The sequence below is a fragment of the Pseudomonas aylmerensis genome (genome assembly GCF_001702265.1).
GTDB lineage: Bacteria > Pseudomonadota > Gammaproteobacteria > Pseudomonadales > Pseudomonadaceae > Aquipseudomonas > Aquipseudomonas aylmerensis.
The window spans coordinates 1-57,671 of record NZ_MAUE01000003.1 but is presented as its reverse complement, the minus strand read 5'-3'; the positions used below and the strand labels follow the sequence as shown (position 1 = coordinate 57,671).

At 62.6% G+C, this 57,671-nt stretch carries 46 protein-coding genes and 1 pseudogene (1 of these 47 running past the window's edge); 30 read left to right on the top strand and 17 right to left on the bottom strand.

Annotated elements, in window-relative coordinates:
* On the bottom strand, positions 1–959 hold the 5' portion of the coding sequence (gene putP / locus BBG20_RS02665; protein WP_065900004.1) for a sodium/proline symporter PutP. It extends 526 nt beyond the left edge of the window; only the first 959 of its 1,485 coding nucleotides appear in the window; its start codon is at positions 957–959; its stop codon lies off the left edge, out of view.
* A 123-nt stretch (positions 960–1,082) separates the two neighbouring features.
* Positions 1,083–1,340 (bottom strand): hypothetical protein, encoded by a 258-nt coding sequence (locus BBG20_RS32275; protein WP_141697260.1) that lies wholly within the window; start codon positions 1,338–1,340, stop codon positions 1,083–1,085.
* An 81-nt stretch (positions 1,341–1,421) separates the two neighbouring features.
* Between BBG20_RS32275 and putA the strand changes: the two genes are divergently transcribed.
* The gene (gene putA, locus BBG20_RS02660; RefSeq protein WP_065900002.1) at positions 1,422–5,375 is read left to right on the top strand and encodes a trifunctional transcriptional regulator/proline dehydrogenase/L-glutamate gamma-semialdehyde dehydrogenase; all 3,954 of its coding nucleotides are present in this window, start codon (positions 1,422–1,424) and stop codon (positions 5,373–5,375) included.
* Between the two features lie 235 nt (positions 5,376–5,610).
* The gene (locus BBG20_RS02655) at positions 5,611–7,413 is read left to right on the top strand and encodes an acyl-CoA dehydrogenase (protein WP_065900000.1); all 1,803 of its coding nucleotides are present in this window, start codon (positions 5,611–5,613) and stop codon (positions 7,411–7,413) included.
* 3 nt (positions 7,414–7,416) lie between these two features.
* Here BBG20_RS02655 and BBG20_RS02650 read toward each other — a convergent pair whose 3' ends face one another.
* A complete protein-coding gene (locus BBG20_RS02650) occupies positions 7,417–7,710 on the bottom strand; it encodes a cell division protein ZapA (RefSeq protein ID WP_065899998.1) in 294 nt (97 codons plus the stop codon).
* Complete coding sequence (locus tag BBG20_RS02645) at positions 7,707–7,937, bottom strand: hypothetical protein (RefSeq protein ID WP_012721849.1); 231 nt, start codon at positions 7,935–7,937, stop codon at positions 7,707–7,709. The genes BBG20_RS02650 and BBG20_RS02645 overlap by 4 nt, the downstream gene beginning before the upstream one ends.
* A 277-nt stretch (positions 7,938–8,214) precedes the next feature.
* On the opposite strand from BBG20_RS02645, the pseudogene BBG20_RS33435 reads away from it, so the two are divergent.
* The 6 genes and pseudogenes from BBG20_RS33435 to trxC form a co-directional block, all read left to right on the top strand.
* Positions 8,215–8,937 (top strand): annotated as a pseudogene (locus BBG20_RS33435) (MCP four helix bundle domain-containing protein); the annotation flags it as partial.
* Positions 8,938–8,967: 30 nt separating this feature from the next.
* The gene (locus BBG20_RS33430; protein WP_370694346.1) at positions 8,968–9,840 is read left to right on the top strand and encodes a methyl-accepting chemotaxis protein; all 873 of its coding nucleotides are present in this window, start codon (positions 8,968–8,970) and stop codon (positions 9,838–9,840) included.
* A 240-nt stretch (positions 9,841–10,080) separates the two neighbouring features.
* Entirely contained in the window at positions 10,081–11,823 is a 1,743-nt protein-coding gene (locus tag BBG20_RS02635; RefSeq protein ID WP_065899995.1) for a potassium/proton antiporter, read from the top strand.
* Between the two features lie 49 nt (positions 11,824–11,872).
* Positions 11,873–15,211, top strand: coding sequence for a mechanosensitive channel MscK (gene mscK, locus BBG20_RS02630; protein WP_065899994.1), 3,339 nt, complete (start codon positions 11,873–11,875; stop codon positions 15,209–15,211).
* Positions 15,212–15,259: 48 nt separating this feature from the next.
* Positions 15,260–16,723 (top strand): protein adenylyltransferase SelO, encoded by a 1,464-nt coding sequence (selO, locus tag BBG20_RS02625; protein WP_065899992.1) that lies wholly within the window; start codon positions 15,260–15,262, stop codon positions 16,721–16,723.
* A gap of 102 nt (positions 16,724–16,825) precedes the next feature.
* The gene (gene trxC, locus BBG20_RS02620) at positions 16,826–17,260 is read left to right on the top strand and encodes a thioredoxin TrxC (protein ID WP_065899990.1); all 435 of its coding nucleotides are present in this window, start codon (positions 16,826–16,828) and stop codon (positions 17,258–17,260) included.
* 155 nt (positions 17,261–17,415) lie between these two features.
* On the opposite strand, the gene BBG20_RS02615 is transcribed toward trxC, so the two are convergent.
* Positions 17,416–18,186 carry a ParA family protein gene (locus BBG20_RS02615; RefSeq protein ID WP_065899988.1) on the bottom strand — a complete coding sequence of 257 codons (771 nt, stop codon included), beginning with the start codon at positions 18,184–18,186 and terminating at the stop codon, positions 17,416–17,418.
* A 336-nt stretch (positions 18,187–18,522) separates the two neighbouring features.
* On the opposite strand from BBG20_RS02615, the gene BBG20_RS02610 reads away from it, so the two are divergent.
* From BBG20_RS02610 to BBG20_RS02515, 20 genes are all read left to right on the top strand, one after another.
* The gene (locus BBG20_RS02610) at positions 18,523–19,242 is read left to right on the top strand and encodes a beta-ketoacyl synthase chain length factor (RefSeq protein ID WP_065899986.1); all 720 of its coding nucleotides are present in this window, start codon (positions 18,523–18,525) and stop codon (positions 19,240–19,242) included.
* Complete coding sequence (locus tag BBG20_RS02605) at positions 19,218–20,030, top strand: lysophospholipid acyltransferase family protein (RefSeq protein WP_065899984.1); 813 nt, start codon at positions 19,218–19,220, stop codon at positions 20,028–20,030. Before BBG20_RS02610 ends, BBG20_RS02605 begins: the two co-directional genes overlap by 25 nt.
* Complete coding sequence (locus BBG20_RS02600) at positions 20,008–20,277, top strand: phosphopantetheine-binding protein (RefSeq protein WP_065899982.1); 270 nt, start codon at positions 20,008–20,010, stop codon at positions 20,275–20,277. Before BBG20_RS02605 ends, BBG20_RS02600 begins: the two co-directional genes overlap by 23 nt.
* Positions 20,278–20,286: 9 nt before the next feature.
* Positions 20,287–20,541 (top strand): acyl carrier protein, encoded by a 255-nt coding sequence (locus BBG20_RS02595; protein WP_016979215.1) that lies wholly within the window; start codon positions 20,287–20,289, stop codon positions 20,539–20,541.
* Positions 20,538–21,083 carry a COG4648 family protein gene (locus BBG20_RS02590; protein WP_065899980.1) on the top strand — a complete coding sequence of 182 codons (546 nt, stop codon included), beginning with the start codon at positions 20,538–20,540 and terminating at the stop codon, positions 21,081–21,083. The genes BBG20_RS02595 and BBG20_RS02590 overlap by 4 nt, the downstream gene beginning before the upstream one ends.
* Positions 21,080–22,750: an acyl-CoA synthetase family protein gene (locus tag BBG20_RS02585; RefSeq protein WP_065899978.1), complete on the top strand. Its 1,671-nt coding sequence runs from the start codon at positions 21,080–21,082 to the stop codon at positions 22,748–22,750. Before BBG20_RS02590 ends, BBG20_RS02585 begins: the two co-directional genes overlap by 4 nt.
* 314 nt (positions 22,751–23,064) lie before the next feature.
* Positions 23,065–23,799, top strand: coding sequence for a glycosyltransferase family 2 protein (locus BBG20_RS02580; protein ID WP_065899976.1), 735 nt, complete (start codon positions 23,065–23,067; stop codon positions 23,797–23,799).
* A complete protein-coding gene (locus BBG20_RS02575; RefSeq protein ID WP_065899974.1) occupies positions 23,796–24,731 on the top strand; it encodes an LpxL/LpxP family acyltransferase in 936 nt (311 codons plus the stop codon). The genes BBG20_RS02580 and BBG20_RS02575 overlap by 4 nt, the downstream gene beginning before the upstream one ends.
* Positions 24,715–26,256 carry an HAL/PAL/TAL family ammonia-lyase gene (locus BBG20_RS02570; RefSeq protein WP_065899973.1) on the top strand — a complete coding sequence of 514 codons (1,542 nt, stop codon included), beginning with the start codon at positions 24,715–24,717 and terminating at the stop codon, positions 26,254–26,256. Before BBG20_RS02575 ends, BBG20_RS02570 begins: the two co-directional genes overlap by 17 nt.
* Positions 26,249–26,677, top strand: a complete 429-nt coding sequence (locus BBG20_RS02565; RefSeq protein ID WP_065899971.1) for an acyl-CoA thioesterase — start codon at positions 26,249–26,251, stop codon at positions 26,675–26,677. The genes BBG20_RS02570 and BBG20_RS02565 overlap by 8 nt, the downstream gene beginning before the upstream one ends.
* Positions 26,671–27,354: an outer membrane lipoprotein carrier protein LolA gene (locus BBG20_RS02560; protein ID WP_065899970.1), complete on the top strand. Its 684-nt coding sequence runs from the start codon at positions 26,671–26,673 to the stop codon at positions 27,352–27,354. The genes BBG20_RS02565 and BBG20_RS02560 overlap by 7 nt, the downstream gene beginning before the upstream one ends.
* Complete coding sequence (locus BBG20_RS02555) at positions 27,344–29,659, top strand: MMPL family transporter (RefSeq protein ID WP_065900204.1); 2,316 nt, start codon at positions 27,344–27,346, stop codon at positions 29,657–29,659. Before BBG20_RS02560 ends, BBG20_RS02555 begins: the two co-directional genes overlap by 11 nt.
* Positions 29,660–29,692: 33 nt before the next feature.
* Positions 29,693–30,940, top strand: coding sequence for an NAD(P)/FAD-dependent oxidoreductase (locus tag BBG20_RS02550; RefSeq protein ID WP_065899968.1), 1,248 nt, complete (start codon positions 29,693–29,695; stop codon positions 30,938–30,940).
* The gene (locus BBG20_RS02545) at positions 30,937–31,671 is read left to right on the top strand and encodes a class I SAM-dependent methyltransferase (protein WP_065899966.1); all 735 of its coding nucleotides are present in this window, start codon (positions 30,937–30,939) and stop codon (positions 31,669–31,671) included. Before BBG20_RS02550 ends, BBG20_RS02545 begins: the two co-directional genes overlap by 4 nt.
* Positions 31,668–32,150 carry a hypothetical protein gene (locus BBG20_RS02540; protein WP_065899965.1) on the top strand — a complete coding sequence of 161 codons (483 nt, stop codon included), beginning with the start codon at positions 31,668–31,670 and terminating at the stop codon, positions 32,148–32,150. The genes BBG20_RS02545 and BBG20_RS02540 overlap by 4 nt, the downstream gene beginning before the upstream one ends.
* Positions 32,147–33,313, top strand: coding sequence for a beta-ketoacyl-[acyl-carrier-protein] synthase family protein (locus BBG20_RS02535; protein ID WP_065899963.1), 1,167 nt, complete (start codon positions 32,147–32,149; stop codon positions 33,311–33,313). The genes BBG20_RS02540 and BBG20_RS02535 overlap by 4 nt, the downstream gene beginning before the upstream one ends.
* Positions 33,310–33,771 carry an ApeP family dehydratase gene (locus BBG20_RS02530; protein ID WP_065899961.1) on the top strand — a complete coding sequence of 154 codons (462 nt, stop codon included), beginning with the start codon at positions 33,310–33,312 and terminating at the stop codon, positions 33,769–33,771. The genes BBG20_RS02535 and BBG20_RS02530 overlap by 4 nt, the downstream gene beginning before the upstream one ends.
* Positions 33,768–34,496 carry a 3-oxoacyl-ACP reductase FabG gene (fabG, locus tag BBG20_RS02525; protein WP_065899959.1) on the top strand — a complete coding sequence of 243 codons (729 nt, stop codon included), beginning with the start codon at positions 33,768–33,770 and terminating at the stop codon, positions 34,494–34,496. The genes BBG20_RS02530 and fabG overlap by 4 nt, the downstream gene beginning before the upstream one ends.
* Complete coding sequence (locus BBG20_RS02520; RefSeq protein WP_065899958.1) at positions 34,496–35,722, top strand: beta-ketoacyl-ACP synthase; 1,227 nt, start codon at positions 34,496–34,498, stop codon at positions 35,720–35,722. The genes fabG and BBG20_RS02520 overlap by 1 nt, the downstream gene beginning before the upstream one ends.
* Before the next feature lie 25 nt (positions 35,723–35,747).
* Positions 35,748–36,164, top strand: coding sequence for a hypothetical protein (locus tag BBG20_RS02515; RefSeq protein ID WP_065899956.1), 417 nt, complete (start codon positions 35,748–35,750; stop codon positions 36,162–36,164).
* An 81-nt stretch (positions 36,165–36,245) separates the two neighbouring features.
* On the opposite strand, the gene BBG20_RS32270 is transcribed toward BBG20_RS02515, so the two are convergent.
* Positions 36,246–36,656 carry a hypothetical protein gene (locus BBG20_RS32270; protein WP_141697259.1) on the bottom strand — a complete coding sequence of 137 codons (411 nt, stop codon included), beginning with the start codon at positions 36,654–36,656 and terminating at the stop codon, positions 36,246–36,248.
* A gap of 1,410 nt (positions 36,657–38,066) precedes the next feature.
* Positions 38,067–38,960 carry a LysR family transcriptional regulator gene (locus tag BBG20_RS02500; RefSeq protein WP_065899951.1) on the bottom strand — a complete coding sequence of 298 codons (894 nt, stop codon included), beginning with the start codon at positions 38,958–38,960 and terminating at the stop codon, positions 38,067–38,069.
* Between the two features lie 172 nt (positions 38,961–39,132).
* Here BBG20_RS02500 and BBG20_RS02495 point away from each other — a divergent pair, with 172 nt between their 5' ends.
* The gene (locus BBG20_RS02495; protein ID WP_207200701.1) at positions 39,133–40,359 is read left to right on the top strand and encodes an MFS transporter; all 1,227 of its coding nucleotides are present in this window, start codon (positions 39,133–39,135) and stop codon (positions 40,357–40,359) included.
* Positions 40,360–40,463: 104 nt separating this feature from the next.
* Here BBG20_RS02495 and hemE read toward each other — a convergent pair whose 3' ends face one another.
* The 10 genes from hemE to pilM all read right to left on the bottom strand — a co-directional run bounded on the left by hemE (position 40,464) and on the right by pilM (position 54,934).
* Complete coding sequence (gene hemE, locus BBG20_RS02490) at positions 40,464–41,531, bottom strand: uroporphyrinogen decarboxylase (RefSeq protein WP_065899950.1); 1,068 nt, start codon at positions 41,529–41,531, stop codon at positions 40,464–40,466.
* Between the two features lie 187 nt (positions 41,532–41,718).
* Positions 41,719–43,137: an FAD-dependent oxidoreductase gene (locus tag BBG20_RS02485; RefSeq protein WP_065899949.1), complete on the bottom strand. Its 1,419-nt coding sequence runs from the start codon at positions 43,135–43,137 to the stop codon at positions 41,719–41,721.
* A gap of 123 nt (positions 43,138–43,260) precedes the next feature.
* Positions 43,261–47,706: a glutamate synthase large subunit gene (gltB, locus tag BBG20_RS02480; protein WP_065899947.1), complete on the bottom strand. Its 4,446-nt coding sequence runs from the start codon at positions 47,704–47,706 to the stop codon at positions 43,261–43,263.
* A 350-nt stretch (positions 47,707–48,056) separates the two neighbouring features.
* The gene (locus BBG20_RS02470; RefSeq protein ID WP_065899945.1) at positions 48,057–49,616 is read right to left on the bottom strand and encodes an SPOR domain-containing protein; all 1,560 of its coding nucleotides are present in this window, start codon (positions 49,614–49,616) and stop codon (positions 48,057–48,059) included.
* Between the two features lie 10 nt (positions 49,617–49,626).
* Positions 49,627–50,727, bottom strand: coding sequence for a 3-dehydroquinate synthase (gene aroB, locus BBG20_RS02465; RefSeq protein WP_065899943.1), 1,101 nt, complete (start codon positions 50,725–50,727; stop codon positions 49,627–49,629).
* Between the two features lie 125 nt (positions 50,728–50,852).
* Entirely contained in the window at positions 50,853–51,371 is a 519-nt protein-coding gene (gene aroK / locus BBG20_RS02460; protein ID WP_065899941.1) for a shikimate kinase AroK, read from the bottom strand.
* Positions 51,372–51,375: 4 nt separating this feature from the next.
* The gene (locus tag BBG20_RS02455; RefSeq protein WP_065899939.1) at positions 51,376–52,701 is read right to left on the bottom strand and encodes a type IV pilus secretin PilQ; all 1,326 of its coding nucleotides are present in this window, start codon (positions 52,699–52,701) and stop codon (positions 51,376–51,378) included.
* 69 nt (positions 52,702–52,770) lie between these two features.
* Complete coding sequence (locus tag BBG20_RS02450) at positions 52,771–53,733, bottom strand: pilus assembly protein PilP (protein ID WP_065899937.1); 963 nt, start codon at positions 53,731–53,733, stop codon at positions 52,771–52,773.
* Positions 53,730–54,281 carry a PilN domain-containing protein gene (locus tag BBG20_RS02445; protein ID WP_065899935.1) on the bottom strand — a complete coding sequence of 184 codons (552 nt, stop codon included), beginning with the start codon at positions 54,279–54,281 and terminating at the stop codon, positions 53,730–53,732. Before BBG20_RS02445 ends, BBG20_RS02450 begins: the two co-directional genes overlap by 4 nt.
* Positions 54,281–54,934 carry a type IV pilus biogenesis protein PilM gene (pilM, locus tag BBG20_RS02440; protein ID WP_065899934.1) on the bottom strand — a complete coding sequence of 218 codons (654 nt, stop codon included), beginning with the start codon at positions 54,932–54,934 and terminating at the stop codon, positions 54,281–54,283. The genes BBG20_RS02445 and pilM overlap by 1 nt, the downstream gene beginning before the upstream one ends.
* Positions 54,935–55,155: 221 nt before the next feature.
* Between pilM and BBG20_RS02435 the strand changes: the two genes are divergently transcribed.
* Positions 55,156–57,618, top strand: a complete 2,463-nt coding sequence (locus tag BBG20_RS02435; protein WP_371920715.1) for a penicillin-binding protein 1A — start codon at positions 55,156–55,158, stop codon at positions 57,616–57,618.
* The last annotated feature ends 53 nt before the right edge of the window (positions 57,619–57,671 follow it).

The following is a 57,671-nucleotide window of genomic DNA, read 5'->3' as shown; positions in this document are numbered from 1 at the left end:
AGCTTGGCCAGCTCAATGAACACACGTTCGTGGTTCTCGTTGACCGGGCCGGCCACTTCCGGGTGCGCCGAGAAGTAGGCGATACCGAAGAAGCCCACCGCCACGGTGCCGCCCAGGCACAGGATCATCCAGGTCATGGAGATGCGACGCGCATTGGCAATCGACTTCACCGAGTCCGCTGCCATGAAACGCGCGAGGATGTGCGGCTGGCCGAAGTAACCCAAGCCCCAGCCCATCAGCGAGATAATGCCGATGAAAGTGGTGTTCTTCAGCATGTTGAAGTTGTCGGGGTTCTTGGCTTCGATCGCCAGGAAGGTGGTGTCGACGCCACCGGTGGCCAGCAGCACGATGATCGGCGTGAGGATCAGCGCGAAAATCATCAGCGTGGCTTGTACGGTGTCGGTCCAGCTCACCGCCAGGAAACCACCCACAAAGGTGTAGGCAATCGTCGCAGCCGCGCCGGCCCACAGCGCAGTCTCGTAGGACATGCCGAAGGTGCTTTCGAACAGGCGGGCGCCGGCCACGATGCCGGAAGCGCAATAGATAGTGAAGAACACCAGGATCACTACCGCAGAGATGATCCGCAGCAGGCCGCTTTTATCTTCGAAACGGCTGGAGAAGTAGTCCGGCAGGGTCAGGGCGTCGCCGTTGTGCTCGGTCTGTACCCGCAGGCGACCGGCCACGAACAGCCAGTTGAGGTAGGCACCGACGATCAGGCCGATGGCGATCCAGCTTTCCGACAGGCCGGACATGTAGATCGCGCCCGGCAAGCCCATCAACAGCCAGCCGCTCATATCCGAAGCACCGGCCGACAGGGCAGTGACCACGCTGCCGAGGCTGCGACCGCCGAGGATGTAGTCGGAAAGGTTGTTGGTGGAGCGATAGGCCATGAAGCCGATCAGCACCATTGCTGCGATGTAGATCACAAACGTGATCAGGGTGGGATTACTAACGCTCATATGAGTGACGCCCTGGCTTTGTTTTTATGTAGCAGCGGTCTCGCGGACGGCTACCCCATTGCTAGTTGGGAAGACGAACCGGTGTGCCGCGCATTTATGACTGACGTTTCCCCAGGAAAGCCGTCAGCCGATGAACCGAACCGTAAAGGTGGTTGCACCTTGGGCGCGAATGCTATTCAACAAAGCAAATAAGGTGCAACCAGTTTCTTGAGAATAAGTTGCACCTAGGTGTGTATTGCGGCAATCAGCGCGTTTTTGCTCCTTTTCGGAGCAAGAACAGCCGATCTCAGAAGCAAATGCACCAACACACAGCGAATTCCGTCGAGGGCCAGATTTTTTCCCGATCACGATCGAAAAAATCATGAAGAAAATGGGTTGCACCCGGTTGCACCTCTGCAGGCGCAAAGCTAATCTTGCCGCCAGCTGATGCCACTCGGTAGTGGCACCCATGAGGATAAAAAAATGGCTACGACCACCCTTGGGGTCAAACTCGACGACCCGACCCGCGAACGCCTGAAGGCCGCCGCGACCTCGATTGATCGCACGCCGCACTGGCTGATCAAGCAGGCGATTTTCAATTACCTGGAGAAACTCGAGGGTGGTGCAACCCTGACCGAGCTGAATGGCTTGAGCAGCAAGGACGCAGATGACGCCGGCGAAGTCCAGGCCGACCACGCCCACCAGTGCTTCCTGGAGTTTGCCGAGAGCATCCTGCCGCAATCCGTGCTGCGCGCCTCGATCACCGCCGCTTACCGTCGCCCGGAGCCGGAAGTGGTGCCGATGCTGATCGAGCAGGCCCGCCTGCCGCAGCCCATGGCCGAAGCCACCAACAAGCTGGCCGCCTCGATTGCCGAAAAACTACGTAATCAGAAGAGTGCCAGCGGCCGTGCCGGTATTGTTCAGGGCCTGCTGCAGGAATTTTCCCTATCGTCCCAGGAAGGTGTCGCACTGATGTGCCTGGCCGAAGCGCTGCTGCGCATCCCGGACAAGGGCACCCGCGACGCGCTGATCCGCGACAAGATCAGCACCGGCAACTGGCAGCCGCACCTGGGCAACAGCCCGTCGCTGTTCGTCAACGCTGCCACCTGGGGCCTGTTGCTGACCGGCAAACTGGTCGCCACGCATAACGAAGCAGGCTTGACCTCGTCCCTGAGCCGCATCATCGGCAAGAGCGGCGAGCCGATGATCCGCAAGGGCGTCGACATGGCCATGCGCCTGATGGGCGAGCAGTTCGTCACCGGCGAAACCATCGCCGAAGCCCTGGCCAACGCGAGCAAGTTCGAAGCCAAGGGCTTCCGCTATTCCTACGACATGCTCGGGGAAGCCGCCCTGACCGAACACGATGCCCAGAAATACCTGGCCTCGTACGAACAAGCCATCCACTCGATCGGCAAAGCCTCTCACGGTCGTGGGATTTATGAAGGCCCAGGCATCTCCATCAAGCTGTCGGCCTTGCACCCGCGTTACAGCCGTGCGCAATACGAGCGCGTGATGGACGAGCTGTACCCGCGCCTGCTGTCCCTGACCCTGCTGGCCAAGCAATACGACATCGGCCTGAACATCGACGCCGAGGAAGCCGACCGCCTGGAGCTGTCGCTGGATCTGCTCGAACGCCTGTGCTTCGAACCACAGCTGACCGGCTGGAACGGCATCGGCTTTGTGATCCAGGCCTACCAGAAGCGTTGCCCGTATGTGATCGACTACGTTATCGACCTGGCCCGCCGCAGCCGCCATCGCCTGATGATCCGCCTGGTGAAAGGCGCGTACTGGGACAGCGAAATCAAGCGCGCCCAGGTTGAAGGCCTGGAAGGCTATCCGGTCTACACCCGCAAGGTGTACACCGACGTTTCCTACATCGCCTGTGCACGCAAACTGCTGTCGGTGCCGGAAGTCATCTACCCGCAGTTCGCCACGCATAACGCCCACACCTTGTCGGCCATCTACCATATCGCTGGTCAGAACTATTACCCAGGCCAGTACGAGTTCCAATGCCTGCACGGCATGGGTGAGCCACTGTACGAGCAAGTTGTAGGCAAGGTCTCCGAGGGCAAACTGAATCGTCCGTGCCGCGTGTACGCACCGGTCGGCACCCACGAAACGCTGCTGGCGTACCTGGTGCGTCGCCTGCTGGAAAACGGCGCCAACACCTCGTTCGTCAACCGCATTGCCGACCAGTCCATCTCGATCCAGGAGCTGGTGGCCGATCCAGTGGCCAGCATCGAGCAGATGGCGACGCTGGAAGGCGGCTTCGGCCTGCCGCACCCGCGCATCCCGCTGCCCCGCGACCTGTATGGCAGCGACCGCGCCAACTCGGCCGGCATCGACCTGGCCAACGAACACCGTCTGGCGTCGCTGTCCTGCGCGTTGCTTGCCACCGCGCACAACCACTGGAAAGCCGCGCCGATGCTCGGTTGCGCCTCCAGCGACCAGCCTGCTGCACCGGTGCTGAACCCGTCCGACCTGCGTGATGTGGTCGGTCACGTCCAGGAAGCCACCGTCGAAGACGTCGACAACGCCATCCAGTGCGCCATCAATGCCGGCCCGATCTGGCAGGCCACCCCGCCCGCCGAGCGCGCCGCGATCCTGGAACGTGCCGCCGACCTGATGGAAGGCGAGATCCAGCCACTGATGGGCCTGCTGGCTCGCGAAGCCGGCAAGACCTTCGCCAACGCCATCGCCGAAGTGCGCGAAGCCGTGGACTTCCTGCGCTACTACGCGGTGCAGGCACGCAACGATTTCACCAACGACGCCCACCGCCCACTGGGTCCGGTGGTCTGCATCAGCCCGTGGAACTTCCCGCTGGCAATCTTCAGTGGTCAGGTCGCTGCCGCACTGGCTGCCGGCAACCCGGTACTGGCCAAGCCTGCCGAGCAAACGCCGCTGGTGGCGGCCCAAGCCGTGCGCATCCTGCTTGAAGCCGGTATTCCGGAAGGTGTGCTGCAACTGCTGCCGGGTCAGGGCGAAAGCGTCGGTGCGCGCCTGGTCGGTGATGAACGCGTCAAAGGTGTGATGTTCACTGGTTCCACCGAGGTCGCGCGCCTGCTGCAACGCAATGTCGCCGGCCGCCTGGATGCCCAGGGCCGTCCGATCCCACTGATCGCCGAAACCGGTGGCCAGAACGCGATGATCGTCGACTCTTCGGCGCTGACCGAGCAAGTGGTCATCGACGTAGTGTCCTCGGCCTTCGACAGTGCCGGCCAGCGTTGCTCGGCCCTGCGTGTCCTGTGCCTGCAGGAAGATTCGGCAGACCGCGTGATCGAAATGCTCAAGGGCGCCATGGCTGAATGCCGCCTGGGTAACCCGGAGCGCCTGTCCGTGGACATCGGCCCGGTGATCGACGCCGAAGCCAAGGCCGGCATCGAGAAACACATCCAGGCCATGCGCGACAAAGGCCGCAACGTGTACCAGGTGGCCATTGCCGACGGCGAAGAGATCAAGCGTGGCACTTTCGTGATGCCGACCCTGATCGAGCTGGAAAGCTTCGACGAACTGCAACGCGAGATCTTCGGCCCGGTGCTGCACGTGGTGCGCTACAAGCGCAAAGAGATCGACCAGCTCATCGCGCAGATCAATGCGTCCGGCTATGGCCTGACCCTGGGCGTGCACACTCGTATCGACGAGACCATCGCCAAGGTGATCGACAACGTCAATGCCGGTAACGTCTACGTCAACCGCAACATTGTTGGTGCCGTGGTCGGCGTGCAGCCGTTCGGCGGCGAAGGCCTGTCGGGGACCGGCCCGAAAGCCGGTGGTCCGCTGTACCTGTACCGCCTGCTGTCGACCCGCCCTACCGATGCGATCGAACAATCCTTCGTGCGTGGCGACGCACTGGCTGCACCGGATGTCCGTTTGCGCGACGCCATGAGCCAACCGCTGACCGCCCTGAAAACCTGGGCCGACAGCAATCAGTTCAGCGACCTGAGCGCCCTGTGCAGCCAGTTCGCCGCGCAATCGCAAAGCGGTATCACCCGTCAACTGGCTGGCCCGACTGGCGAGCGCAACAGCTACGCCATCCTGCCCCGCGAGCACGTGCTGTGCCTGGCGGACGTAGAAGGCGACCTGCTGACTCAACTGGCGGCGGTGCTGGCTGTTGGCGGTTCTGCGGTATGGCCGGAAACCGACCTGACCAAGGCCTTGTTCCCACGCCTGCCGAAGGAGATTCAGGCGAAGATCAAGCGCGTGGCCGACTGGACCAAGGATGACGTGGTGTTCGACGCCGTCCTGCACCACGGTGATTCCGATCAACTGCGTGCGGTGTGCCAGCAAGTGGCCCAGCGTGGCGGGGCGATTGTCGGGGTGCATGGTCTGTCGCAAGGCGAGACCGCGATTGCACTGGAACGCCTGGTGATTGAGCGGGCGTTGAGCGTTAACACCGCTGCAGCAGGCGGTAACGCCAGCCTGATGACCATCGGCTAAACCTTCTAAGCTGCAAGCTGCAAGCTGCAAGCTGCAAGCTGCAAGCTGCAAGCCTCAAGCCTCAAGCCTCAAGCCTCAAGCTGCTTGTAGCTTGTAGCTTGTAGCTTGTAGCTTGTAGCTTGTAGCTTGTAGCTTGTAGCTGAAGCTTGTGTCCTCCCATCACCCCCATCTATGTTCCTTCCCCCTTTTTATCAGCGCTTCTAGACTGCGGCATACTTTTCAAAGGTAAGCCGCCATGTCCGAGACGCTGCTCAGTTCCCGCAATCTGGCTTTCGAGCTGTATGAAGTCCTCGATGCCGAGGGCCTGACCCAGCGCGAGCGGTTTGCCGAGCACAATCGCGAAACCTTCGACGCGGCCATCAGTACCGCGCGCAGCATTGCCGAGAAGTACTTCGCACCGCACAACCGCAAAAACGACGAAAACGAACCGCGCTATGAAGACGGCAAGGCCATCCTGATTCCGGAAGTGAAGCCGGCGGTGGATGCGTTCCTCGAAGCCGGCTTTCTCAACGCGGCGCGCAGTTTCGAAGCGGGCGGCATGCAACTGCCTACCCTGCTGTCGCAAGCCTGTTTCGCGCACTTCCAATCGGCCAACGCCGCGTCCACGTCGTATCCGTTCCTGACCATGGGCGCCGCCAACCTGATTGAAAGCTTCGGCACCGAGGAGCAGAAACAACGCTTCCTGCAGCCGATGATCGAGGGCCGCTTCTTCGGCACCATGGCCCTTACCGAGCCACATGCCGGTTCATCCCTGTCGGATATTCGTACACGCGCAGAACCAGCGGCTGACGGTAGCTATCGACTCAAAGGCAATAAGATCTTCATCTCCGGCGGCGATCATCCGCTGTCGGAAAACATCGTGCATATGGTGCTGGCCAAGCTGCCGGACGCGCCGCCTGGGGTGAAGGGCATTTCGCTGTTTATCGTGCCCAAATTCCTGGTCAACGACGACGGCAGCCTGGGGGAACGCAACGACGTGTTGCTGGCGGGGCTGTTCCACAAGATGGGCTGGCGCGGCACCACGTCCACGGCGCTGAATTTCGGCGACAACGGCCACTGTGTCGGCTACCTGGTGGGCAAGCCGCATCAGGGCCTGAGCTGCATGTTCCAGATGATGAACGAGGCACGCATCGGCGTGGGCATGGGCGCGGTGATGCTCGGTTATGCCGGCTACCTCTATTCCTTGGAGTACGCCCGCGAGCGTCCGCAGGGACGCCTGCCGGACAGCAAGGATCCGACCACCGCACCGGTCTCGATCATTCAGCATGCGGACATAAAACGCATGCTGCTGACCCAGAAATCCTACGTGGAAGGCGCCTTCGATCTGGGCCTCTACGCCGCGCGGCTGTTCGACGACACCACCACCCTGGAAACCGAAGCCGAGCGCAAGCACGCCCACGAACTGCTGGACTTGCTGACCCCGATCGTCAAATCCTGGCCCTCGGAGTTCTGCCTCAAGGCCAACGAACTGGCGATCCAGATTCTCGGCGGCCACGGCTACACCCGTGAATACCCGGTAGAGCAGTATTACCGCGACAACCGCCTGAACCCGATCCATGAAGGCACCCATGGCATCCAATCCCTGGATTTGCTCGGGCGCAAGCTCGCACAGAACGGCGGGGCGGGCTTGAAGCAACTCATCAGACTGATCGCCGAAACCGGTGCGCGTGCTCAGCAATACCCAAGCCTCACCCCACTCAGGGAACCGCTGGAGCACTTGGTGAGCCGCCTGCAAAGCGTGACCATCGGCCTGCTGACGGATCTCGCCCACGGCAAGGTCAACAGCAGCCTGGCGAATTCGGCGCTGTACCTGAAGGTATTCGGGCATACGGTGATTGGCTGGCGCTGGCTGGAACAGGCGATTCGCGCCGAGGAAGGCTTGGCCAGGGGCAATGCGGCGGATGTGGCCTTCTATAAAGGCAAGCTCCAGGCCGCTCGGTACTTCCTGACCTGGGAAGTACCAAGCTGCCATCATGAACTGGCGATTCTCGAAGCACGTGATGACACGTGCCTCGGCATGCAGGATGAGTGGTTCTGACCCCTAAGGTTGTCCGATCACCTTGGAAATCACATCGACCGTGGCGCTGACTTGCTCTTGGTAACGGTCGAGTTCCTGCTGGTGAGCCTGCTGCATTTCGATCTGCTCGGCGCACAGGTTAAGCGCCGCCAGCACCAGTAGCTTGTCACCGATCAGGGTCGGGTACTTTTTCTTGGTGGTGGCCAGGGACGCCTTGAGCATGGTCACGGCGTGCATCAGGGTTTTGTCCTCCCCTGCCGGTGCCTTGATCGAGTAATCCTCTCCGAGAATCGAAACGACCTTTATCCCTTCATTCATGCGCTGACAGGCCCTGCGCTCACGCGCTCAACCAACGCCTGGATACGCGCGGCGGTGGCGCCATGCTTTTCTTCCTGTTCCATCAGGTTCAATTGCAGGCTGTCGTTCTCATCCTTGGCGCGAGCCAGTTCGGCCTTGAGGGATTCGTTGCTGCCCAGTAGATCCTGATTCTGCTGTACCAGGTCGCTGACCAGTTGTTCCAGTTGGCTGAGGGATGCTTCTAACATTTTGATTTCTCGGGCTTTTTCAAAGGGCGGTGACGATAAAGAAAATTCACCTCGGATGCCAGGGTTATCCCCGGCGCGTAGCCCGTTTTTTAAGGGCCGGGCCACGCTTTCGAGCCTTAGTGACTGCATTTCCCCCATCTGGTTCCTGAATCAGCGCAACCCCTCGTCAGGTGCGACAAAAACGCACAGCGCCCTTTAGACTTTAGTCGTACGTCCGATAGAGAGGGACACCCCGTCTCATGACCGCACGGATCGCGCTTCTCCCCAGGATTTCCGCATGTCGCTTCGTAATATGAATATTGCTCCGAGGGCCTTCCTCGGCTTCGCGCTGATTGGTGCCCTGATGTTGTTTCTCGGTGTGTTCGCCCTGAACCAGATGAGCAAAATCCGTGGCGCCACCGAAGACATCACGCTGTCCAGCGTGCCGAGCATTCGCGCCCTGGATGAGTTCACCCAACTCACTTTGCGCCTGCGGGTCCTGTCCTATCGCTTGCTGACCAACCGCGAGCCGGAGGTGCAACAAAAAACCCTCGAGGCTTTCGAGCTGCGCAACCAGCAGATCCGCACGGCCCAGGCGGTCTACGAGAAGCTGATCGAGAGCAGCGAGGAGCGTTCGACCTACGACGAATACGTGCGCCTGCTCGGCCAGTACCATCAGATCGAAGAGCGCATGAAAAGCCTGTCGCGCGCCAACCAGGTCGACGAGTTGCGCAGCCTGCTCAACACCGAACTGCTGAGCAACTCCGAGCAGGTCAACGCGGTGCTCACGCGCCTGCTGGACATAAATAACAAGATGGCCCTGGCCACCAACCAGCAAGCCGAAGACCAGTACGACCTGGCCTTTGACCTGGTGGTGGGCCTGCTGGTGATCGCCACCGCGCTGACCCTGCTGTTCGCCTGGCTGCTGACCCGCAGCATCACCTTGCCGATTTCCCAGGCATTGGGCGCCGCTGAAGAAATCGCCGAAGGCAACCTGACGCGGCCGATCAAGATTGACGGCAACGACGAAGCCGGGCGCCTTTTGGCGGCCATGGCCAAGATGCAGGACAAGCTGCGCGACACCCTGCAGCGTATCGCCGGCTCCGCCACCCAGCTGGCATCGGCGGCTGAAGAGCTGAACGCCGTGACCGACGAAAGCGCCCGCGGCCTGACCCAGCAAAACAACGAAATCGAACAGGCCGCCACGGCCGTCAACGAGATGACCAGCGCCGTCGAAGAAGTCGCGCGCAATGCGGTGAGCACCTCCGAAGCCTCGCGCAATGCCACAACTTCCGCCGGCGACGGGCGTGACCTGGTACAGGAAACCGTCAGCGCGATCGAGCGCATGAGCGGCGACGTGCAAGCCACCGCTACCTTGATCGGCGACCTGGCCAATGAGTCCCGGGATATCGGCAAGGTGCTGGACGTGATTCGCGGCCTGGCCGACCAGACCAACCTGCTTGCCCTCAACGCCGCCATTGAAGCCGCGCGTGCCGGGGAGGCCGGCCGTGGCTTTGCCGTGGTTGCCGATGAAGTGCGCGCCCTGGCCCACCGTACCCAGCAGTCCACCAGCGAGATCGAGCGGATGATCGGCAGCATCCAGGCCGGCACCGAGCACGCGGTGGACTCGATGCGCAACAGCACCGAACGTGCGGAATCGACACTCAACATCGCCAAGGGCGCGGGGATGTCGCTGGACACCATCAACACCGCCATCGTGGAAATCAACGAGCGCAACCTGGTGATCGCCAGCGCGGCGGAAGAGCAGGCGCAAGTGGCGCGGGAAGTGGACCGTAACCTGGTGAACATCCGTGATTTGTCGGTGCAATCCGCCACCGGCGCCAGCCAGACAAGTGCGGCGAGCAGTGAGCTGTCGCGCCTGGCGGTGGATTTGAATGGGATGGTGGGGCGGTTCAGGCTCTGAACCAAAGCCCTCCTGGCAGCGCTGATCCCTTGTGGGAGCTGGCTTGCCTGCGATGCAGGCACCTCGGTGAATCAGGCTCACCGAGGCGATGCTATCGCAGGCAAGCCAGCTCCCACATTTGATCTTCATCGCGCCACAAAACCTTTTTGACAGCGCAGCAATTCAACAGGTTAGAATCGCTGGCACGCAGACTGCATGGTCAGTTTGCGCCCCGTCTTGTTTACTCATGGAGTACTGCCTTTGAATGCGACGACCATCAACAGCCTGTTCTTGATCGGCGCGTTGCTGGTGGGTGCAAGCATTCTGGTGAGTTCTCTTTCGTCCCGCCTGGGCATCCCGATCCTGGTGATCATCCTGGCCGTGGGCATGGTCGCCGGCGTCGATGGCGGCGGCATCATTTTCGATAACTACCCGACCGCCTACCTGGTGGGCAACCTCGCGCTGGCCGTGATCCTGCTGGACGGCGGCCTGCGCACGCGGGTCGCAAGTTTTCGCGTGGCGTTGTGGCCGGCGTTGTCGCTGGCCACGGTCGGGGTGCTGATCACCACCGGCCTCACCGGCATGGCCGCGGCCTGGCTGTTTGACCTCAATATCATCCAGGGCCTGTTGATCGGCGCCATCGTCGGTTCCACGGATGCCGCGGCAGTGTTCTCGCTGCTGGGCGGCAAGGGCCTGAACGAGCGGGTCACCGCCAGCCTGGAAATCGAGTCCGGCAGCAACGACCCGATGGCGGTGTTCCTCACCGTTACCCTGATCGACATGCTCGCCAGCGGCCAGACCGGCCTGCACTGGAGCCTGCTGACGCACCTGGTGCGCGAGTTCGGCATCGGCGGCATCGTCGGCCTGGGCGGCGGCTGGCTGATGCTGCAGATGGTCAACCGCATCAACCTGGCGACGGGCTTGTACCCGATCCTGGTGATCGCCGGCGGCCTGGTGGTGTTCGCCCTGACCAACGCCCTGCACGGCAGCGGCTTCCTCGCCGTGTACCTGTGCGGCCTGGTAATCGGCAACCGCCCGGTGCGCAGCCGTCATGGCATTTTGCATATGCTCGACGGCATGGCCTGGCTCGCGCAGATCGGCATGTTTTTGGTGCTGGGCCTGCTGGTCACGCCCCACGACTTGCTGCCGATCGCGCTGCCGGCCCTGGGCCTGGCGCTGTGGATGATCCTGTTCGCGCGGCCGCTGTCGGTGATGGTCGGCCTGCTGCCGTTCAAGGCGTTCCATGGTCGCGAAAAAGCTTTTATCGCCTGGGTCGGCCTGCGTGGCGCGGTACCGATCATCCTGGCGGTGTTCCCGCTGATGGCCGGCCTGCCGCATGCGCAGCTGTACTTCAACCTTGCCTTCTTTATCGTGCTGGTGTCATTGCTGGTGCAGGGCACCAGCCTGCCATGGGTGGCCAAGCTGCTGAAAGTGACGGTACCGCCGGACCCTGCGCCCATCTCGCGCGCGGCCCTGGAAGTGCACGTCACCAGCGAGTGGGAGCTGTTCGTCTACCGCCTGGGCGCGGAAAAATGGTGCATCGGCGCAGCCCTGCGCGAGCTGAAAATGCCCGAAGGCACGCGGATCGCCGCGCTGTTCCGTGGCCAGCAACTGCTCCATCCGTCGGGTAGTACGGTGCTGGAAGTCGACGACCTGCTCTGTGTGATCGGCCACGAACACAACCTGCCAGCCCTGGGCAAACTGTTCAGCCAGGCACCGCAACGCGGCCTGGACCTGCGCTTCTTCGGCGACTTCGTGCTTGAAGGCGACGCCCAGCTGGGCGCGGTTTCCGCCCTGTATGGCCTCAAGCTCGAAGGCATCGACCCGGACATGCCCCTCAGCCGCTTCATCACCCAGAAAGTCGGCGGCGCGCCGGTGGTGGGCGACCAGGTGGAATGGAACAACACCATCTGGACCGTCGCGGTCATGGACGGGAACAAGATCGGCAAAGTCGGCGTCAGATTCCCCGAAGGAAGTCGCCCGGGTCCCGGACTCTTCCTCTAAACTGCGGGGCGACAACGCCCCGATTCTTCACCTTGCTCGACCGGTCTCTATGCCAATCCTGCGCACTTTTCTCGCCACTGCCCTGCTGGGCCTGACCCTTTGTGTCGGCAGCGTACACGCCGCCGATCCGCCCAGCGCCGACGCCATCCAGCAATCCCTGGACAAGCTGCCCGATCGCAAGCTGCCCGACGCCGACATGAAGGCGTTGCAGTCGATCCTGCAGCAGACCCTGAATTACCTGGGCAACAAGCAGGATTACGAGCAGCGCCTCATCGACCTCAAGCGCCAGCTGGAGGACGCCCCGCGCCAGACCACCGACAACCAGCGTGAGCTGACCCGGCTCAAGGCCACCAAGGTCATCCCGGTCGCCCAGCGCTACGCCAGCCTGCCGGTGCCACAGCTGGAACAACTGCTCGTGCAGCGCACCACCCAGCAAGGTGACCTGCAAAAAGAGCTGGCCGACGCCAACAGCCTGACCATTGCCGCCCAGACCCGCCCCGAGCGCGCCCAGACCGAAATCAGCAACAGCCAGACGCGCATCCAGCAGATCAATGCGATCCTCAAGGCCGGCAAGGACAATGGCAAAACCATCAGCGGCGACCAGCGCAACCAACTGAACGCCGAACTCGCCGCCCTGAATGCGCTGATCCCTTTGCGTCGCCAGGAACTGGCCGGCAACAGCCAACTGCAAGACCTGGGCAATAGCCAGCACGACCTGGTGGTGGAGAAAACCGCGCGCCTGGAGCAGGAAATCCAGGACCTGCAAACCCTGATCAACCAGAAACGCCTGGCCCAGTCCCAGCAGACGGTAACCCAGCAGTCCATCGAGGCGCAGAAGGCCGGCGGCAGCAGCCTGCTGGCCACCGAGAGCGCGGCCAACCTGAAACTGTCCGACTACCTGCTCAAAAGCACCGACCGCCTCAACGACCTGACCCAGAAAAACCTGCAGACCAAGCAGCAACTGGACACTGTGACCCAGAGCGATTCGGCGCTGGACGAGCAGATCAACGTGCTCAAGGGCAGCCTGCTGCTCTCCAAGATTCTCTACAAACAGAAGCAGGCATTGCCGCGCCTGACGGTGGACCGCGACCTGGCCGATGACATCGCCAACATTCGCCTGTACCAGTTCGAGGTCAACCAGCAGCGCGAGCTGATCAGCTCCCCGAGCACCTACGTCGACAACCTGCTGGCCAACCAGCCACCGGAAGACGTCACGCCACAATTGCGTCGCACCCTGCTGGAGCTGGCGATCACCCGCAGCGACCTGCTGGAGCGCCTGAGCCGTGAGCTGAGCGCGCTGCTGAACGAATCCATCACCCTGCAACTGAACCAGAAACAACTGCTCAGCACCGCCACCACCCTGCGCGCGACGCTGGATGAGCAAATGTTCTGGATCCCCAGCAACAAGCCGCTGGACACCGAGTGGCTGGAAACCTTACCGGCGCACCTGAGCAAGCAAGTCACCACCCTGCCCTGGGCTTCCAGCGTCAGCGAGTTGTACGACGGCCTGACCCAGCGTCCGCTGCTGTTCCTGCCGCTGCTGCTGTTGATCGGCGCGCTGTTGTGGCGCCGCAAAGCCCTGTACCAGCGCCTGAACAAGGTCCACCTGGACATCGGTCACTTCAAGCGCGACAGCCAGTGGCACACGCCGCAGGCCATCCTGATCAATATCCTGCTGGCGATGCCGGTAGCCCTGGGCCTGGCGCTGTGCGGGTATGCGCTGCAGATTGACGCCCGTGGGCAAAACGCCAACCTCGGCGCAGCCTTGCTGCAGATCGCCCAGGCGTGGCTGGTGTTCTACACCGCCTACCGCATCCTCGCGCCGGGCGGCGTGGCCGAGCTGCACTTCCGTTGGGAGAAACCCCAGGTCGAATTCCTCCAGGGCTGGGTGCGCAAGCTCGGGCTGGTGGTGCTGGCCCTGGTGGCGGTGGTGGCAATTGCCGAGCATCAACCGGCGGCATTGGCCGACGACGTGCTGGGCATCGGCGTGGTGCTGCTGTGCTACGCACTGATGGCCTGGCTGCTGGGGCGCCTGTTGCTGAACAGCCCGACGCATGAAAAAGCCTCGCTGTTTCGCAAAGCCGTGGGCCTGCTATTCACCGCCCTGCCCATCGCGCTGTTTATCGCGGTGCTGTTCGGCTACTACTACACCGCGCTCAAACTCAGCGACCGGCTGATCAACACCCTGTACCTGTTGATGTTCTGGTTGGTGATCGAAGCCACGTTCGTACGCGGCCTGGGTGTCGCCGCGCGGAGACTGGCTTACGCACGCGCCCTGGCCAAACGCCAGGCCGCCAAGGAAGCCGGCGACGGCGAGGCGGTGATCGAAGAGCCGACGCTGGACATCGAGCAGGTCAACGAACAATCCATGCGCCTGATCCGCCTGGCCTTGCTCGGCGGCTTTATCGCGGCGCTGTATTGGGTCTGGAAAGACCTGATCACCGTGTTCTCCTACCTCGACAACGTCACGCTCTACGAATACACCAGCGGCACCGGCGCCAATATCAGCATGGTGCCGATCAGCATCGGCGACCTGCTGGGGGCGTCGATCATTGTCGGCATCACCTTCGCCCTGGCGCGCAACCTGCCCGGCTTGCTGGAAGTGCTGGTGCTGTCCAAGCTGGACCTGGCCCAGGGCAGCGCGTACGCGACCACCACCTTGCTGTCCTATGTGATTGCCGGCGTCGGCTTTGTCTCGACCCTGTCGACCCTCGGCGTGAGCTGGGACAAGTTGCAATGGCTGGTCGCGGCGCTGTCGGTGGGATTGGGCTTCGGGATGCAGGAAATCTTCGCCAACTTCATCTCTGGCATCATGATCCTGTTCGAACGCCCGGTGCGGATCGGCGACACCATCACCATCGGCAACCTGTCGGGCACAGTGAGCAAGATCCGCATCCGCGCCACCACCATCACCGATTTCGACCGCAAGGACATCATTGTCCCGAACAAGACCTTCATCACCGGGCAACTGATCAACTGGTCACTGACCGACACCATCACCCGCGTCACCCTCAAGCTTGGCGTGGACTACGGCTCCGACCTGGACCGCGTGAAGGAACTCCTGCTCAAGGCCGCCCGCGAGAACCCGCGAGTGCTCAAGGAGCCGGAGCCACACGTGTACTTCCTCAACTTCGGCGAAAGCACCCTCGACCACGAACTGCGCATGCACGTGCGCGACCTGGGCGACCGCAACCCGGTGATCGACGAAGTGAACCGCTTCATCAACCGCGAGTTCAAGAAAGAGCACATCAACATTTCGTTCCGCCAGATGGAGGTCTACCTGAAGAACCTCCACGGCCAGGAATACAAACTCGTCGAAGTCGACACCCCGGCCAAACCCGCCAACGACGGCGGCGTGCAAGAACCGCCGCCGGGTAAACTCGACTAAACGCCCTATCCCCAGCAGAATGCTCGGACATTCTGCTGGAGATGGCCGGTGAAAGCCCTCGACGAACTGACCTTCGACAACCGCTTCGCACGCCTGGGCGACGCGTTCTCAACCCACGTCCTGCCTGAACCCCTCGATGCGCCGCGCCTTGTGGTGGCGAGCGATGCCGCCATGGCCTTGCTCGACCTCGACCCGGCCGTGGCTGAAACGCCGGTGTTCGCCGAGCTGTTTGGCGGCCACAAGCTGTGGGCCGAGGCGGAACCGCGGGCGATGGTCTATTCCGGGCATCAGTTCGGTGGCTACACGCCACAATTGGGCGATGGCCGGGGGCTGCTGCTGGGCGAGGTGTACAACCAGGCCGGCGAGCACTGGGACCTGCACCTCAAGGGCGCCGGCATGACGCCGTACTCGCGCATGGGCGATGGGCGCGCGGTGCTGCGTTCGTCGATTCGGGAGTTCCTGGCCTCAGAAGCGCTGCACGCGCTGGGCATTCCCAGCAGCCGGGCCCTCTGCGTGATCGGCTCCGATACCCCGGTGTGGCGTGAGAAACAGGAGCGCGGCGCAATGGTGCTGCGCCTGGCCCACAGCCATATCCGCTTCGGCCATTTCGAATATTTCTACTACACCAAAAAGCCCGAACAGCAGGCGCAATTGGCCGAGCACGTGCTCAACCTGCACTACCCCGAGTGCCGCGAGCAGCCCGAGCCATACCTGGCGATGTTCCGCGAGATCGTCGAGCGCAATGCCGAAATGATCGCCAAATGGCAGGCCTACGGCTTCTGCCACGGCGTGATGAACACCGACAACATGTCGATCCTCGGCATCACCTTCGACTTCGGGCCGTTTGCATTTCTCGACGACTTTGACGCGCACTTCATCTGCAACCACTCGGACCATGAAGGGCGCTATTCCTTCAGCAACCAGGTGCCGATCGGCCAATGGAACCTCAGCGCCCTGGCGCAGGCGCTGACGCCGTTCATCAGCGTCGATGCCTTGAAGGAAGCGCTGGGCCTGTACCTGCCGCTGTATCAGGCCCACTACCTGGACCTGATGCGCCGCCGCCTGGGGCTGACCACCGCCGAGGACGATGATCAGGCGCTGGTCGAGCGCTTATTGAAGCTGATGCAGAACAGCGGTGTGGATTACACCCTGTTCTTCCGTCGCCTGGGCGATGAACCAGCGGCACTGGCCGTGACCCGCTTGCGTGATGATTTTGTCGACCTGGCCGGTTTCGACGCCTGGGCCGAACGCTACACAGCCCGCGTTGCAAGGGACGGGGAATACACTGAAGAACAGCGACGCGCGCGCATGCATGCGGTCAACCCGCTGTACATTCTGCGCAACTACCTCGCACAAAACGCCATCACCGCCGCCGAGTCCGGCGACTACAGCGAAGTGCGGCGGCTGCACGAGGTGCTTTCCAAGCCGTTCGAGGAGCAAGCGGGTATGGAACAATACGCGCAGCGCCCGCCGGATTGGGGCAAGCATTTGGAAATCAGTTGTTCGTCGTAGGCGCTACTATTGTAGTGAGCGGGCGTGTCCCGCTCACTACAACCTTGATAACTATCTGCCCCGGCTCCACATAGAACCTATTGGTCATTCCAGGAGCCCACCATGTCCGAACCTCTCGTAATCCCGTGCCCCCATTGCAACGGCCTCAACCGCATCCCCGGCGAACGCCTGGGCGATGCGCCAAAATGCGGGCGCTGCAAGCAGCCGGTTTTGCTGAACACGCCGTTCGAGCTGAAACAAGGTGACTACACCAGCCAGATCAAAGGCGATTTGCCGTTGCTGGTGGATGTCTGGGCTGAATGGTGTGGGCCGTGCAAGTCGTTCGCGCCGGTGTTTGAGCAAGCGGCTGGGCAGCTGGCGGGCAAGTGCCGATTGGCCAAGCTGGACAGCGAGGCCAATCAGCAACTGTCAGCGCAGTTGGGGATTCGGTCGATCCCGAGTTTGATTCTGTTCAAGAACGGCCGCGAGGTGGCGCGCCAGAGTGGGGCGTTTCCGTTGCAGCAGTTGATGGCGTGGTTACGCAGCCAGGGCGTATAACTCCCCCCTGAGAACAACACCTATCAAATGTGGGAGCTGGCTTGCCTGCGATGCAGGCGATTCGGTCTGTCTGATACACCGAGGCGATGCCATCGCAGGCAAGCCAGCTCCCACACTGATTGCATTTCACATTAAGGTCAGCGTTGCCTGTCAGATCAGGCGTTTTCCAGCAGGTTGTGCAGCTCCACAAATTGCTGCGTCAGCTTGTGCCGCGGGTCCAAGTGGATCAGTGGCTTGCTCTCCTGGTGCGACTCGCGCATGCGCACCGAGCTGGCCAGGTACACCGGCAGCACCGGCAGGCCTTCGGCGATCAACTCGTCGAGCATCTGCTGCGGCAAGCTCGCCCGCGCCTGGAACTGATTGACCACGATACCTTCCACTTCCAGGCCTTCGTTGTGGTCTTCCTTCAATTCTTCGATTTCCGCCAGCAGTCCATACAACGCCTGGCGCGAGAAGCTGTCGCAATCGAAAGGGATCAGCACACGATCGGCGGCAATCAGCGCCGAAACCGCATAGAAATTCAGGGCCGGCGGGGTATCCAGGTAGATCCGGTCGTAATCTTCGCTCAATTCGTCCAGTAGCTTTCGCAGCTTGTTGATCTTGTGCTTGGCCTCGAGCTTGGGCTGCAGGTCCGCCAGTTCAGCAGTCGCGGTGATGACGTGCAGGTTGTCGAATGGCGTTTCGTAGATATCGACCTGGTTTTTCTTGGAAAACGGCCCGGATGACAGGGTTTGCTTGAAAAAATCCGCGATCCCCATGGGGATATCGTCGCCCGTCAGCCCGGTGAGGTACTGGGTTGAGTTGGCTTGTGCATCGAGGTCCACCAACAGGGTTCGATAGCCTTCACTGGCGCTGACCGCCGCCAGGTTGCAGGCGATGCTGGACTTGCCAACGCCGCCTTTCTGATTGAACACCACACGCCGCATGGAAAAACCTCCGTGTATCAATGAATGTCCGAGTGTAGAGGGCAAAAGCGCCTGTTAGCTACCTCGTTCATCCATGCACTGCTGCATTAAAGTCGGCATGTAGTACGTCACACACGAAGAATCAGGAATGGTCCGACAACCAAGCCGACCTTCGGTAACCGACAATATGTAAATCTCCTCCACTAATTTGTAATCAGCTGTGCACAAATCTTTACCAAAGTTTGCTAGAACCCCACGGCAACGGGATAATGCGCGCCATTCGGCTACTGCTCCCTGTCCCGGTATTCGGGGCCAACGGCCGCACATGGAAGCCCGCAGGGGCGGGATATCTTCTCAGTGATCACTTTCAACATCGCCCAATGGCGCGCCTGGGCCCCTGGCCTGGAGAGCGCGGACGACTGGCACGCCTGGTGCCGGAATCCGGTGTTGCTGCCCGAAAGCGAAGCCTGCCCCGACGTGTCATTCCTGCCGGCCATGCAGCGCCGGCGCCTGAGCCGCTTGGCGCGCATGGCCTTCAGCGTGGGCTGGCCACTGGCCGAAGGCCTGCAGGACTTGCCCCTGGTGTTTATTTCCCGGCACGGCGAGACCCCGCGCACCCTCGATATCCTCACTGACCTGGCCAACGACCAGCCACTGTCGCCGACCCAGTTCAGCCTGTCGGTGCATAACGCGGTGATTGGCCTGTGGTCGATCCTGCGTAATGAAACCAGCGAAATGACCGCCCTGGCAGCCGCCGGTGATGGCCTGGAGCACGGCATGCTCGAAGCCGCCGCGCTACTCAACGAGGGCGCCTCGGCGGTCTTGCTGGTGATCACCGAAGAACAGCCGCCCGAGGCCTACGCCAGTTGGATCCACGACGTGCCTTTTCCCTACGCCCTCGGCCTGCTGCTGACGCCCGGCGACGAGTGGCAGTTGGAACTCAGCCCCGGCACTGTCCAACCCACTCAAACCCAGTGGCCTCACGCCCTGAACCTGCTGCGCACCCTGCTCACCGACCAGGTCGCCTGCCAACATGCCTGGAAGAACCGCGTATGGAACTGGCAACGCAAGCCTTGACCGACAAACCCCGGGACGCCTACTACTGGCGCCTGATCGCCACCGCAGCCAGCTTCGTGCTGTTCGGTTTCGGCGGGCTGTGCCTGCGTTTGCTGGTGTTCCCCCTGCTCAGCTGCCTGCCGGGCGACGCCACCCAACACCGGCGCCGCGCCCGTCACACCATCAGTTGGCTGTTCTGGTTCTTTATCCGCCTGATGCAACGCGCCGGGGTGCTGACCTTCAGTGTCGAAGGCGCGGAAAAGCTCGGCCGCCCGGGCCAGATGATCATCGCCAACCACCCGTCGCTGATCGATGTGGTGTTCCTGATCGGCCTGGTGCGCCAGGCCAACTGTGTGGTCAAGCAAAGCCTGTGGCAAAACCCGTTCACCCGTGGACCGGTGCGCGACGCGGGTTATATCAGCAACGACGGCAGCGCCGAGATGCTCGATGCCGCCGCCGGCGCGCTGCAGGCCGGGCAAACCCTGATCATCTTTCCGGAAGGCACCCGCACCACACCCGGCGCGGCGCCTGCCTTTCATCGCGGGGGCGCCGCCATTGCGCTGCGCGGTGCGACAATCATCACCCCCGTGGTGATCAAGGTCAGCCCCACCACCCTGACCAAGGCCGAACCCTGGTATCGCATCCCAAAATGCCGCGTGCACTTCAGTTTGCGGGTGGGTGCCGATATAGAACCACAGGCCTTCGCGGCATTGGGGCCTGCGCCCCAGGCTTCACGCAAGCTCAACGATTACCTGCACCACTATTTTATTAAGGAGCTCGCCGAAGATGAGCGACCAACACCGCCTTGAGCACGACATAAAGACGCTGATCATCGAGGCCCTGGGCCTGGAAGACATCAGCGCCGACGACATCGGCAGCGAACAAACCCTGTTCGGCGAAGGCCTGGGCCTGGATTCGGTCGACGCCCTGGAATTGGGCCTGGCGATCCAGAAAAAGTACGGTATCAAAATCGATGCCGACGCCAAGGACACCCGCAATCACTTCACCAACGTGGCGAGCCTCGCGGCGTTCGTCACGGCCAGACAGGCAGCTTGAGACCGGACCATGCAAACTCGTGACGATATTTTCAACACCCTGCGCGATGCCTTGGTGGAACTGTTTGAACTGCCGCCTGAGCGCGTCACTCTTGACGCCAACCTGTACCAGGACCTGGAGATCGACAGCATCGACGCCGTCGACCTGATCGACCATATCAAGCGCCAGACCGGCAAGAAGATCGCTGCCGAAGAGTTCAAGGCCGTGCGTACCGTCAACGACGTGGTAGAGGCGGTGTACCGTCTGGTCACGCCGGCCGCATGAGCCGGCTGATCGGCCTTGGCCTGTTGCTGGCGGGGCTGCTGTACCCTTTTGCGGTGTATTACGGCACCGAGCACTTCGCGCCGTGGCAATTCGGCCTGCTGCTCGGCAGTTTGTGGCTGTTGCGCGCGCTGACCGGTGCGCGGCGCCCCGGCAGCCGCTGGATGGCGGTGGCCGTGATCGTGTTTTGCCTGTTGCTGGCCTGGTTCGACAACCCGCACCTGCTGCGCTGGTACCCGAGCCTGGTCAGCGCGTTCATGCTCGCGCTGTTCGGCCTGAGCCTGAAATATGGCCCGCCGATGGTCGAGCGCCTGGCGCGCATGACCGACCCGCAGCTGCCCCCCCACGCGATTGTGTATACGCGCCAGGTCACCGTGGTGTGGAGTGTGTTTTTTCTGTGTAATGGCCTGCTCGCCGCCGCGCTCACCCTGTGGGCGCCGCTGAGTTGGTGGACGTTGTACAACGGCCTGATCGCCTACGGGCTGATGGGGCTGTTGTTTGCCGTGGAATGGCTGGTACGACAAAGGGTTCGAGGCCGCGTATGAAAGGGTTGAAACTTGAGCACCTGTTGCTCGAGCCGCTGCAACAGCGTTTGGTCACCACCGAACCTGCGATGAATCACGCTGAACTGTGGGAACACGCCCTGAGCCTGGCCGCAGGCCTGCAGGCGCGTGGCATCCAGCGCCTGGCCGTGCACCTGGAAGACGCCGGCGTACTGGCGATTGCCCTGCTGGGCGCCTGGCGTGCCGGGGTCAGCGTGCTGCTGCCCGCCGACCTGCAACCCCAGACCCGCCAACGCTGGGACGCGGCCGTCGACGCCTGGCTGGTGGAAGCTGCCGACCTCGACGCGCTGTATCAGTCGCCCTTGAGCCCTGCTGCCCTCGACCTGGACGCCTGCCAAGTGAGCCTGTGCACCTCCGGCTCCAGCGGCGAGCCCAAGCGCATCGACAAGACCCTGCGTCAGTTGGCCAATGAAGTCCAGGCGCTGGAGGCCTTGTGGGGCGCGGACGTGAAAGACGCGTGCATCATCGGCAGCGTCGCCACCCAGCATATCTACGGCTTGCTATTCCGTGTGCTATGGCCGCTGTGCGCCGGTCGCACTTTTGTGCGCAAGCAACTGGCATTCCCCGAAGACCTGCAGCGCGCCAGCCGCGAGCACCCGCACTTTGCCTGGGTCGCCAGCCCGGCGCTGCTCAAGCGCATGGGCGACAACCTCGACTGGCCGGCACTGAGCCAGGTGGCGAGGGTGTTCTCGTCCGGCGGCGCCTTGCCCCTCGAGGCGGCCACCCGTCTTTACGAGCGCCTGCAGCAATGGCCGACGGAAATCCTCGGCAGCTCCGAGACCGGCGGCATCGCCTGGCGCCAGGGCGCGCAACCCTGGCAGCCATTCGCCGACGTGCAACTGAGCCAGGACGCCGACGGCGCGCTGCGTATCGCCTCGCCTTACCTGCCCGCCGGGCATATTGAACAGACTGCTGACGCTGCCCGAATCCATCCAGATGGCCGTTTCGAGCTGCTGGGTCGCCTGGACCGCATCGTCAAGCTGGAAGAAAAACGCATCTCCCTGCCGATGCTCGAACAGGCGCTGATGGCCCACGCCTGGGTCGCCGAAACCCGCCTGGGCGTGGTACAGGAAAACCGCGCGTCCCTCGGCGCGTTGGTGGTGTTGAGCGCCGAAGGCCTGCACGCCCTGCGCAATCAGGGCCGGCGCACCGTCACCCAAACCCTGCGCCAGCACCTCAGCCAGCATTGCGAAGCCCTGGCCCTGCCGCGGCGCTGGCGCCTGCTGCGCCAATTGCCGCTGAACAGCCAGGGCAAGCTCCCGCAGGCCGACGTCGAAGCACTGCTGCTGGCGCCACGGCCAAAAGCCCCGGAAGTGCTGGAGCAGGTCAAAGCGCATGGCGAATGGACCCTGCAACTGAGTGTACCGCCGGACCTGGCTTACTTCAGCGGCCACTTTCCGGTCACTCCGGTGCTGCCCGGTGTGGTGCAGGTGGAATGGGCCTTCAACCTCGGCCAGCAACTGCTGGACCTGCCGACGACCTTTGCCGGCATGGAAGTGCTCAAGTTCCAGCAACTGATACGCCCGGGCGACCGTATCGAACTGCACCTGCGCTTTGATGCAGAGCGCGCCAAGCTGTACTTCGCTTACCGCAATGGCGTCGCAGCCTGTTCCAGTGGCCGGATAGTGCTGGAGGCGCAAAATGCATAATCTCTTGTGGCAAGCAGGTTCGTCGTGGCAAGCAGGCTGTTTGTGGCAAGCAGGCTTGTTGTGGCGAGCGGGCTTGCCCCGCGTTGGGCTGCGAAGCAGCCCCAATAAGGTCGACGCGGTCTTCCAGGCATACCGAGTTGGCTGGTTTTGGGGCCGCTTCGCAGCCCAACGCGGGGCAAGCCCGCTCACCACAGGGAGCCCGCTCACCACAACAAGCCCGCCAGCCACAAGGAGCTTGCTAACCACAAGGAGCTTGCTCACCACAGAAAACCCATTCACCACAGGAAGCACGCTACCAGCCGATTGGGTGAGCCATGCATAACCCCTGCGCCCTGATCCCGGTCTACAACCATGAAGCCGCCGTGCCGGCCGTGGTCCGCAGCCTGTTGGACAGCGGCCTGCCGTGCCTGTTGGTCGACGACGGCAGCAGCCCGGCCTGCGCGGCGGTATTGGCGCAGCTGGCACGCCTCGAAAACGTCACCCTGCTGACCCTGCCGAACAACCAGGGCAAAGGTGGCGCGGTCATGGCCGGTTTCCGCGAAGCCGCACGCCTGGGCTTCAGCCATGCCCTGCAAGTGGATGCCGACGGCCAGCACGACTTGCGTGAAGTCGACACATTTATCGACACCTCGCGCCGGCACCCTGACGCGGTCATCTGCGGCTATCCCGAATACGACGACAGCGTGCCCAAGGGCCGCCTGTACGCGCGCTACCTGACCCACGTGTGGGTGTGGATCAACACCCTGTCGCTGCAGATCCGCGACTCGATGTGCGGCTTTCGCGTGTACCCGCTGGCGCCGACGCTGGCGCTGATGGACTCGGCCTATATCGGCACGCGCATGGACTTCGACTCCGACATCCTGGTGCGCCTGGCCTGGCGCAACCAGCCGATGCGTTGGCTGCCGACGCAGGTGCATTACCCCACCGACGGCCTGTCGCACTTTCGTTTGTTCCGCGACAACGTGCGCATCTCGGCCATGCACACCCGGTTGTTCTTCGGCATGTTGGTACGCGCGCCGATGATCCTGTGGCGACGGTGGCAGGCATGAGCGACAGCAGCAAACACTGGGCCGACCGCGAAGAACGCGGCAGCTTCTGGCTGATGAAACTCACAGCCGTCGCCGCCAAGGTGCTCGGCCGCCGCCTGCTGAGCCCGGTGCTGTACGGCATCGTGCTGTACTTCTTCCTGTTCGGCCGCACCGCGCGCCAGAGCGCCTGGCAATACCAGCAGCGCCTGGCCGAGTGGAGCGGACGCGATGAACTGCGCCCGACCCATAAAAAGGTCTTCGGCCAATTCATGGCCTTTGCCGACTCGCTGCTGGACAAGCTCGACGTGTGGAACGGCAAGCTGCGTATCGAGCAGATCGAAATCAACGACCCGGCGCAACTGCGCGGGCAACTGCGTGGCGGGCGCGGGCAGATGCTGGTGGGCGCGCACCTGGGCAACCTTGAAGTGTGCCGCGCGCTGGCGGAAATCGGCGAGCAGGTCACCATGAACGTGCTGGTGCACACCAAGCACGCCGAGCGCTTCAACCGTCTGCTGGGCGAAGCCGGCGCGACCCACTTGCGCTTGATCCAGGTCAGCGAGCTGGACCCGGCCACCATGCTGTTGCTCAGCCAGCGCCTGGACGACGGCGAGTGGCTGGCCATCGCTGGCGACCGCGTGCCGCTGCATGGCGGGCGCAGGGTGCGGGTGGATTTCCTCGGCCACGACGCCGCCTTTCCCCAAGGCCCGTGGTTGCTGGCCGGCCTGCTGAAATGCCCGGTCAACCTGCTGATGTGCCTGAAACACCAGGGCCGCTATCACCTGACCATCGAGCCGTTCGCGCAGTTGATCGAATGGAAACGCAGCACCCGCGAGCAGGTCATCGCCCTGTGGACCGCGCGCTATGCCGCACGCCTGGGCCAGTTCTGCCTGGAAGCGCCCCAACAATGGTTCAACTTTTACCCTTTCTGGAAGACCGATGACGACGCATCTTGAGCCGGTAACCTTTGGCGAACGCCCCCTGCGCATCGAAGACGTGCTGGCCCTGGCCAACCGTCAGGTGCCCACACATTTGCAGGATGACGCCGCCTATCGCCAGCGCATCGCCAAGGGCGCGCAGTTCTTAGACTCGCTGCTGGACAAGGAAGGCGTGATCTACGGCGTGACCACCGGCTACGGCGACTCCTGCGTGGTGGCGGTGCCATTGCACCACGTCGAGGCGCTGCCGCGTCACCTGTACACCTTTCACGGCTGCGGTCTGGGCAAGTTGCTCGACGCCCAAGCGACCCGTGCGGTGCTGGCGGCGCGCTTGCAGTCGCTGTGCCATGGGGTTTCCGGGGTGCGCGTGGAACTGCTCGAGCGCCTGCATGCGTTCCTCGAACACGATGTGCTGCCGCTGATTCCGGAAGAAGGCTCGGTCGGCGCCAGTGGTGACCTGACCCCACTGTCCTACGTGGCCGCGACCCTGTCCGGCGAGCGCGAGGTCATGTTCCGTGGCGAGCGGCGCCAGGCTGCCGATGTGCATCGCGAACTGGGTTGGGACCCGCTGGTGCTGCGTCCCAAGGAGGCCCTGGCGCTGATGAACGGCACCGCCGTGATGACCGGCCTCGCCTGCCTGGCCTTCGCCCGGGCCGACTACCTGCTGCAACTGGCGACGCGCATCACCGCGCTGAACGTGGTGGCGCTGCAAGGCAACCCGGAGCACTTCGACGAGCGCCTGTTCGCCGCCAAGCCGCACCCGGGGCAGATGCAAGTCGCCGCCTGGTTGCGCAAGGACCTGGCCATCGATGCACCGACCGCGCCGCTGCATCGCCTGCAGGATCGCTACTCGCTGCGCTGCGCCCCGCATGTGCTCGGGGTGTTGGCCGACAGCCTGAACTGGCTGCGCTCGTTTATCGAAATCGAACTGAACAGCGCCAACGACAACCCGATCATCGACGCCGAGGAAGAGCGCGTGCTGCACGGCGGGCACTTCTACGGCGGGCATATCGCCTTTGCCATGGACAGCCTCAAGACCCTGGTGGCCAACGTCGCCGACCTGCTCGACCGCCAGCTCGCGCTGTTGGTAGACGTGCGCTACAACCATGGCCTGCCGAGCAACCTGTCCGGCGCGCCGGCCGAGCGCGCGATGATCAACCACGGCTTCAAGGCGGTGCAGATCGGCACCAGCGCCTGGACCGCCGAGGCGCTGAAAAACACCATGCCGGCCAGCGTGTTCTCGCGCTCCACCGAGTGCCATAACCAGGACAAGGTGAGCATGGGCACCATCGCTGCGCGTGATGCGATCCGTGTGCTGGAACTGACCGAACAGGTCGCCGCTGCCACCCTGCTCGCCGCCAACCAGGGCGTGTGGCTGCGTGCCCAGGCCGAGGATGCGCGGCCTTTGCCGCCAGCCTTGGCCGCCATGCATGCAGCACTCGCCAAGGACTTCCCGCCGGTCATCGAGGACCGTGCCCTCGAAGGCGAGCTGCGCCTGTGCCTCAAGCGCATTGCCGAGCAACACTGGAGGCTGCATGCGTAGTCAGGGCGTGCTGCACAGCGACAGCGAAATCCTGGTGCCGTTTTTCGACATCGACACCATGAACGTGGTGTGGCACGGGCACTACGTCAAGTACCTGGAAGTGGCGCGTTGCGCGCTGCTGGACAAGATCGGCCATAACTACACGGCGATGCTCGAATCCGGCTACGCATGGCCGGTGATCGATATGCAGCTGCGCTACGTGCGCGGCGCGACCTTTGGACAGACCATCAATGTGCGCGCGAGCCTGGTGGAATGGGAGAACCGCTTGAAGGTCAATTACCTGATCACCGACCTTGCCAGCGGCGAGCGCCTGACCCGCGCCAGCACCGTGCAAGTCGCCGTTGAAATCGCCAGCCGCGAGATGCAATTGGCCTCACCCAGAATATTCACCGACGCCGTCGAAAGGGCCCTCAAATGCTGACCCCTGTGGGAGCGGGCTTGCCCGCGAAGGACGTTAACGATAATGCGATCCGCCTGACACTGCGCAGCGCCCTCAGGTTTTTCGCGAGCAAGCTTGCTCCTACAGGGCTCGGGTTGTTGCTGAGCCTGAGTGCCCATGCTTTCGACTTGCAACAACTCAGCGCTCAACTGGCAAAACCCTCGGTGATCCACGGCAGCTTCATCCAGGAAAAACACCTGCGCGCCCTGCCGCAGCCGCTGGTCAGCAAAGGCACCTTCGTGCTCGCCAAGGACCACGGCCTGCTGTGGCTGCTGAAAACCCCGCTGCAACAGGACTACCGCATCAGCGCCCAGGGCATCGCCCGGCGTGATGCCAACGGCTGGCAACTGCTGCCGAACAAGAGCGCCGGCGCCGAGCAGAACCGCCTGTTCCTCGCCGTGCTGCAGGGCGACAGCAGCGGCTTGCAACGCGACTTCGAGCTGCAGTTGCAAGGCGAAGCCCGGCAATGGAAGCTGACGCTGATCCCACGCTCGCTGCTGTTAAAACAAGTATTCACCCAGATCAATATCGACGGCGGCGAGCTGGTGCAAACCATCGAGCTGCTGGAAACCCAGGGCGACAGCACCGTGCTGCGCATGCAGGACAGCACCGCCAGCCAGCCGTTGAGCGATGCGGAGCAACACGACTTTGCCCAGTGAACGCTTGCTGCCCCGCCTGTTCCTGATCCTGCTGGTGGCCGTGCTGGCCCTGGCCGGCTGGCAGTGGCGTCACGGCGCCCCGCTGTCGGCCAACCTGATGGAACTGGTGCCGGGCAACACGCCGGACGCCCTGGAACTGCAGGCCGAACAGCGCATGCAGGAGCCGCTGAACCGCGAGATACTGGTGCTGGTGGGCCATGCTGATCGGCAGACAGCCGTTGCAGTCGCGCAGCAACTGGGCGAGCAGTGGCAGGCCAGCGGCCTGTTCGAAAAAGTGCAATGGAACCTGCAAGCCGACTTGCCCGCGCTGCGCGAGCAACTGCTGCGCGGGCGGCTGGCGATGCTCTCGGCCAAAGACCGCGCGCAACTGATTGAACAGCCCGGCGCGTTTATCCAGCAGCGTGTGCAGGCGCTGTTCGACCCCTTCACCGGCTTCAGCCTGGTGCCGAGCCAGGATGACTGGCTGGGCCTGACCGGGCGTATCCAGAACAGCCAGCCGCAACACGGTTCGGTGCAACTGGATATCGGCAGCGGCGCGTTGATCGCCGATGCCGACGGCAAAAGCTGGGTGCTGCTGCGTGCGCGCACCACCGGCAATGCCTTTGACATGAAACTGCCGCTGCAAGTGGCAGCGCTGCTCCAGGCCAGTCGCGAACAGGCCAGCGGGCAAGGCGCGCAATTGCTCGCGGCCAGCGGCCTGCTCTACGCGGCCAACGGTCAGCAGCAGGCCACACGGGAAATCACCTGGGTCGGCGGCGGCGCGACCGTCGGTATTCTGTTGCTGCTGTTGCTGGCGTTCCGCCGTTGGCGCGTGCTGCTGGCCTTTGTGCCGGTGCTGGTGGGCATGCTGTTTGGCGCGGTGGCCTGTGTGGCGCTGTTCGGCCATATGCATGTGATGACCCTGGTACTGGGCTCCAGCCTGATCGGCGTGGCGGTGGATTACCCGCTGCATTACCTGTCGAAGAGCTGGAGCATGAACCCCTGGCGCAGTTGGCCAGCGTTGCGGCTCACCCTGCCGGGGCTGAGCCTGAGCCTCGCCACCAGTTGCATCGGCTACCTGGCGCTGGCCTGGACGCCGTTCCCGGCACTGACCCAGATCGCCGTGTTCTCCGCCGCCGGGCTGATCGGCGCCTACCTGTCGGCCGTGTGCCTGTTGCCCGCGCTGCTCAAGGGTGTGGAATTGCGCCCGGCGCAATGGCCGCTGCGCATCGCCGAATGCCTGTGGCTGGTGCGGGCTTCTTTGCTCAAGCGCGTGCCGAGCCCGGTGTTGCTGGCAATGGTGCTGCTGTTCTGCGCAGGTGGCCTGTGGCACCTGAACAGCAAGAACGATATCCGCCAATGGATCGGTGCGCCGCCGCAATTGCTGCAAGAGGCACAGGCCGTCGCGCGGATTACCGGTTTCCAGCCCACCAGCCAGTTTTTCCTGGTACGCGCGGACGACCAGCAGCAGTTGCTGGAACGCCAGGCCGCCCTGAGCCAGCGCCTGGATCAACTGGTGAACATGGACAAGCTCCAGGGGTACCTGGCGCTCAACCAATTGGTCAACCTGCCGGCCGAGCAGCAACAACTGCGCGACGCCTTGAACCAACTCCCGCAACATTGGCAGCCACTGCTGGACCTCGGTGTGCCCGCCACTGCCCTGCAAGCCGAAGTCGCGCAGCTGCAAGCGTTGCCCACCGAAGACATCGACGCCGCACTCGTCGGCCCCCTGGCCGAGCCTTGGCGCACCTTGTGGCTTGGCCAGGTCGACGGCGGCGGCGTGGCGGCGATGGTCAGCCTGCAAGGCTTGAACAACCCGGCGCTGCTGCGGGTGCAAGCGCTGGATCTGCCGGGTGTGCAACTGGTGGATCGCCTGGGCGACTTGAACCGCGTGTTTGCCGATACGCAGATCAGCGCGGCCGAATTGAAGTTGATGTCCTGCGTGCTGATCGTGCTGCTGCTGATCCTGCCATTCGGCTTTGCCGGCGCCTTGCGTATCGTCGCCCTGCCCTTGCTGGCGGCGCTGTGCAGCCTGGCCAGCCTGGGTTGGCTGGGCCAGCCGCTGACCCTGTTCAGCCTGTTCGGCCTGCTGCTGGTCACGGCCATCAGCGTCGACTACGCGATTTTGATGCGCGAACAGATCGGCGGCCCGGCCGTCAGCCTTTTAGGCACGCTGCTGGCAGCGCTGACGACCTGGTTGTCGTTCGGCCTGCTGGCGGTGTCGAGTACCCCGGCGGTGAGTAATTTCGGCCTGTCGGTCAGCCTGGGCCTGGCGTTCAGCTTTATGCTGGCGCCCTGGGCGGGCCACCAGAAGCACGCCTCATGAATGTGATTATCGCCAATGCGGCAAGGAGCCCTCGTGCCCACAGTTGAAATGGAACGTCGCCAGGTGGTGGTGATCGGTGCCGGTCCATCCGGTGCCATCGCCGCCGCGCTGTTAAAGCGCAAGGGGCATGATGTATTGATCATCGAGCGCCAGCACTTCCCACGGTTCTCGATCGGCGAAAGCCTGCTGTCGCACTGCATCGACTTCATCGAAGAAGCCGGCATGCTCGACGCCGTGCAGGCCGCGGGCTTCCAGGTGAAAACCGGCGCTGCGTTCGCCTGGGGCGAGCGCTACAGCGCATTCGATTTCGGCGACACCTTCAGCAACGGCAAACCGACCACCTTCCAGGTGCAACGCGGCGAGTTCGACAAATTGCTGGCCGATCAGGCGGCGCTGCAGGGCGTCGATATTCGCTACGGCGAAACCATCGTTGGCGTGGATTTCAAAGGCGAATCGCGCTACCTGCACGTGCGCCGCGAGAACGGCAGCGAATACCATCTCAAGGCCAGGTTCGTGCTCGACGCCAGCGGCTACGGCCGTGTCTTGCCGCGCTTGCTCGACCTTGAGGCACCGTCGAATTTCCCGTTGCGCCAGGCGGTGTTCACCCACGTCGAAGACCGCATCGAACATCCTGGGTTTGATCGCACCAAGATCCTGGTGACCACCCATCCGACACAGCGCGATATCTGGTTCTGGACCATCCCGTTCAGCAATGGCCGCTGCTCGGTCGGCGTGGTCGCGGCGAAGGAGCATTTCGACGGCCGCGACGCGGACCTCGACGCCTGCCTGCGCGGTTTTATCGACGAAACCCCAAGCCTGTCCGGCGTGCTGCACAACGCCGTGTGGGATACCCCCGCGCGCACCATCGGCGGCTACTCGGCCAACGTCAAAACCTTGCACGGCCCGGGCTTCGCGCTGCTGGGCAACGCCGCAGAATTCCTCGACCCGGTGTTTTCGTCCGGCGTGACCATCGCCATGCGCTCGGCGAGCATGGCCGCCGGTTTGTTGCATCGTCAGCTGAGCGGCGAAACAGTGGACTGGCAAAGCGAATTCGCCGAACCGCTCAAGCGGGGTGTCGACACCTTCCGCTGCTACGTCGAAGGTTGGTATGCGGGCACGTTCCAGGATGTGATTTTCCATCCCGGCAGCTCGCCGGAGATTCGCCGGATGATCAGCTCGATCCTCGCCGGCTATGCCTGGGATGAGCGCAACCCGTTTGTCAGCGAGCCCAAGCGGCGGTTGCGGATGTTATCGGAGATTTGTGCAGGGGATGCCGCGTGAGCAGTCAGTACCTGAGTAAGAATTACGTCGAGGAAACCAGGTTCGGTTTCTGGTTCCTGCGCAGCCACACCTGGCAGCACCATGTGCTGCGCGTGGCGATCAACGACCTGCGCGGCCTGTTCAGCGAGGCATTGCCCCAGGCGCCGGTCTTGCTCGACGCCGGTTGCGGCCAGGGCAAATCCTTCAAGCTGCTGCAGCAAGTGTTTGCCCCCTCGCGCCTGATCGGCCTGGATGCCGATCCTCACAGCCTCCAACTGAGCCGCGAGGAAGCCACGCGCCAGGGCCTCGCCGTGGAGCTGATCGGCAGCGACTGCGCCACCCTCGAAGTGCCGGACGCCAGCGTCGATATCCTGTTCTGCCATCAGACGTTCCACCATCTGGTGGAACAACATCGCGCGCTGAAAGAGTTCTACCGCGTGCTCAAGCCGGGCGGCTACCTGCTGTTTGCCGAATCCACCGAAGCGTATATCGACACCTGGGTGATCCGCTGGCTGTTCCGCCACCCGATGCACGTGCAGAAGAGCGCCGAAGAGTACCTGCAGATGCTGCGCGAGCAGGGCTTTGAGTTCGGCGCGCAGAACGTCTCGTACCCCTACCTCTGGTGGAGCCGTTCCAGCGATTTCGGCCTGCTGGAACGCTGGGGCCTGCGCAAGGCGCCGCCGGTGGGCCAGCGCGAAGAAACCCTGGTCAATTGCGTCGCGCGCAAACCCCTGGCGGGTGCAACCGCATGATGCGCCTGCTGCTGATCGGCTGCCTGTTGCTGCTGAGCGCCTGCGCCAGCCAGGCGCCACTGCCCGGAAAAATGCCCACCCTGACCCTGCCGATGCAATTGCATGTGCAGCGCCAGGAAGGTGCCCAGCGCCAGGATTGGCTGCTGGTGATCCAGCGCGAGGACGGCGGCATTCGCTGGTCGATGATGGATCCCCTGGGTATCCCCCAGGCCCGGCAGATACTGATCAATGGGCAGTGGCAGGCCGATGGCTTGTTGCCGCCCAATCCCCAGGCGCGCGAGCTGTTCGCCGCCCTGCTGTTTGCCCTGGCTTCGGCGGACGACCTGCGCGCGCTGTACCCCGACGCGCAGGCGATGGACCTGACGCGCACCCTGCCGGGCCATTGGCAAATCGTGTATCAGTCGTCCGAGGTATTTCGCGTGAACATCAGCGGGCAGCCGTTGAGCTATCGCATTACGCCGCTGGGAGTCGCGCGATGACCGCCTATCTCAATGCACTCGGTGTGATCTGCGCGCTGGGCCGCGGCCAGGCCGAGGTCAGCCGCAGCCTGTTCGCCGGTGACTGTTCGGGCATGCGCGCCGAAAGCGGCTGGGTCCCGGAGCGAGTGCTGCCGGTGGCCGGTGTGCACGGCGAGCTGGCGACCATCCCACCCGAGCTGGGCCAGCAGAGCAGCCGCAACAACCAGCTGCTGCTGGAGGCGGCGCTGCAGATCGAGGGCGAGATTCGCCAGGCGATCCAGCGCTACGGCGCGGCACGTGTCGCCATTGTGCTGGGCACGAGCACCTCGGGGATCGATGAGGCCAGTCGCGGCATTGCCCATTACCTGCGCGATAACCAGTTCCCCGTCGACTATGACTACCAGCAACAGGAGCTCAGCGCGCCGGCAAACTTCCTCGCCGACTGGCTGCAAACGAGCGGCCCGGCCTATGTGATTTCCACTGCATGCACCTCCAGCGCCCGCGCGCTGATGAGCGCCCAGCGCCTGCTGGACCTGGGCGTGTGCGATGCAGTGATCTGCGGCGGCGTCGATAGCTTGTGCAAGCTCACTCTCAATGGGTTCAGCTCGCTCGAGGCGGTGTCGGACCAGCGCTGCAATCCGTTTTCGCGAAACCGCAACGGCATCAACATCGGCGAGGCGGCGGTGTTGTTTCTGATGAGCAGGCAGCCGTCGCCGATTGCCTTGCTGGGCAGCGGCGCGAGTTGCGACGCGCACCATATCTCGGCGCCGGAGCCCAGCGGCAAAGGCGCTTGGCAAGCGATGCGCAAGGCCTTGGCCAGCGCGAAACTGGCCCCCGAACAGATCGGCTACTTGAACCTGCACGGCACGGCCACCCAGCATAATGACGCGATGGAAAGCCTGGCAGTCGCCAGCCTGTTCCCCGCCGGCGTGGCCTGCTCGTCGACCAAACCCATGAGCGGCCACACCCTGGGTGCTGCGGGCGCGCTGGAAGCGGCGTTCTGCTGGCTGAGCCTGACCCACAACCAACTGCCACCGCACGTGTGGGACGGCCAGGCCGATCCGGCGCTGCCCGCGTTGCACTGGGTACGGCCCGGTGCCCGCTTGGAAAAACGCTGCCTGATGAGCAACTCGTTTGCCTTCGGTGGCAATAATGTCAGCCTGATTATCGCAGAGGCACCATGATCGATTGGCCACTCGCCGAACTGCTGCCCCACGCGGGCGACATGATCCTGATCGACCAGGTGCTGTCGTTCGATGAAGAGCAGGTTCGCACCCGCACGACCGTCAAGCCCGGCGGCCTGTTCAATCGCCCGGACGGCAGCCTGCCGGCCTGGATCGGCATCGAGCTGATGGCGCAAAGCGTCGCCGCCTATGCCGGTTGCCGCGCGCGCCAGAAAGGCGCCGCCGTGGAGCTGGGCTTTTTGCTTGGCACGCGCAAGTTCGAGTGCAACGTGGAACACTTCCCGGCAGGCGCCGAGCTGACGATCCACGGCCTGCGCTCGCTGGAAGACGACAACGGCATGGGTGTGTTCGAATGCCACCTGACCGGTGACGGTATCCAGGCCAGCGCCCGCCTCAACGTATTTCGACCGCCACAGGCGGCCAACTATTTAGAAGAATCGAAGGACGAAACGCCATGACTGAATCCGTACTGGTCACCGGCTCCAGCCGCGGCATTGGCCGCGCCATCGCGCTGCGCCTGGCCCAGGCCGGGCACGACATCGTGCTGCATTGCCGCAGTGGCCGTGCCGAAGCCGATGCCGTGAAGGCCGAGGTCGAGGCGCTGGGCCGCAACGCACGGGTGCTGCAGTTCGACGTGGCGGATCGCGCGCGCTGCAAGGCAATCCTCGAGGCGGACGTGGAGCAACATGGCGCCTATTACGGTGTGGTGCTGAATGCCGGCCTGACCCGCGATGGCGCCTTCCCGGCCCTGTCGGAAGACGATTGGGACGTGGTGATGCGCACCAACCTCGACGGTTTCTATAACGTGCTGCACCCGGTGATGATGCCGATGATTCGGCGCCGTGCGGCCGGGCGTATCGTGTGCATTACCTCGGTGTCCGGGCTGATCGGCAACCGTGGCCAGGTCAACTACAGTGCCTCCAAGGCCGGCCTGATCGGCGCAGCCAAGGCGCTGGCCATCGAGCTGGGCAAGCGCAAGATCACCGTCAACTGCGTCGCCCCCGGCCTGATCGACACGGCCATGCTGGATGAAAACGTACCGGTGGAAGAACTGATGAAAATGATCCCGGCGCAGCGCATGGGCACCCCGGAAGAAGTCGCCGGCGCGGTGAATTTCCTCATGTCGGCCGAAGCCGGCTATATCACGCGCCAGGTGTTGGCCGTGAACGGAGGCCTGTGCTGATGAAACGCGTTGTCGTCACCGGCATGGCCGGCATGACCTCCCTGGGCAGCGATTGGGAAACCATCGCGGCCAACTTTCGCGCCAACCGCAGCGGCATCCGGCGCATGGACGAGTGGGACCGTTTTACCGAACTGAACACGCGCCTGGCCGGGCCGATCGACAACTTCGTCGTGCCCAGCCACTGGACGCGCAAGCAACTACGCAGCATGGGCCGCGTCTCGCGCCTGGCGGTGTGGGCGGCGGAGCAGGCGTTGCAGGATGCCGGCCTGCTCGGCGACGAGTCGATCAAGGACGGGCGCATGGGCGTGGCCTGCGGCTCGTCCACCGGCAGCACCGACGAGATCAAGGCGTTCGGCAATATGCTGCTGAACTCGGTGGCCGAGGGCCTGAATGCAAACTCCTACGTGCGCATGATGCCGCACACCACGGCGGCGAATATCAGCATCTTCTTTGGCCTGACCGGGCGGCTGATCCCTACGTCCAGCGCCTGCACCAGCGGCAGCCAGGGCATCGGCTATGCCTACGAGGCGATCAAGTTCGGGCGCTTGCCGCTGATGCTCGCCGGCGGCGCCGAGGAGTTGTGCCCGACCGAAGCCATGGTGTTTGACGCGCTCTACGCCACCAGCCTGAAAAACGATGCGCCGCAGACCAGCCCCCGCCCTTACGACACTGGCCGCGATGGCCTGGTGATCGGCGAGGGCGGCGGCATGCTGGTGCTCGAAGAACTCGAACATGCGTTGGCGCGAGGGGCGCATATCCACGCCGAGATCGTCGGCTTCGGCAGCAATGCCGACGGCCAGCACACCACCCGCCCGGAACAGAAAACCATGCGCCGCGCCATGGAACTGGCGCTGGAAGATGCCGGGCTCGAGCCTGGCGCGATCGGCTACGTCAACGGCCACGGCACCGCCACCGATCAAGGCGACATCGCCGAGACGCTGGCGACCAGCAGCCTGTTCGGCAGCCGCATGCCCATCAGTTCGCAGAAGAGCTTCCTGGGCCACACGCTGGGCGCCTGTGGTGCGCTGGAATCGTGGTTCAGCATCGAGATGATGAACCGCGACCAGTACGTGCACACCTTCAACCTGGACGCCATCGACCCGCAATGCGGCGAGCTGGATTACCTGCAGGGTGAGTTTCGCGAGATGCATCACGACTACGTGATGAACAACAACTTTGCCTTTGGCGGCGTCAACACATCGCTGATTTTCCGCCGCTGGTCCTGACTTTTAATCGATTGGAGAAAACGGAATGTCTTCCTTGCTACGCGCCACCCTGATCACCCTGGCCCTGTTGACCACCGCCGGCTGCACCAGCAAGCCGATCCTCAACACCCAGCACGAGCTGCCGGTTGCCAACCAGGTCAGCGAAGAAAAAATGAAAACGGTGATCATCAACGCCCTGCAAAAGCGCGAGTGGACGGTGCAACGCCTGAGCCCGCAACTGGTACAGGCCGAGATCAACGTGCGCAACCAGTACTACGCAGCGATCGACATCCGCTACACCCGCAACAGCTACACCATCACCTACCGCGACAGCCGCGACCTGGGCTACAAGGACGGCAAGATCCATCGCAACTACAACCGCTGGGTGAGCATGCTTGATCGCGACATCATGGCGGCATTGCGCGCCAATGGCATGACCGTGGCAGAACCGGCGACGCCATGAGTGACGTAACCCGCAGAGCGGGTTAATGAGCAGCAAGGCCCTGCCGCCCCCCGGCAGGGTTCATTGATAAAGACAGTTCCCTTAATAACTGATATTACCGCCGCCTTCCTGGCTGATCTGAATACTGTTGCCGCTATTGCCGTTGTGCCCGCTATTGACGTAGCGGCTATCAGCGCCGGCATTACCATTATTGCCATAGTTACCGTAATTGCCGTGATCACCGACGGCGTTAATATTTTTATTATTACCGTTATGACCTTGGTTGACATAGGCACTATGATTGCCGCTATTGGCATTATTCCCATAGTTCCCGTAGTTACCACTCGCGCCAATTATCCCACGGTTATCATTATTGCCATTGTTGCCGTGATTCTCATAACGCGAGTTCACCCCGATGTTTTCGTTATTCCCATAATTACCATGGTTACCCGACCCCGAAGAGGGACCGTACACCGCATAGGCCGCCTGGGCTGCCCGACCTGTAGAAACCATCTAACACCTCACGTTTGGTAGAAAAATTTATGATGAGCCGGCACGCCGACCCACCCCTTAATTGCAATGAGAAAATAACAGTTCCACAATGCTGAAAAAAAACAAACTATCGGCACACTACAAACACGGCGCACACAGTGACAGACGTGCCTTCGCCATTTAGGCACCTCGTCAGACCCCACACATAACCTGCAACTGAAACAGAACCTTCAAACGGCTATACGACGACCGCTATCACTGCCAGGCAGGAGCGCAGCCAGGCGATTGCCGTTATTGCCGTTGTCGCCCTGATTGTCATAGTGACTATTGCTGCCACTGTTGCCATTGCTCCCATAGTTACCAAAATTACTGCCATTCATACTGTTGCTGCCGGTATTGGTATTGATGCTTAACTGACCAATATTTATATTAACGTTATAGTTAATCGTGACGGCCTGAGGTGTGTTGCCCTGGCCAGCATCTGCCGCGTTCGGGCGAAGGCCTGCACCGGTATTCCCCGCAGGGTTGCCTGGTTGATTCGGGCCTGTCGTAGTTGGCCCCTGACAATGCCGCTGCGCCCCGACGCCATTTTGGACCGGGCCAGTTCCCTGGCGAACAGGGGCCTGGTTCGGCTGGTTGCCTGGACCCGGATTTCCCCGAACATTGCTCCGCTGCCCTTGGCCTGGCGTATTTTGCGCCTGACGTTGCTGCCCCGCACCGCCACCTTGGCCTGGCACTGCCGCGTTCGGGCGAACGCCTGCACCTGTATTCCCCCGACCGCTTCCTCGTTGCGTCTGGCCTGCCGTATTGGGCCCCTGACAATGCGGCTGCCCCCCAACAGCACCATGGCCTGGGCCGGTTCCTTGGTGTGGGGCCGACGGGTTCGGGCGAACGTCTGCACCCGTATTCCCCCGAGCATTGCCCCGGTGCGCCTGGCTTCCCGTATTGGGCCCCTGGTGCTGCGGCTGCCCCCTAACACCACTTCGGCCTGGGCCGGTTCCTTGGCGTGGAGCCGCCTCGTACGGATGAATGCCTGCGGCCGTGTGCCCCGGTGGCCCATAGCCTATAGGGCGTTGCCCCTCACCGTGCGCGTTGCCGCCAACGCGCTGCTGGGCCCCGCCACCGCCTTGACCTGAACGGGTTACTGGACTCCCAATCGGCGGACCCGTAATGGTGTCAACGGCTGCACCCGGCATTCCAAGCCGCCACAACAACCAGCCAAGCTCAGCGCTTCGATTACCAGCGATCATACGAACCTCCCACATCGAATATTTCAATACGAAGCCTTCGGCAGGATCAGTGGCCATTCGCACAAAAAGGGTTCCAGCTTTCCCATACGAGAACGACGAATCGCCCCTCTGGAAAAAGCGACTCTGAAACCCGCTTCAAGTCAGGGATCTGACCCACCAAGCGCCACATTTCAATGCATGCCTAGATCGCCGCCTTACGCGTCAACAACTCCACGAACGCCTTCGCCATCGGCGTCTGTACGCCCTTGCGCTGCACCAGCCACACCGCCGTTACCGCCTCCTGGTCCAGCAGCGTGCGATACACCACCCCATCAATGCGGATGCGCTGGTACGACGCCGGCAACACCGACACGCCCAACCCCGCCGCTACCAGGCCGATGATGGTCATCGCTTCGCCTGCCTCCTGGGCGAAGTGCGGGCTGAAGCCGGCATCACGCGCCAGGTTGAGCAATTGCGCATACAGGCCACTGCCGTAAGTGCGCGGGAAAAACACGAACGGCTCCTGCGCCAGTTGCGCCAGGTGCAATCCTCGTTCGCTGCCGTGCACCAACGGGTGACCGGCGTTCAATACGGCCACCAGCGGCTCGCGCATCAGCTCGACCACACTCAGTGAATCCGGCAACGGCAGCGGACGCATCAGCCCGACCTGGATCGACTCATCCACCAGCGACTCGGCCACCTCGGTGCTGCTCATTTCCTGCAGGTTCAAGTGCACGGCCGGGAACGCCTCGCGAAAGGCAAAGATCGCCTGGGGGATGCTGGAGTTGAAGGGCGCCGACGAGGTGAAGCCGATCTTCAGTTCCCCCAGCTCTCCCAATTGAGCCCGACGCGCGACGTCCGCCGCCTTGTCGACCTGCGCCAGCACCAGGCGCGCCTCCTGCAGGAACAGTCGACCAGCCTCACTCAGCTCGACCCGACGATTGGTACGTTCGAACAAACGCGCGCCCACCTCCTGCTCCAGCGCCTGGATCTGCTGGCTCAAGGGCGGTTGCGAGATGCCCAGCACCTGCGCGGCGCGGCCAAAATGCAGTTCTTCGGCAACGGCGATGAAATACCGCAAGTGACGCAATTCCATGCAAGCCTCATTAGGTCGTTAAAGCTATCAAACAGGTCGAACAATATATTGGAAAGAATCATTAGCCAGCTATATTCTTTTCAGCATTGCCAGTCCTGGCACGCTCTTCCTCCCCGAGGTCCCCGTGAAATCTGCTGTTGCTCCCTTCGCGCAAGAAGTCCCACCCACCGCCTTGGATGAGGTGGTGGCGCAGCTCAACGACGAGTACATCGAAAAAGGCACGCCGATGTTCATGCGCACGGTGCTGGCGCTGTTTTCCGGCGGGTTTGCCACCTTTGCCCTGTTGTATTGCGTGCAGCCGATGATGCCGGCGTTGTCCCACGAGTTTTCCATCAATGCCGCGCAAAGCAGCCTGATTCTCTCGGTGGCGACGGCGATGCTGGCGTGCGGCTTGCTGATCACCGGGCCGATTTCCGACCGGCTGGGACGCAAGCCGGTGATGGTGTCCGCGCTGTTCTGTGCGGCGCTGGCGACCATCGCCAGTGGCCTGATGCCAACCTGGGAGGGCATCCTGCTGATGCGCGCGCTGGTAGGCCTGTCGCTGAGCGGCCTGGCCGCCGTGGCAATGACCTACCTGAGCGAAGAGATCCATCCGCAGCACATCGGCCTGGCAATGGGCCTGTACATCGGTGGCAACGCGATTGGCGGCATGAGCGGGCGCCTGATCATCGGCGTGTTGATCGACTTCGTCAGTTGGCACACCGCGATGCTGATCATCGGCGCACTGGCGTTGATCGCCGCCACCGTGTTCTGGAAGATCCTTCCCGAATCGCGCAACTTCCGCGCCAGCAGCCTCAAGCCGCGCAACCTGGTGGATGGTTTTGTCATGCACTTCAAGGACGCGGGCCTGCCGTGGTTGTTCCTTGAGGCGTTCCTGCTGATGGGCGCGTTCGTGACGATGTTCAACTACATCGGCTATCGCTTGCTGGCCTCGCCCTACGAACTGAGCCAGGCCGTGGTCGGCCTGCTGTCGCTGGTGTACCTCTCGGGCATCTACAGCTCGGCGAAAATCGGCTCCCTGGCCGACCGCCTCGGCCGCCGTCGCGTGCTGTGGGGCACGATCGTGCTGATGCTCGCCGGCATGGCGCTGACCCTGTTCACCCCGCTGTGGCTGGTGGTGCCGGGCATGCTGATCTTTACCTTCGGCTTCTTCGGCGCCCACTCGGTGGCCAGCAGCTGGATCGGCCGTCGCGCCGTCAAGGCCAAGGGGCAGGCGTCGTCGCTGTACTTGTTCTGCTATTACGTGGGGTCGAGTATCGCCGGTACGGCGGGCGGGTTCTTCTGGCACTTTGCCGGGTGGAACGGGATTGGGGCGTTTATCGTCGCGCTGTTGATTGGGGCGTTGCTGGTGGCGCTGAAGCTGGCGAAGTTGCCGCCGCTGGGGAATGTGAAAGCCTGATACGGTCCTGCTTTAAATGTGGGAGCGGGCTTGCTCGCGAATGCGCAGTGTCAGTTGATACACCGCATTCGCGAGCAAGCCCGCTCCCACAGTTGTTTTGCGTGTTAGTTGTGGTATTGCGCGGACAGTTCGTGCACCGCCTGCAGGAACGCACCAGCGTGCTCCGGGTTCACTTCCGGGGTGATGCCATGACCGAGGTTGAACACGTGACCGGTGCCCTTGCCATAGCTGGCCAGGATGCGTCCGACTTCGGTGCGGATCGCTTCCGGCTTGGCGTACAGCACGGTCGGGTCCATGTTGCCTTGCAGGGCAACCTGGTTGCCGACGCGACGACGGGCATCGCCCAGGTCGCAGGTCCAGTCCAGGCCCAATGCATCGGCACCGGCATCGGCGATGCTTTCGAGCCACAGGCCGCCGCCCTTGGTGAACATGATGACCGGCACTTTACGGCCTTCGTGTTCGCGGATCAGGCCGCTGACGATTTTGCGCATATAGGCCAGGGAGAATTCCTGATACGCCGCGGCCGACAGGTTGCCGCCCCAGGTATCGAAAATCTGCACTGCCTGGGCACCGGCCATGATCTGGCCGTTGAGGTAGGAGGTGACCGACTGCGCCAGCTTGTCCAGCAGCAGGTGCATGGCCTGCGGGTTGTCGTAGAGCATGGCCTTGGTCTTGCGGAAGTCTTTCGACGAGCCGCCTTCGACCATGTAGGTAGCCAAGGTCCATGGGCTGCCGGAGAAGCCGATCAGCGGCACGCGGCCATTCAGCTCGCGGCGGATGGTGCTGACGGCGTCCATCACATAGCCAAGGTCCTTGTGCGGATCAGGGATCGGCAGGGCTTCGATATCGGCCAGGGTGCTGACGACTTTCTTGAAGCGCGGGCCTTCGCCGGTTTCAAAATACAGGCCTTGGCCCATGGCGTCGGGGATGGTGAGGATGTCGGAAAAGAGGATGGCCGCGTCCAGTTGTGGGTAGCGGTCCAGCGGCTGCATGGTGACTTCGCAGGCGAACGCAGGATTCATGCACAGGCTCATGAAATCGCCGGCGTTGGCGCGACTGGCGCGGTATTCCGGCAAGTAGCGACCGGCCTGGCGCATCATCCACACAGGGGTGACGTCCACGGGTTGCTTGAGCAGGGCACGAAGGAAACGGTCGTTCTTGAGGGCAGTCATGTCGGCATCCGCAAAAAAAGTGCGGGCATTTTCTCAGAGCGCGACGCAAAAGGCACGGAATGCGCCGTGCCTTTTGTCTATCGGGTCAATTTGTCGCATAAAAGCAGCGCCAAGTTTCAAGCTGCAAGCCCCAAGTATCGGGGCTTCCAGCGTGCAGCTCATTGCTTGAAACTGGCTGCTGGCGTCGTCAGACGCCCAGGTAATCCAGGATACCTTCGGCGGCATTGCGCCCTTCGAAGATCGCCGTCACGACCAGGTCAGAACCGCGCACCATGTCGCCACCGGCGAAGATTTTCGGGTTGCTGGTCTGGTGCTTGTACTGGCCTTGTTCCGGGGCGACGACGCGGCCCTGGCTGTCGGTCTGGATCTGGAACTGTTCGAACCACGGCGCCGGGCTTGGGCGGAAACCGAAAGCGATGACCACGGCATCGGCCGGGATGATCTCTTCGGAACCCGGGATCGGCTCGGGGCTGCGACGGCCACGGGCATCCGGTTCGCCGAGACGGGTCTCGACCACCTTCACGCCTTCGACGCGGTCTTCACCGACGATAGCAATCGGCTGGCGGTTGTAGAGGAATTTCACCCCTTCTTCCTTGGCGTTCTTCACTTCTTTGCGCGAGCCGGGCATGTTCGCTTCGTCACGACGGTACGCACAGGTCACCGACTTGGCGCCCTGACGGATCGAGGTACGGTTGCAATCCATCGCGGTGTCGCCACCGCCGAGTACCACGACCTTCTTGCCTTTCATGTCGACGAAATCTTCCGGCGACTTTTCAAAGCCCAGGTTGCGATTGACGTTGGCGATCAGGAAGTCGAGCGCGTCATACACCCCCGGCAGGTCCTCACCGGCAAAGCCGCCCTTCATGTAGGTGTAGGTGCCCATGCCCATGAACACCGCATCGTATTCCTCGAGCAATTGCTCCATGGTGATGTCTTTGCCGATTTCGGTATTGAGACGGAACTCGATACCCATGCCGGTGAAGACTTCACGGCGATTGCTCAGGACGGTTTTTTCCAGCTTGAACTCGGGGATGCCGAAGGTCAGCAGGCCACCGATTTCCGGGTTCTTGTCGAACACCACCGGGGTCACGCCGCCACGCACCAGCACGTCGGCACAGCCCAGGCCCGCCGGGCCCGCGCCGATGATCGCAACGCGCTTGCCGGTCGGCTTGACCTTGGACATGTCCGGACGCCAGCCCATGGCGAACGCGGTGTCGGTGATGTACTTCTCCACCGAACCGATCGTCACCGCGCCGAAGCCGTCGTTGAGGGTGCACGCACCTTCGCACAGACGATCCTGCGGGCACACTCGGCCACACACTTCCGGCAAGGTGTTGGTCTGGTGCGACAGCTCGGCGGCGGCAAGGATGTTGCCCTCGGCCACCAACTTGAGCCAGTTGGGAATGAAGTTGTGCACCGGGCACTTCCATTCGCAATACGGGTTACCGCAACCCAGGCAGCGGTGGGCCTGGTCGGCCGAGTGCTGGGGCTTGAAGGGTTCGTAGATTTCCACGAACTCCTTCTTGCGTTGACGCAACAGTTTCTTCTTCGGATCTTTGCGCCCGACATCGATGAATTGGAAGTCGTTATTGAGACGTTCGCCCATCTTCAAAACCTCTTACACGACAGCTCCAAGCGGCAAGCTTGAAGCTGCAAGAAAATCACATTAACCGGCATACCGCGCACTGCATTTCACTTGCGGCTTGAAGCTTGCCGCTGGCGACTGCACTTATTGCGGGTTGGCACGGATGCTGGAAAGCAACGACTTCAAGTTGGCAGCCTTGGGCTTGACCAGCCAGAAACGACGCAGGTAATCATCGAGGTTTTCGGCGAGGTTACGACCCCATTCGCTGCCGGTCTCCTCGACGTACTCGTCCAGCACGTGCTGCAAGTGGTTCCGGTAGGATTCCATGGCTTCGCCGCTGATCCGCTGGATCTCGACCAACTCGTGGTTGACCTTGTCGACGAAGGTGTTGTCCTGGTCGAGCACGTAGGCGAAACCGCCGGTCATGCCCGAACCGAAGTTGTAACCAGTCTTGCCCAGTACCGCGACAAAGCCACCGGTCATGTACTCGCAGCAGTGATCGCCGGTACCTTCCACCACGGTGTGGGCACCGGAGTTACGCACGGCGAAACGCTCACCGGCCGTACCGGCGGCGAACAGCTTGCCACCGGTGGCGCCGTACAAGCAGGTGTTGCCGATGATGGCACTGTCCTGGGTCTTGTACACGCTGCCTGCAGGCGGAACGATCACCAGCTTGCCGCCGGTCATGCCCTTGCCCACGTAGTCGTTGGCATCGCCTTCCAGGTACATGTGCAGGCCGCCGGCGTTCCACACGCCGAAGCTCTGGCCAGCGGTGCCTTTGAAGCGGAAGGTGATCGGTGCTTTCGCCATCCCCTGGTTGCCGTGCTTGCGCGCGATTTCGCCGGAGATCCGTGCGCCGATGGAACGGTCGCAGTTGCAGATATCCAGGGCGAACTCGCCACCGCTGGCATCGTTGATCGAGGAACTGGCCATCTCGACCATCTTCTCGGCCAACAGGCCTTTGTCGAACGGCGGGTTGCGATCCACCTGGCAGAATTGCGGCTTGTCGGCCGGGATGTGATCACTGCCCAACAGCGGTGTCAGGTCGAGGTGGTTCTGCTTGGCGGTCTGGCCTTCGAGGATATCCAGCAGGTCGGTACGCCCGATCAGCTCTTCGAGGGAACGCACACCCAGCTTGGCCAGCCACTCACGGGTCTCTTCGGCGACGTAGGTGAAGAAGTTCACCACCATGTCGACGGTGCCGATGTAGTGATCCTTGCGCAGCTTCTCGTTCTGGGTCGCGACGCCGGTGGCGCAGTTGTTCAGGTGGCAGATGCGCAGGTATTTGCAGCCCAGGGCGATCATTGGCGCAGTACCGAAGCCGAAGCTCTCGGCGCCGAGGATCGCAGCCTTGATCACGTCGAGGCCGGTTTTCAGGCCGCCGTCGGTCTGCACCCGGACCTTGCCGCGCAGGTCATTGCCGCGCAGGGTCTGGTGGGTTTCGGCCAGGCCGAGTTCCCACGGCGCGCCGGCGTACTTGATCGAGGTCAGCGGCGATGCGCCAGTGCCGCCGTCGTAGCCGGAGATGGTGATCAGGTCTGCATAGGCCTTGGCCACGCCAGCGGCGATGGTGCCCACGCCGGCTTCCGCCACCAGCTTCACCGAGACCAGGGCCTGCGGGTTGACTTGTTTCAAGTCAAAAATCAGCTGCGACAAGTCTTCGATCGAATAGATGTCGTGGTGCGGCGGAGGCGAGATCAGGGTCACGCCGGGTACTGCGTAACGCAGCTTGGCGATCAGGCCGTTGACCTTGCCGCCTGGCAGTTGGCCGCCCTCACCGGGTTTGGCGCCCTGGGCTACCTTGATCTGCAGCACTTCGGCGTTGACCAGGTATTCCGGGGTCACACCAAAGCGGCCGGTGGCCACCTGCTTGATTTTCGAACTCTTGATGGTGCCGTAGCGCGCCGGGTCTTCACCGCCTTCACCGGAGTTGGAACGCGCACCCAGGCGGTTCATGGCTTCGGCCAGGGCTTCGTGGGCCTCGGGCGACAAGGCGCCCAGGGAAATACCGGCGGAGTCGAAGCGCTTGAGGATCGATTCCAGCGGCTCGACTTCGTTGATGTCCATCGCGGTGTCCAGGGTCTTCACCTTGAACAGGTCGCGGATCATCGACACCGGGCGGTTATCCACCAGGCTCGTGTATTCCTTGAACTTGGCGTAGTCGCCCTGCTGCACGGCAGCTTGCAGGGTGTTGACCACGTCCGGGTTGTACGCATGGTATTCGCCGCCGTGGACGAACTTCAGCAGGCCGCCTTGCTGGATCGGCTTGCGCGCGCTCCAGGCTTCGGCCGCCAGGGCTTTCTGCTCGGCTTCGATATCGACGAAACGCGCGCCCTTGATACGGCTCGGCACACCACGGAAGCTCAGCTCGCAGACTTCTTCGGACAGGCCGATGGCCTCGAACAGTTGCGCGCCACGGTACGAGGTGACGGTGGAGATGCCCATCTTCGACAGGATCTTCAGCAGGCCCTTGGTGATGCCTTTACGGTAGTTCTTGAACACCTCGTAGAGGTCGCCGAGGACTTCGCCGGTACGGATCAGGTCGCCGAGGACTTCGTACGCCAGGAACGGATACACGGCAGAGGCGCCGAAGCCGATCAGCACCGCAAAGTGATGCGGGTCACGGGCGGTAGCGGTTTCGACGAGGATGTTGGAATCGCAGCGCAGGCCTTTTTCGGTCAGGCGGTGGTGTACCGCGCCGGTGGCCAGGGACGCGTGGATCGGCAGCTTGCCCGGCGCGATGTGGCGGTCGGTCAGCACGATCTGGGTACGACCGGCGCGCACGGCTTCTTCGGCCTGGTCGGCGACATTGCGCACAGCGGCTTCTAGACCGAGGCTCTCGTCGTAGTTCAGGTCGATGATCTGGCGGTCGAAGCCCGGGCGATCCAGGGTCATCAGCGAGCGCCACTTGGCCGGCGAAATTACTGGCGAGCTGAGGATCACGCGAGAAGCGTGCTCAGGCGATTCCTGGAAGATGTTGCGCTCGGCACCGAGGCAGACTTCCAGGGACATCACGATGGCTTCACGCAGCGGGTCGATCGGCGGGTTGGTCACCTGGGCGAACTGCTGGCGGAAATAGTCGTACGGCGTGCGCACGCGCTGGGACAGCACGGCCATCGGCGTGTCGTCGCCCATGGAGCCGACCGCCTCGTAGCCTTGCTCGCCAAGCGGACGCAGCACCTGGTCGCGCTCCTCGAAGGTGACCTGGTACATCTTCATGTACTGCTTGAGCTGGTCGACGTCGTAGAAAGCCGAACCGTGGTCGTTGTCTTCCATGGTCGCCTGGATGCGCAGGGCGTTCTTGCGCAGCCATTGCTTGTACGGGTGACGCGACTTCAAGCGGTTGTCGATCGCGTCGGTGTCGAGGATCTGCCCGGTCTCGGTGTCCACGGCCAGGATCTGGCCAGGGCCTACACGGCCCTTGGCGATCACGTCTTCGGGCTGGTAGTTCCACACGCCGATTTCCGACGCCAGGGTGATGAACCCGTTGGTGGTGGTCACCCAACGCGCCGGGCGTAGGCCGTTGCGGTCGAGCAGGCACACGGCGTAGCGACCGTCGGTCATGACCACGCCGGCCGGACCGTCCCACGGCTCCATGTGCATCGAGTTGTACTCGTAGAATGCACGCAGATCCGGGTCCATGGTTTCGACGTTCTGCCACGCTGGCGGAATGATCATGCGCACGCCACGGAACAGGTCGATGCCACCGGTGACCATCAGCTCGAGCATGTTGTCCATGCTGGAGGAGTCGGAACCGACGCGGTTGACCAGCGGGCCGAGCTCTTCCAGGTCCATCAAATCGTTGGCGAACTTGGTGCGACGGGCCACGGCCCAGTTGCGGTTACCGGTGATGGTGTTGATCTCGCCGTTGTGGGCGAGGAAGCGGAACGGCTGGGCCAGCGGCCATTTCGGCAGGGTGTTGGTGGAGAAGCGCTGGTGGAACACGCAGATCGCGGTTTGCAGGCGCTCATCGCTCAGGTCTGGATAGAAGGCGGTCAAGTCCGCCGGCATCATCAGGCCTTTATAAATGATGGTCTTGTGGGAAAAGCTGCAGATGTAGTGGTCGGTGTCGGCGGCGTTGGCCACGGACGAACGACGACGCGAGGTGAACAGCTTGATCGCCATGTCCTGGTCGCTCAGGCCATCACCGGCAATGAACACTTGCTCGATCTGCGGCAGGCGCTCAAGGGCCAGGCGGCCGAGCACGCTGGTGTCGATCGGCACTTTGCGCCAGCCGACGAGTTGCAGGCCGGCAGCCAGGATCTCGCGGTTCATGTTCTCGCGAGCGGCTTCGGCTTTGACCGGGTCCTGGTTGAAGAACACCATGCCCACGGCGTACTGCTTGGGCAAATCGGTGCCGAAATGCTCCTTGGCGACAGCACGCAGGAACTGGTCGGGCTTTTGAATCAGCAAGCCACAACCGTCACCAGTCTTGCCGTCGGCGTTGATCCCACCACGGTGGGTCATGCAGGTCAGGGCCTCGATGGCCGTTTGCAAAAGGGTATGACTGGGCTCGCCCTGCATATGGGCTATCAGGCCGAAACCGCAGTTATCCTTGAATTCATCGGGTTGGTACAGACCTGCTTTCATAGACACTTTCTCACCAGGCTGCCTCTTATATCGAGGCAAATTTCTTTTCAATTCAACCGGTTACCTTCCACGCCGAACGTACGCCGGCTTAGCGGGGGCAAAAGGGAGGTCATTGTACACACCGACACGAACGCTCACAAATTTAGCGACGAAATGTCGCAAATCTATGTCGCATTTATGAAAGGTTTAAAGCGATATGCTGTGCTAGTCAAAACTTTTTTAATTCTGACCGCTACGACTCAAAAGCTACTGTGACGCAGACACCACAAAGCGCGCGGCCTTCAGGGCTGCACGCTGTTGTAGTTTTTTTGAGGTGCCGGGAGGGCGGCCTGGGTAAGGCCGCCGGATCTTCAGCGAGTTGTTGCGAGTTCTTGTTGAACGCTGGCAACAGTGCGTGGCCAAGGTTTACCAGCCTGGACCTTCGCTGGCAAGGTTTTGATCGCAGAATCAGCAGCGGCACGGCTGGAGAAACTGCCGTAGGTGATCACGTAGAGAGGCTTGCCGTTGAGCACTTTCTTGAAATAACGGTACTCGCCACCCTGCTCTTTCACGAACGCCTGGGCGTTGGCTTCGGAGCTGGTGCCGAGGATCTGCACCACGAAGTTACCGGTCGGCTGGCTGGTGTACCAGCTGCTGCCGGCGGCGCCAGCCTTGGCAACGGTGGCGGCAGGTTTTTCTGCAGGCTTGGCAGCCGGTGCCGGAGCGGGCTTGGCGGCTGGTGCAGGGGCGACCGGCTTGGTCACTGGCGCAGGCTTGGCCGTGGCGACGGTAGGTGCCGGCGTCGGCTTGGCAGCCGGCTGGCCCGCTGGCACACCCGCAGGTGGTGCAGTGGTGGTGACCGTCGGCGGTGTGGCGCTGGAGCCTTCCACCGGCACGCCGTCGTCGCCTTCGGAGATGCCGCCGGCTTCTTCGGCGAGCGGGCCGCGCATCACCGGCTGGCCGACCATCGGCAGGTTGGTCGGTTGGCCGGAGTTGGCGAACTCGACATTTGGCGTGGGCTTGCCCAGTGGCAACTGCGCCTGTTCGGTTGGCGCGCCGGCAGTCGTCGGTGCCTTGCTGCGACCCGGGATCAGCCAGGCAGCGGCAACGGCGACCACGACAACGGCGGAAATCGCCAATACGTGCTTCTTAGGCATAGTGAACCCCATCTTTGGACGCTTGACCGCAGAGCGGCTGGCAATCATGGCTTCGATCATGGCATCGCGGGCGACCTGGTTGATGGTGCCAGGCCAGCCGTCGGAGCTTTCGTGAATATCAGAGATCTGCGCAGCGGAGAAAAGTTCGATGCCCTGCCCTGCGCCTTCAAGGCGTTGAGCCAGGTATTCGCGGGTTTCTTCCTCTTCGTACGGCTGCAATTCGATGACGTGGAACAGCTCCTGATCGCCACTGATCTGCTCCAGATCGGCGATCAACGAAGACTCACCGAACAGGAACACATGGGGGCGACCTTCCGGCGTACCCGCCGCCAGCGCCAGCAGTGCTTCCAGGGCGGATTCGTCGAGTTGTTCGGCGTCATCCACCAGCAGGTAGACTTCCTGGCCGGTCAGGCCCAATTGCACCACCTGCTTGAGGATCGCATTCGGCTCGGCAGTGGACACGTCCAACGCCTGGGCCACTTGGCGCAATACGCCCGCTGCATCACCAGCGCCGCGAGCCGAGACCACCACGCTCTGTACCGACTGCTTGTTGGTGCTGGCCACCAGGGCCTGGCGCAGCAGGGTCTTGCCGCTGCCCAACGGGCCGGTCACCACCAGCAGCAGTTGGCTGTAGCGCGCCAGATGGTGCAACTGCCCAAGCACCGGCTTGCGCTGGGCCGGGAAAAATTTGAAGCCAGGCACCCGTGGAGCAAAGGGGTCGTGGCTGAGCTGGTAATGGCCGAGGAACGCCTCGTCGGCATGCAAACTAGTCATCGGGATCTTATTAACCTTTAAGCTGGGCCAGGGCGCGGTAATCCGCTCCCAGCGTGGCCTGTAAAATCTCTTTCGGATAATCGTCGGTCACCACTGCTTCGCCCATGTGGCGCAGCAGCACCAGTCGCAGTCGACCGTCGATCACTTTCTTGTCTATCGCCATATGTTCGAGGAAGTCCGCCTCGGTCATCTCCTCAGGCGGGATGACCGGCAAACCGGCGCGCTGGAACAGGCGGATACCACGATCACGCTCCTGGGCACTGATCCAGCCCAGGCGGTGCGACATCTCCAATGCCATCACAGTGCCAGCCGCAACGGCCTCCCCATGCAACCACACACCATAGCCCATGTGGGTTTCGATCGCATGGCCGAAGGTGTGACCCAGGTTCAAGGTGGCCCGTACACCGGACTCCCGTTCGTCGGCATTCACCACCAGCGCCTTGGCGGCGCAGGAGCGGGAAATCGCTTCGGTGAGTGCCGCCTGGTCCAGGTTGCGCAGGGCGTCTACGTGCTCTTCCAGCCAGGTGAGGAACGGCTCGTCACAGATCAGCCCGTACTTGATGACTTCCGCCAACCCCGCCGACAGCTCGCGCGGCGGCAAGGTGTTGAGGGTCGCGGTGTCGATCAGCACGGCTTGGGGCTGGTAGAACGCGCCAACCATGTTCTTGCCCAGCGGGTGGTTGATACCGGTCTTGCCACCCACCGAGGAATCGACCTGGGACAGCAAGGTGGTCGGCACCTGGATAAAGTCCACGCCACGCTGATAGCAGGCGGCCGCAAAGCCGGCCATGTCGCCGATCACACCGCCGCCCAGGGCGACCACGGTGGTACGGCGGTCATGACGTGCGGTCAGCAGGCCGTCAAAGATCAGTTGCAGGGTTTCCCAGTTCTTGTGGGCTTCGCCGTCGGGCAAGATCACCGAGATCACGGAATACGCCGACAGGCTGCGGCTCAGACGCTCAAGATACAGCGGCGCGACCGTTTCGTTGGAGATGATCGCCACTTGCCGCCCGGCAATATGCGGTGCGAGCAACTCGGGCTGGTCCAGCAGACCTTCGCCAATATGGATCGGGTAGCTGCGCTCGCCTAGATCGACCTTAAGTGTCTGCATGTGTCCCCGCGTTGAAGATGTATTGACGACCGGTAACGTCCAGATCAGACGTTGCCTGATGGCTCTACGCCACACCCGCAAAGGTGATAGCGCGCCGCCGAGAATAGCGCATTTCGGGCCTGGCTTTAACGGGGTGGCAGCCGTTGCAGGCGCTCAAGAATGTCGAGCACCACCATCCGCGGTGGCCGCTCATCGGTTTCCACCACCAGATCGGCGATCTCCCGATACAGCGGGTCGCGCAGCGTCAGCAGATCCCGCAGGGTCTTGGCCGGGTCGGCGGTGCGCAACAACGGGCGATTGCGATCGCGGGCGGTACGGCCCACTTGCTGTTCCACCGACGCATGCAGATAGACCACGCGACCGCCGGCATGCAGCGCCCGGCGGTTTTCCTCGCGCATCACCGCGCCACCGCCGGTCGCCAATACCACGCCATCGCAGCCGCACAGCTCGGCAATCATCGCCTGCTCGCGGTCGCGAAAGCCCAGTTCGCCTTCCTTATCGAAGATCCATGGGATATTGGCACCCGTGCGCAATTCAATTTCCTTGTCGGAATCTTTGAATGGCAGGCGCAGCTCTTTGGCCAGCAAACGGCCGATGGTGCTTTTTCCAGCCCCCATCGGTCCTACAAGAATCAAATTTCGCACAGAATCAACGACTCACAGCAATCGCCTGGTTATTCATAATACGCGGAGTCAGGAATACCAGCAGCTCGGATTTTTTCTCCGCCAGCACATCGCGCCGGAAAAGGCGGCCAAGATACGGCACATCGCCCAAAAATGGCACTTTATCTACCACTTTGCTTTGGGTATTGGAGAAAACCCCGCCAATCACGATGGTCTCCCCATCCTTGACCAGCACCTTGGCGTTGACCTCGTTTTTCTTGATCGGCGGCACGTCATTGAGCTTGTTCAGGTAGTCGGGCTCATCCTTGGTGACCTTGACCTCCATGATCACCCAGCCGTCCGGGGTGATCTGCGGGGTGACTTCCAGCGAGAGCGAAGCCTCCTTGAACGACACCGACGTGGCACCGCTGGAGCTGGATTCCTGGTAGGGAATCTCGGTGCCCTTGAGGATGCGTGCGGTTTCCTTGTCAGAGGTGACCACTTTGGGTTGCGAGACAATTTCCCCGTTACCGGTTTTCTCCATGGCGGTCAGCTCAAGGTCCAGCAGCAAATTATCGGTGATGAAGGCGATACCCAGGCCGGAGGTACCGGCCAGCGAGCCCATATCGACAAACGGTGCGCTGGCCGGGTTTTCCACAGGCTCCATGCCGTCGGGCAAAGGTTTCTGAATGCCGCCAGCACCCCAACCACCGCGACTGAGTCCACCTCCCCAACGCACGCCCAGGCTTTTGTCGTAATCGACATTGGCCTCGACAATCCTCGCCTCGATCATCACCTGGCGCACCGGGATATCCAGCTGCGCCACGATTCGCCGCAGCTCGTCCAAACGCTCGCGGGTCTGGTAGGCGATGATGTTATTGGTGCGGTCGTCCACCGCCACCGAGCCGCGCTCATCGGTGCTGCCTTCAAGGCCAGCCACCGACTGGAACAGCTTGGCCAGGTCCGCGGCCTTGGCGTAATTGACCTGCAGCAGCTCGCGGCGCAAGGGCGCCAGCTCGGCCATCTGTTTGCGCGACTCCAGCGTCAACAGTTCGCGGGCAGCCAGCTCCTCGGCAGGCGCCACCAGCAATACACCGGCCTTCAGCCGCTTATCCAGGCCCTTGGCCTGCAGCACCAGGTCGAGCGCCTGATCCCACGGCACATCCTTGAGGCGCAGGGTGATCGAACCCTGCACGTCGTCGCTGGCCACCAGGTTGAGGCCCGCGACATCGGCGATTTGCTGCAGCACGGCGCGCAGCTCGATGTTCTGGAAGTTGAGGTTCAGCTTGTCGCCGGTATAGGTGCTCGATGCCGCGCTGCCGGGGGGCGGCAGCTGGATCAGATCCACACGATTGGGCACAGCAGCAGCCATCGGTGCCGTGAACGCTATCCATAGCGCCACACCGAAGGACGAGAAAGTCCTTTTCATTGGTTTATTCCGTTATGAGTTGACGTTTAACGCGAGGGTTCGCGGACGCTCCAGCCATGCACCCTGTTCATCGGGGAACAATTCCACCAGTTCTATATGCCCGTCATGGATGGCCGTCACCCGGCCGTGGTCCGGCCCCAGGTAATCCCCGACCGCGAGGCGATGCACCGTGGAGGCGGCACGCAGCAAGGCATAGGTCTGCAGCCCGCGAGACAAGGTACCGACCATTTCGAGCTGATCCACCGCCAGGCTTTCGAGGATGCCTCGCGCCCGGGTGAGGTCCGGCGCATGGGCCGCGCGGCCACGCACATGATCGACCTGGACGGCAAGCGGCTGGAACGGGTCGCGCAGGCCAAAGGCATCGTAGACAAACGGCTGGGCCTGAACGGCTATTCCCCGCCCCTGCTGCGCATGCCAATAGGTCCTGGCCAGCAGGTCCAGGCGCAGCAGCTTGCCATCACGGCGCAGGGCGACATCGTGCACCGTGGTGAGTCGTGCCATGCCGCCCAAGGCACTCACGAACGTGGCCAGGTCGTGGTAAGCGCCCGTCACGCCGATCTGCACCGGCTGCTCGCCGTGCAAAGACCGTGGTTGCTCATCCAGCGGGGCGATGCTTTCGATCAGCAAACCATTGGCCAGCGCCAACCGAGCGGTGTCTTCCAGCAAGGCGGGCATCTGCGATTCGGCGGGCAGCGCCTGCAACAGCTCGTCGAACTTCGCCTGCCTGAGTGCAAGCTCATGGACCCGTGCCTCGAGGCTGGCCGACAAGGCGCTTTTTTGCGCAAGCTGCTGCTGCAAAGCGACGTCCTCGCGCTCCAGCTGCTGCAACCGCTCCCGCGACGGGCCGAGGTACATCCACTCACCCATCACCAGCACCACGCCCACCAGCGCACAGCCCAGCAGGGCCTTGCCAGGTAGGGGCCATTTTGCAGCGTTGTGAGTGAGTGCAGAAATATCGAGCCTGGGCAGGCTCATGGTTGAGCCTCGGTGGACTCTCCCTGGCGCACCATCAGCTGGAATTCATTGTTGCCGCGCATGCCTTCGGTGCGTACATGCTGCAGCCGCGTGGCGTGGGCGCCTTCAGACGCCTCCAGGCGGCGCATCAACTGGGCGATGTCCTGGCTCGATTCAGCACTGCCGCTGATGCTCAGCGTGTCGCCCTTCGCCACGACTTCATGCAGGTGTACCCCTTCAGGCACCGCGCGGGCCAACTGGTCCAGCAGTTGGGCGCCGGATGAGCGGGAGTCGTGCAGGTCCTGTACGACCTTCATGCGCTCCGCCAGCTGCTGGCTTTGCTCCTGCAGGTCGTCGATGGTCTTGATGCGCGAATCGAGCACGCCGACTTCCTTGCCGAGGTGGTCATTGCGCGTCACTTGCCGGTCAATCGCCTGGTCGATCACCTGGTCCGCCAGCCACACGGCTGCGAGCGCCACACAGGCGAACGCCAGCAAACACGCGAGGAAGTACTTGCGTCGCCGCTCTGCCAGCGCCTGGCGCCAAGGCAAAAGATTGATTCGTGTCATCAAGCGAAACTCCTCAGGGCCAACCCGCAAGCAATTCCCATCCCTTGGGCATCCAAGGCCCATTGTGCACCATCGACTCGATGGCCCGGCGTGAAGCTGGCGAAATCCTGACTGCAAGCGCGCGCCAATGCAAACGCTTCGACGTCCACCACCTTCGGCACCAGCCCGGCCAGCGCCAAAACCGCCTCGCGTGCCTCCACCTGCGCCTTCAAACACGCAGCCAGCAGCACCTGCACCCGCGCCGGATCCTGGGACAATTGCCCTTGCACCTGAAAGTCGATGCTCACGTCATCCAATGGGTAGGGGATGTACTGGTCCGCCTCCATCTGGATCATCCATGTCATCTCGTCGTCGTTGAGGCCTGCTTCCATTTCGATCACCCGCGTGATCACCGAGGGCCCGGACACCGCCACGGCAGCCCCGCGCGCCGAGGTTCGCAGCCGTGCCAATGCAGCCTGCAGGACATGCCCGATCCCCTCGAGATCCAGCAAGGTACCATCCACCACCGCATGGGCCGGCAGCGCCTGGGTGGCGTAGCCTTGAATGGTGTAACCGCCGGTTGAATGACTCAATTCGACCAGGCTGATGGCCGTGTCATTGATATCGACGCCCAGGAGGGTGTCGGTTTTTCGCCTGAAAAATCCCTTTCGCATAAAACTCCCTAAAGCTTTGCCTGTCATACCGCCTGATTGCCGTCGGGCGCCATGCATTCGGTCGATTTGTTGAACCTGTGCGAATGACGTCCGAAGCCGAAAAATGCTTTAATGCCCAGCGTTTTTTCCCGCTTTTTATCTGCAGCTCGGGTTGATCCATCGTTTGCCATGCATGCCCCGACGCCTAACTCATTCTTTTCTCTGGAAATCCAAAAGCCTTGATTCGTCTGCTGAAGTTTTTCGGGTACTCCATTGTCGCGATCGTCTGCGGGCTGCTGCTCGTGCTCAGCGGGGCCTATCTCTACCTTAGTCCGGGTTTGCCCTCCGTAGAGGCCCTGAGAAGTATCCAGTTGCAGATTCCTTTGCGGGTCTACAGCAGCGATGAAAAACTGATCGCGGAGTTCGGCGAAATGCGCCGCACACCGATCCGTTTTGCCGACATTCCACCCAATTTCATCAGCGCGTTGTTGTCGGCCGAAGACGATAATTTTGCCAACCACTATGGCGTCGACCCCAGCAGCCTGGTGCGCGCAGCCACACAATTGGTAAAAAGCGGACACATTCAATCCGGCGGCAGCACCATCACCATGCAGGTGGCGAAGAACTTCTTCCTCACCAGCGAGCGCAGCTTTTCGCGTAAAGCCACCGAGATCCTCCTGGCGCTGCAGATCGAACGCCAGCTGACCAAGGATGAAATCCTCGAGCTGTACGTCAACAAAATCTATCTGGGCAACCGTGCCTACGGGATCGAGGCGGCTTCGCAGGTGTACTACGGCAAGTCGATCCGTGACGCCAGCCTGGCGCAGATGGCGATGATCGCCGGCCTGCCCAAGGCCCCGTCGCGCTTCAACCCGCTGGCCAACCCGGCGCGCAGCAAGGAGCGTCGCGACTGGATCCTGGGGCGTATGTACAAGCTGGGCAAGATCGACCAGGCCGCTTACGAAAGCGCCGTGGCCGAGCCGCTGAACGCCAGTTATCACGTGCCGACGCCAGAAGTGAACGCGCCATATATCGCCGAAATGGCGCGCGCCGAGATGGTCGGCCGCTACGGCAGCGAGGCCTACACCGAAGGTTTCCGCGTGACCACCACCGTGCCGAGCGACCTGCAGGAAATCGCCAACACGTCGGTGCATTCCGGCCTGGTCACCTACGACCAGCGCCACGGCTACCGTGGCCCGGAATCGCGCCTGCCGGGCAAGACCCTGAGCGCCTGGACCACCGAGTTGGGCAAGCAACGCCCGATCAGTGGCCTGGAGCCCGCCATCGTCACCCAGGTGAAGAAAGATGGCTTGCAGGTCCTGACCCGCACCGGCGAAGCGCATGTGGCGTGGGACAGCATGAAATGGGCACGCCCGTTCCTGAACACCAACAGCATGGGCCCGATGCCCAAGCAGCCGTCGGACGTCGCGCAAGTCGGTGACCTGATCCGCGTGCAGCGCCAGAAGGACGACAGCCTCAAATTCAGCCAGGTGCCGCTGGCCCAGGGCGCGCTGGTATCGCTGGACCCACAGAACGGTGCAATCCGCGCGCTGGTCGGTGGCTTCGCCTTCGAGCAGAGCAACTACAACCGCGCCACCCAGGCCAAGCGTCAACCAGGGTCGAGCTTCAAGCCGTTCATCTACAGCGCCGCACTGGACAACGGTTATACCGCCGCCAGCCTGGTCAACGATGCACCGATCGTGTTTGTCGACGAGTACCTGGACAAGGTCTGGCGCCCGAAAAACGACACCAACACCTTCCTCGGCCCGATCCGCATCCGCGAGGCGCTGTACAAGTCGCGCAACCTGGTGTCGATCCGACTGCTGCAAGCGATGGGCGTGGGCAAGACCATCGACTACATCACCCGCTTTGGCTTCAACAAGTCGGACCTGCCGCCGAACCTGTCGCTGGCCCTGGGCACCGCGACCCTCACGCCGATGGAGATCGCCACCGGCTGGAGCACCTTTGCCAACGGCGGCTACAAGATCACGCCATACCTGATCGACAAGATCGAAAGCCGCAATGGCGACACCCTGTTCACTGCCAACCCGCCACGCGTGCCGGGTGACGTGGTCAACGGCGTGGCGGCCACCGATGGCGTGGCGGCCCCGGGCAACGGCGGTATCACCATCGAGCCGACCCCAGGTACACAGCCTGCGGCAAATGCCACGGCCCCGACCGAGCCGCAGGCACCTGCCGTGGCCGAGCGCGTGGTGGATGGCCGTACCACCTATATCCTCAACAGCATCCTGGAAGACGTGATCAAGAAAGGCACCGGCCGTCGCGCCCTGGCCCTTGGCCGGGCGGATATCGCGGGCAAGACCGGTACCACCAACGATTCCAAGGACGCCTGGTTCTCCGGCTACAACGCCGACTATGTGACCACCGTGTGGACCGGCTACGACCAGCCGGAAAGCCTCGGCCGTCGCGAGTTCGGCGGCACCGTCGCGCTGCCGATCTGGATGAGCTACATGGGCGCCGCCCTGAAGGACAAGCCGCTGCATACCCAACCCGAGCCGGAAGGCATCCTCAGCCTGCGGATCGATCCGGTCAGTGGCCGCGCGGCCTCGCCAAGCACGCCGAATGCTTACTTCGAACTGTTCAAGAGCGAAGACACCCCGCCGTCGGTCAACGAGCTGGGCAATGGCGTTGCGCCAGGCAGCCCGCTGCCAGCGGATGAGGCGGCGCCGATCGACTTGTTCTAATCGGATCTGTGGCTGAGCACAGATCCAATGTGGGAGCGGGCTTGCTCGCGAAG

Bases quoted from the DNA above. Each gene is read 5' to 3' on its own strand.
- putA (WP_065900002.1), top strand. From the start codon at position 1,422: ATGGCTACGACCACCCTTGGGGTCAAACTCGACGACCCGACCCGCGAA.
- BBG20_RS02655 (WP_065900000.1), top strand. From the start codon at position 5,611: ATGTCCGAGACGCTGCTCAGTTCCCGCAATCTGGCTTTCGAGCTGTAT.
- BBG20_RS02650 (WP_065899998.1), bottom strand. From the start codon at position 7,710: ATGAATGAAGGGATAAAGGTCGTTTCGATTCTCGGAGAGGATTACTCG.
- BBG20_RS02645 (WP_012721849.1), bottom strand. From the start codon at position 7,937: ATGTTAGAAGCATCCCTCAGCCAACTGGAACAACTGGTCAGCGACCTG.
- BBG20_RS33430 (WP_370694346.1), top strand. From the start codon at position 8,968: ATGGCCAAGATGCAGGACAAGCTGCGCGACACCCTGCAGCGTATCGCC.
- mscK (WP_065899994.1), top strand. From the start codon at position 11,873: ATGCCAATCCTGCGCACTTTTCTCGCCACTGCCCTGCTGGGCCTGACC.
- trxC (WP_065899990.1), top strand. From the start codon at position 16,826: ATGTCCGAACCTCTCGTAATCCCGTGCCCCCATTGCAACGGCCTCAAC.
- BBG20_RS02615 (WP_065899988.1), bottom strand. From the start codon at position 18,186: ATGCGGCGTGTGGTGTTCAATCAGAAAGGCGGCGTTGGCAAGTCCAGC.
- BBG20_RS02605 (WP_065899984.1), top strand. From the start codon at position 19,218: ATGGAACTGGCAACGCAAGCCTTGACCGACAAACCCCGGGACGCCTAC.
- BBG20_RS02600 (WP_065899982.1), top strand. From the start codon at position 20,008: ATGAGCGACCAACACCGCCTTGAGCACGACATAAAGACGCTGATCATC.
- BBG20_RS02595 (WP_016979215.1), top strand. From the start codon at position 20,287: ATGCAAACTCGTGACGATATTTTCAACACCCTGCGCGATGCCTTGGTG.
- BBG20_RS02590 (WP_065899980.1), top strand. From the start codon at position 20,538: ATGAGCCGGCTGATCGGCCTTGGCCTGTTGCTGGCGGGGCTGCTGTAC.
- BBG20_RS02585 (WP_065899978.1), top strand. From the start codon at position 21,080: ATGAAAGGGTTGAAACTTGAGCACCTGTTGCTCGAGCCGCTGCAACAG.
- BBG20_RS02580 (WP_065899976.1), top strand. From the start codon at position 23,065: ATGCATAACCCCTGCGCCCTGATCCCGGTCTACAACCATGAAGCCGCC.
- BBG20_RS02575 (WP_065899974.1), top strand. From the start codon at position 23,796: ATGAGCGACAGCAGCAAACACTGGGCCGACCGCGAAGAACGCGGCAGC.
- BBG20_RS02570 (WP_065899973.1), top strand. From the start codon at position 24,715: ATGACGACGCATCTTGAGCCGGTAACCTTTGGCGAACGCCCCCTGCGC.
- BBG20_RS02565 (WP_065899971.1), top strand. From the start codon at position 26,249: ATGCGTAGTCAGGGCGTGCTGCACAGCGACAGCGAAATCCTGGTGCCG.
- BBG20_RS02560 (WP_065899970.1), top strand. From the start codon at position 26,671: ATGCTGACCCCTGTGGGAGCGGGCTTGCCCGCGAAGGACGTTAACGAT.
- BBG20_RS02540 (WP_065899965.1), top strand. From the start codon at position 31,668: ATGATGCGCCTGCTGCTGATCGGCTGCCTGTTGCTGCTGAGCGCCTGC.
- BBG20_RS02535 (WP_065899963.1), top strand. From the start codon at position 32,147: ATGACCGCCTATCTCAATGCACTCGGTGTGATCTGCGCGCTGGGCCGC.
- BBG20_RS02530 (WP_065899961.1), top strand. From the start codon at position 33,310: ATGATCGATTGGCCACTCGCCGAACTGCTGCCCCACGCGGGCGACATG.
- fabG (WP_065899959.1), top strand. From the start codon at position 33,768: ATGACTGAATCCGTACTGGTCACCGGCTCCAGCCGCGGCATTGGCCGC.
- BBG20_RS02520 (WP_065899958.1), top strand. From the start codon at position 34,496: ATGAAACGCGTTGTCGTCACCGGCATGGCCGGCATGACCTCCCTGGGC.
- BBG20_RS02515 (WP_065899956.1), top strand. From the start codon at position 35,748: ATGTCTTCCTTGCTACGCGCCACCCTGATCACCCTGGCCCTGTTGACC.
- BBG20_RS32270 (WP_141697259.1), bottom strand. From the start codon at position 36,656: ATGGTTTCTACAGGTCGGGCAGCCCAGGCGGCCTATGCGGTGTACGGT.
- BBG20_RS02500 (WP_065899951.1), bottom strand. From the start codon at position 38,960: ATGGAATTGCGTCACTTGCGGTATTTCATCGCCGTTGCCGAAGAACTG.
- hemE (WP_065899950.1), bottom strand. From the start codon at position 41,531: ATGACTGCCCTCAAGAACGACCGTTTCCTTCGTGCCCTGCTCAAGCAA.
- BBG20_RS02485 (WP_065899949.1), bottom strand. From the start codon at position 43,137: ATGGGCGAACGTCTCAATAACGACTTCCAATTCATCGATGTCGGGCGC.
- gltB (WP_065899947.1), bottom strand. From the start codon at position 47,706: ATGAAAGCAGGTCTGTACCAACCCGATGAATTCAAGGATAACTGCGGT.
- BBG20_RS02470 (WP_065899945.1), bottom strand. From the start codon at position 49,616: ATGACTAGTTTGCATGCCGACGAGGCGTTCCTCGGCCATTACCAGCTC.
- aroB (WP_065899943.1), bottom strand. From the start codon at position 50,727: ATGCAGACACTTAAGGTCGATCTAGGCGAGCGCAGCTACCCGATCCAT.
- BBG20_RS02455 (WP_065899939.1), bottom strand. From the start codon at position 52,701: ATGGCTGCTGCTGTGCCCAATCGTGTGGATCTGATCCAGCTGCCGCCC.
- BBG20_RS02450 (WP_065899937.1), bottom strand. From the start codon at position 53,733: ATGAGCCTGCCCAGGCTCGATATTTCTGCACTCACTCACAACGCTGCA.
- BBG20_RS02445 (WP_065899935.1), bottom strand. From the start codon at position 54,281: ATGACACGAATCAATCTTTTGCCTTGGCGCCAGGCGCTGGCAGAGCGG.
- pilM (WP_065899934.1), bottom strand. From the start codon at position 54,934: ATGCGAAAGGGATTTTTCAGGCGAAAAACCGACACCCTCCTGGGCGTC.